This is a genomic window from Bradyrhizobium sp. USDA3516, from assembly GCF_057651995.1.
This window is the reverse complement of record NZ_JBYGYN010000010.1, coordinates 285,632-343,302: the sequence shown is the minus strand read 5'-3', so window position 1 is coordinate 343,302 and position 57,671 is coordinate 285,632. Positions and strand designations below refer to the sequence as shown.

General features: G+C 57.7%; 36 protein-coding genes and 4 pseudogenes (1 of these 40 cut by a window edge). 25 read left to right on the top strand and 15 right to left on the bottom strand.

Annotated features, from left to right (window positions below; translation table 11 throughout):
• The 3 genes in view from AC24YW_RS29000 to AC24YW_RS28990 are tightly spaced (each overlapping or abutting the next) and all read left to right on the top strand, a layout consistent with a single transcriptional unit that may run on beyond the window.
• Window positions 1-131: the 3' portion of a branched-chain amino acid ABC transporter permease gene (locus AC24YW_RS29000; protein ID WP_487485910.1), read on the top strand. The gene continues 1,066 nt to the left of window position 1, outside the view; the window shows 131 of its 1,197 coding nt (coding positions 1,067-1,197); the start codon falls outside the window, past its left edge; its stop codon occupies window positions 129-131.
• Window positions 128-874, top strand: coding sequence for an ABC transporter ATP-binding protein (locus AC24YW_RS28995; RefSeq protein ID WP_487485909.1), 747 nt, complete (start codon window positions 128-130; stop codon window positions 872-874). Before AC24YW_RS29000 ends, AC24YW_RS28995 begins: the two co-directional genes overlap by 4 nt.
• Entirely contained in the window at window positions 874-1,593 is a 720-nt protein-coding gene (locus AC24YW_RS28990) for an ABC transporter ATP-binding protein (protein ID WP_487485908.1), read from the top strand. The genes AC24YW_RS28995 and AC24YW_RS28990 overlap by 1 nt, the downstream gene beginning before the upstream one ends.
• Before the next feature lie 11 nt (window positions 1,594-1,604).
• On the opposite strand, the pseudogene AC24YW_RS28985 reads toward AC24YW_RS28990, so the two are convergent.
• Window positions 1,605-1,722 (bottom strand): annotated as a pseudogene (locus AC24YW_RS28985) (SDR family oxidoreductase); the annotation flags it as partial.
• A gap of 119 nt (window positions 1,723-1,841) precedes the next feature.
• On the bottom strand, window positions 1,842-2,780 hold the full coding sequence (locus AC24YW_RS28980; protein WP_487485907.1) for a dihydrodipicolinate synthase family protein: 939 nt from the start codon (window positions 2,778-2,780) through the stop codon (window positions 1,842-1,844).
• 138 nt (window positions 2,781-2,918) lie between these two features.
• Between AC24YW_RS28980 and AC24YW_RS28975 the strand changes: the two genes are divergently transcribed.
• Complete coding sequence (locus AC24YW_RS28975) at window positions 2,919-3,794, top strand: LysR substrate-binding domain-containing protein (RefSeq protein ID WP_487485906.1); 876 nt, start codon at window positions 2,919-2,921, stop codon at window positions 3,792-3,794.
• A 523-nt stretch (window positions 3,795-4,317) separates the two neighbouring features.
• On the opposite strand, the gene AC24YW_RS28970 is transcribed toward AC24YW_RS28975, so the two are convergent.
• Complete coding sequence (locus tag AC24YW_RS28970; protein ID WP_487485905.1) at window positions 4,318-5,124, bottom strand: IclR family transcriptional regulator; 807 nt, start codon at window positions 5,122-5,124, stop codon at window positions 4,318-4,320.
• Window positions 5,125-5,312: 188 nt separating this feature from the next.
• Between AC24YW_RS28970 and AC24YW_RS28965 the strand changes: the two genes are divergently transcribed.
• From AC24YW_RS28965 to AC24YW_RS28930, 8 genes are all read left to right on the top strand, one after another.
• Window positions 5,313-6,464 (top strand): ABC transporter substrate-binding protein, encoded by a 1,152-nt coding sequence (locus AC24YW_RS28965; RefSeq protein ID WP_487485904.1) that lies wholly within the window; start codon window positions 5,313-5,315, stop codon window positions 6,462-6,464.
• Window positions 6,465-6,550: 86 nt separating this feature from the next.
• A complete protein-coding gene (locus AC24YW_RS28960) occupies window positions 6,551-7,426 on the top strand; it encodes a branched-chain amino acid ABC transporter permease (protein ID WP_487485903.1) in 876 nt (291 codons plus the stop codon).
• Between the two features lie 3 nt (window positions 7,427-7,429).
• A complete protein-coding gene (locus AC24YW_RS28955) occupies window positions 7,430-8,416 on the top strand; it encodes a branched-chain amino acid ABC transporter permease (RefSeq protein WP_487485902.1) in 987 nt (328 codons plus the stop codon).
• Window positions 8,413-9,147: an ABC transporter ATP-binding protein gene (locus AC24YW_RS28950; protein WP_487485901.1), complete on the top strand. Its 735-nt coding sequence runs from the start codon at window positions 8,413-8,415 to the stop codon at window positions 9,145-9,147. The genes AC24YW_RS28955 and AC24YW_RS28950 overlap by 4 nt, the downstream gene beginning before the upstream one ends.
• A complete protein-coding gene (locus AC24YW_RS28945) occupies window positions 9,134-9,841 on the top strand; it encodes an ABC transporter ATP-binding protein (protein WP_487485900.1) in 708 nt (235 codons plus the stop codon). Before AC24YW_RS28950 ends, AC24YW_RS28945 begins: the two co-directional genes overlap by 14 nt.
• Window positions 9,831-11,183, top strand: a complete 1,353-nt coding sequence (locus AC24YW_RS28940) for an aspartate aminotransferase family protein (protein ID WP_487485899.1) — start codon at window positions 9,831-9,833, stop codon at window positions 11,181-11,183. The genes AC24YW_RS28945 and AC24YW_RS28940 overlap by 11 nt, the downstream gene beginning before the upstream one ends.
• Before the next feature lie 92 nt (window positions 11,184-11,275).
• Complete coding sequence (locus AC24YW_RS28935) at window positions 11,276-12,946, top strand: hydantoinase B/oxoprolinase family protein (protein ID WP_487485898.1); 1,671 nt, start codon at window positions 11,276-11,278, stop codon at window positions 12,944-12,946.
• A 2-nt stretch (window positions 12,947-12,948) separates the two neighbouring features.
• The gene (locus tag AC24YW_RS28930) at window positions 12,949-15,006 is read left to right on the top strand and encodes a hydantoinase/oxoprolinase family protein (protein ID WP_487485897.1); all 2,058 of its coding nucleotides are present in this window, start codon (window positions 12,949-12,951) and stop codon (window positions 15,004-15,006) included.
• A gap of 158 nt (window positions 15,007-15,164) precedes the next feature.
• Here the strand turns inward: AC24YW_RS28930 and AC24YW_RS28925 are convergent.
• Window positions 15,165-15,892: pseudogene (locus tag AC24YW_RS28925) on the bottom strand (class I SAM-dependent methyltransferase).
• A 1,713-nt stretch (window positions 15,893-17,605) separates the two neighbouring features.
• Window positions 17,606-18,508, bottom strand: coding sequence for a DUF4747 family protein (locus AC24YW_RS28920; protein WP_487485896.1), 903 nt, complete (start codon window positions 18,506-18,508; stop codon window positions 17,606-17,608).
• A gap of 1,250 nt (window positions 18,509-19,758) precedes the next feature.
• On the opposite strand from AC24YW_RS28920, the gene AC24YW_RS28915 reads away from it, so the two are divergent.
• Window positions 19,759-20,778, top strand: a complete 1,020-nt coding sequence (locus AC24YW_RS28915; protein WP_487485895.1) for an alpha/beta hydrolase family protein — start codon at window positions 19,759-19,761, stop codon at window positions 20,776-20,778.
• A gap of 213 nt (window positions 20,779-20,991) precedes the next feature.
• Here AC24YW_RS28915 and AC24YW_RS28910 read toward each other — a convergent pair whose 3' ends face one another.
• Window positions 20,992-21,474, bottom strand: a complete 483-nt coding sequence (locus AC24YW_RS28910; RefSeq protein ID WP_487485894.1) for a MarR family transcriptional regulator — start codon at window positions 21,472-21,474, stop codon at window positions 20,992-20,994.
• A 907-nt stretch (window positions 21,475-22,381) separates the two neighbouring features.
• Window positions 22,382-23,265, bottom strand: a pseudogene (locus tag AC24YW_RS28905) (IS3 family transposase); the annotation flags it as partial.
• 468 nt (window positions 23,266-23,733) lie between these two features.
• On the opposite strand from AC24YW_RS28905, the gene ectB reads away from it, so the two are divergent.
• The 3 genes from ectB (at window position 23,734) to AC24YW_RS28890 (ending at window position 29,244) form a co-directional block, all read left to right on the top strand.
• Window positions 23,734-25,035 carry a diaminobutyrate--2-oxoglutarate transaminase gene (ectB, locus tag AC24YW_RS28900; protein WP_487485893.1) on the top strand — a complete coding sequence of 434 codons (1,302 nt, stop codon included), beginning with the start codon at window positions 23,734-23,736 and terminating at the stop codon, window positions 25,033-25,035.
• 693 nt (window positions 25,036-25,728) lie between these two features.
• Window positions 25,729-26,937 (top strand): acetyl-CoA C-acetyltransferase, encoded by a 1,209-nt coding sequence (locus tag AC24YW_RS28895; protein WP_487485892.1) that lies wholly within the window; start codon window positions 25,729-25,731, stop codon window positions 26,935-26,937.
• A gap of 90 nt (window positions 26,938-27,027) precedes the next feature.
• A complete protein-coding gene (locus AC24YW_RS28890; protein WP_487485891.1) occupies window positions 27,028-29,244 on the top strand; it encodes a 3-hydroxyacyl-CoA dehydrogenase NAD-binding domain-containing protein in 2,217 nt (738 codons plus the stop codon).
• 611 nt (window positions 29,245-29,855) lie between these two features.
• On the opposite strand, the gene ccrA is transcribed toward AC24YW_RS28890, so the two are convergent.
• The 3 genes from ccrA to AC24YW_RS28875 form a co-directional block, all read right to left on the bottom strand.
• Window positions 29,856-31,118: a crotonyl-CoA carboxylase/reductase gene (gene ccrA / locus AC24YW_RS28885; RefSeq protein ID WP_487485890.1), complete on the bottom strand. Its 1,263-nt coding sequence runs from the start codon at window positions 31,116-31,118 to the stop codon at window positions 29,856-29,858.
• Window positions 31,119-31,576: 458 nt separating this feature from the next.
• The gene (locus tag AC24YW_RS28880) at window positions 31,577-32,350 is read right to left on the bottom strand and encodes an SDR family NAD(P)-dependent oxidoreductase (RefSeq protein ID WP_487485889.1); all 774 of its coding nucleotides are present in this window, start codon (window positions 32,348-32,350) and stop codon (window positions 31,577-31,579) included.
• 870 nt (window positions 32,351-33,220) lie between these two features.
• Window positions 33,221-34,210 (bottom strand): phosphotriesterase family protein, encoded by a 990-nt coding sequence (locus AC24YW_RS28875; protein WP_487485888.1) that lies wholly within the window; start codon window positions 34,208-34,210, stop codon window positions 33,221-33,223.
• A gap of 830 nt (window positions 34,211-35,040) precedes the next feature.
• On the opposite strand from AC24YW_RS28875, the gene AC24YW_RS28870 reads away from it, so the two are divergent.
• Complete coding sequence (locus AC24YW_RS28870) at window positions 35,041-36,291, top strand: aminotransferase class I/II-fold pyridoxal phosphate-dependent enzyme (RefSeq protein ID WP_487485942.1); 1,251 nt, start codon at window positions 35,041-35,043, stop codon at window positions 36,289-36,291.
• Between the two features lie 1,363 nt (window positions 36,292-37,654).
• Here AC24YW_RS28870 and AC24YW_RS28865 read toward each other — a convergent pair.
• Window positions 37,655-38,395, bottom strand: a complete 741-nt coding sequence (locus tag AC24YW_RS28865; protein WP_487485887.1) for a GntR family transcriptional regulator — start codon at window positions 38,393-38,395, stop codon at window positions 37,655-37,657.
• 778 nt (window positions 38,396-39,173) lie between these two features.
• Here AC24YW_RS28865 and AC24YW_RS28860 point away from each other — a divergent pair.
• Complete coding sequence (locus AC24YW_RS28860; protein ID WP_487485886.1) at window positions 39,174-41,621, top strand: CaiB/BaiF CoA-transferase family protein; 2,448 nt, start codon at window positions 39,174-39,176, stop codon at window positions 41,619-41,621.
• A 1,327-nt stretch (window positions 41,622-42,948) separates the two neighbouring features.
• Here AC24YW_RS28860 and AC24YW_RS28855 read toward each other — a convergent pair.
• The 4 genes from AC24YW_RS28855 to AC24YW_RS28840 all read right to left on the bottom strand — a co-directional run bounded on the left by AC24YW_RS28855 (window position 42,949) and on the right by AC24YW_RS28840 (window position 47,016).
• The gene (locus tag AC24YW_RS28855; protein ID WP_487485885.1) at window positions 42,949-43,185 is read right to left on the bottom strand and encodes a hypothetical protein; all 237 of its coding nucleotides are present in this window, start codon (window positions 43,183-43,185) and stop codon (window positions 42,949-42,951) included.
• Between the two features lie 1,048 nt (window positions 43,186-44,233).
• Window positions 44,234-44,812 carry an anthranilate synthase component II gene (locus AC24YW_RS28850; RefSeq protein WP_487485884.1) on the bottom strand — a complete coding sequence of 193 codons (579 nt, stop codon included), beginning with the start codon at window positions 44,810-44,812 and terminating at the stop codon, window positions 44,234-44,236.
• Window positions 44,809-46,200, bottom strand: coding sequence for an aminodeoxychorismate synthase component I (pabB, locus tag AC24YW_RS28845; protein WP_487485883.1), 1,392 nt, complete (start codon window positions 46,198-46,200; stop codon window positions 44,809-44,811). Before pabB ends, AC24YW_RS28850 begins: the two co-directional genes overlap by 4 nt.
• Before the next feature lie 531 nt (window positions 46,201-46,731).
• Window positions 46,732-47,016 carry a Dabb family protein gene (locus AC24YW_RS28840; protein WP_487485882.1) on the bottom strand — a complete coding sequence of 95 codons (285 nt, stop codon included), beginning with the start codon at window positions 47,014-47,016 and terminating at the stop codon, window positions 46,732-46,734.
• 307 nt (window positions 47,017-47,323) lie between these two features.
• Here AC24YW_RS28840 and bioB point away from each other — a divergent pair, with 307 nt between their 5' ends.
• The 7 genes and pseudogenes from bioB (at window position 47,324) to AC24YW_RS28805 (ending at window position 57,489) form a co-directional block, all read left to right on the top strand.
• The gene (gene bioB, locus AC24YW_RS28835; RefSeq protein WP_487485941.1) at window positions 47,324-48,361 is read left to right on the top strand and encodes a biotin synthase BioB; all 1,038 of its coding nucleotides are present in this window, start codon (window positions 47,324-47,326) and stop codon (window positions 48,359-48,361) included.
• A 1-nt stretch (window position 48,362) separates the two neighbouring features.
• Window positions 48,363-48,716 carry an aspartate 1-decarboxylase gene (gene panD / locus AC24YW_RS28830; protein ID WP_487485881.1) on the top strand — a complete coding sequence of 118 codons (354 nt, stop codon included), beginning with the start codon at window positions 48,363-48,365 and terminating at the stop codon, window positions 48,714-48,716.
• Window positions 48,717-48,805: 89 nt separating this feature from the next.
• On the top strand, window positions 48,806-49,945 hold the full coding sequence (locus AC24YW_RS28825; RefSeq protein WP_487485880.1) for an 8-amino-7-oxononanoate synthase: 1,140 nt from the start codon (window positions 48,806-48,808) through the stop codon (window positions 49,943-49,945).
• The gene (gene bioD / locus AC24YW_RS28820; protein ID WP_487485879.1) at window positions 49,942-50,571 is read left to right on the top strand and encodes a dethiobiotin synthase; all 630 of its coding nucleotides are present in this window, start codon (window positions 49,942-49,944) and stop codon (window positions 50,569-50,571) included. Before AC24YW_RS28825 ends, bioD begins: the two co-directional genes overlap by 4 nt.
• Window position 50,572: 1 nt before the next feature.
• Window positions 50,573-51,835 carry an adenosylmethionine--8-amino-7-oxononanoate transaminase gene (locus AC24YW_RS28815; RefSeq protein WP_487485940.1) on the top strand — a complete coding sequence of 421 codons (1,263 nt, stop codon included), beginning with the start codon at window positions 50,573-50,575 and terminating at the stop codon, window positions 51,833-51,835.
• Between the two features lie 1,555 nt (window positions 51,836-53,390).
• Window positions 53,391-54,172 (top strand): annotated as a pseudogene (locus tag AC24YW_RS28810) (3-methyl-2-oxobutanoate hydroxymethyltransferase).
• 1,586 nt (window positions 54,173-55,758) lie between these two features.
• On the top strand, window positions 55,759-57,489 hold the full coding sequence (locus AC24YW_RS28805) for a methyl-accepting chemotaxis protein (protein ID WP_487485878.1): 1,731 nt from the start codon (window positions 55,759-55,761) through the stop codon (window positions 57,487-57,489).
• Window positions 57,490-57,671 lie beyond the last annotated feature (182 nt).

The window sequence follows — 57,671 nt, the reverse complement described above, 5'->3', positions numbered from 1 at the left end:
GGGTGAGCTATCGTTTGTTCAACATTGAGCTCCTTCCCAGCTCTCCGATCGTATGGGCACTTCCATTGATTGTAGCGCTGGCCGGAGTCCTCGTTTCACGCAAACTCAAGCGGCAAGAGGAGGCGGCATGAGCGCCATTTCTCTGAGCGCAGTCCGGAAGCGGTTTGGCTCGAGTGAGATCATCCGCGGTGTCGACCTCGAGGTAAACGCGGGAGAGCGTCACGCCCTGATCGGGCCCAATGGAGCCGGCAAATCCACTCTGTTTAACCTGATCAGCGGGCAGTTTCGTCCGACCAGCGGGCAGATCTTGCTGAACGGGCAACGCTCCGATCGCGATCCGCCAGAGACGATTGCCCGCCGTGGCCTCGCCCGCTCGTTTCAGATTACGAGCCTTTTTGCCAGGCTCACCGTGTTCGAGACGGTCCAGCTAGGGGTCATGGCAAATCAGGGTGTACGCTTCTGCTTCTGGCGCACTGCCGCATCTCAACGCGAAGTGACGAATGATGTTCTCGCGTTGCTGGACGACGTTAACCTGTCGCACCGGGCCAGCGTGCTTGCAGGCGAGCTTCCATATTCGGAACAACGCGCGCTCGAACTGGCAGTAACTTTGGCCTTGCGACCCGAAATCATCCTGTTGGACGAGCCGACGGCGGGCATGTCGGTGGAGGAGGCGGCGCAAACGGTTGCCCTCATTCGGCGGCTCACTGCTGGACGCACGCTTCTCGTGGTCGAGCATGACATGGACGTTGTCTTCTCGCTGTGCGACCGCATCTCAGTGCTTGTCCATGGACAAATCGTCGCGACGGGCGCACCTGACGAGATCGCCAGGGACGAAAGAGTGAATGAAGCCTACCTCGGAAAGGGCTTGCATTGATGGGGCTGACAGTCACCGGTCTGCATGCTCATTACGGCAAGAGCCACGTGCTTCGCGGCGTGACCTTTGAGCTGCCGGCACAAAGCATCTACAGCCTCGTGGGCCGCAATGGGTCGGGGCGGTCAACGACCCTGAAGAGCATCATGGGCATCGTTCGGCCCAGTGAAGGATCTATCCTCCTGGACGGCGCCGAACAATCCCGGCGAGAAATTCGCGACATCGTGCGGGCCGGTATCGCTTATGTGCCGGAGGATCGGCTGGTATTTCCAACGCTGACCGTTGCTGAAAACCTGCGTATGGGTCAGCTCCGCCCGTTGCCGGGCAGGGTGGTATGGACCATAGATCAAATGTACGAATATTTCCCTCGGCTCCACGAAAGGAAGGATACCAAGGCAGGCAAGCTCTCCGGAGGAGAGCAGCAGATGCTGACGATGTGCCGCTCCCTGCTGGGCAACCCCAAAGTCCTCTTGCTCGATGAGCCGACGGAAGGATTGGCCCCCAAGATCGTAGAACGTCTCGTCGAAGCTATTCTCGACATCCGCAAGAATGGAGTATCCGTACTCCTGATCGAGCAGCGCTTGACGATCGCCTTGGATATCAGTGACCGTGTGCTCGTCATGGGTCATGGGCACATCGTGTACAACGGGACGCCAGACAGTCTTCGCGACAATCCAGATGTCCAGCGAAACTGGCTCGCCGTGGGGACGAGTGTGAGCTAGGCGTTAAGGATCTCGCCTGCCATCTTCAAGGTGTCGGCGGCGCGCGTCGTCAGCCTGACATGCAACGCCTTCGTTGGCGAGCGCTATGGCGCAGGCGCGCCCTAGGCCCTTGCTGGATGCGCAGACGATGGCAAGGCGACGCTTATTTCGAGATCAACCTTTCAGCCTATGATTTTGGCTTGGGAAAATGCCCAACCGTTGCGGAGATCCATAGCCCAGCTCGGCACGCCTATGGATGAAGTCGTCGTTCAGGCGATGCGCCTCAGCGCACGCTCGTCGCGTCGCGCGAGGCGCGTGAGCAAGAACTCGATTTCGCTCTTCGCGGCTGCGCTAAGCGAACCACCGGGCGCACGCAAGGCGTCCGAATTGAGAAGTCCCCGGCGCATCAAGACATACTTGCGCACCGAGAGCCCAACGCCGGGCTGCTGCTCGTAGCGCAGCAGTGGCAGATGTGCGTCAAAGAGGTCGTGAGCTGCGTCGCGTTCGCCGCTCTTCGTCAGCCGCATGAGGTCGACGAGCATGTCCGGGAAGGCGTAGCCGGTCATCGCGCCGTCCGCCCCGCGCTCAGTCTCGAAGTCCAGAAACAAGCCGCCGTTTCCGCATAAGACCGAGACGCGGCGCATTTTCCCTTCCGATTCCCACTTGCGCAGCGTCGAGATCTTTTCGAGGCCGGGCCAATCCTCGTGCTTGAGCATGACGCAGGAGGCGTTATCTTCGATGATCCTTCGGATCACGTTCGGCGCCATCACGACGCCGAAATTGAGCGGGTAATCTTGGATGACGAACGGAACGTCCGAACCGATCGCCTCAGCCGCTTGGCGATAGTACGCAACGATCTGGTCGTCGGTGCGCAGCGTCCAGGGAGGCGCGATCATGACACCGGCGGCGCCTGCATCCATCGAGACCCGCGCCAGCGAGCGCATAGCAGCGAATCCGGGAGAAGAAACGCCAACAATCACCGGCAGTGTAGTCGCGCGGCGAATGTAGCGTGTGGCGACATCGATCGCCTCCTGCGCATCAAGCTTGGGAGCTTCGCCCAGCACACCGAGAACGGTCAGTCCCGTGCTGCCGCAAGATCGATAGAAGTCCGTCAGGCGATCAACCGAGTCCAAATCGATCCGACCATCGGCGTGAAAAGGCGTCGGAGCAATCGGGTACACCCCGCTTGCGCTGGCAACGAGCCGCATCGCAAAAATCCATTTTGAGTTTGTAGACTGCCTCCTCTTAACTCACTAAGGCATGCGGAAAACCTGGTGTTTTCCATTTTCTGATGACGGAAAATCCGTTACATCTACTCGCATTCGAGAAAAAGGTGCACCGCAGCGGTGAACATTCGCTTCCTCCACACCTTCTGCGCGGTAGCCGATCGAGGTTCACTTGCCGCCGCGGCGCGGCATCTCGGGCTGGCTAATGCTTCGGTCGCCGAACAGGTTCGGACTCTCGAAGCTGAGCTGAAGGCGAAACTCGTCGTCAGGCGTGGACAAGGCATCGCATTGACCGATGCCGGACAAGCCGTGCTTGGGACCGTACGACAGATTGTCGCGCAGGCGGACGATTTGCGACATCTGTCCCAAGTGGGACGGCTGAGCGGCCGGCTGCGCGTCGGCGCGATTTCGACGGCGCTCGTCGCTTTGATGCCAATGACTCTCCGTTGGCTTTCGGAGCGGCACCCGGACATCGAAATCAAGGTCGTGCCAGGGACCTCGGTGGGACTTCTCAAGATGCTCGAGGACGGGGAGATAGATTGCGCGCTTGCGGTGCGTCCGCACTTCCAATTACCCAAAAGCGTGTCGTGGCGATTGGTACGCGAAGAACCCCTGGTCGCCATCTCCCCAGAGCAGAAATGTCAGAGCGTCGAGGCGCTCTTGAATGACTTTCCGTTCATTCGGATGGATCGCAAGGCCTGGACCGGCCAACTCGTGAGCCGCTTTCTCCATGACCAGAGAATCTCCACTCGGGAGTTATTCGAGCTCGACGCTCCAGAGACTATCGTCGTCCTTGTCGCAGAAGGTGTCGGCGTCTCGCTCCTTCCGAATTGGGGAATCGTGCCGCCTCTCGATAGGAAGATCCGGGTGCACCGGATCAAGGATCCCAAGTACGCGCGACATGTCGGAGTACTCGGCAATCGCGGAGGAGCGGCGGCCCTGATCGAAGTATTCGCAGAGGCAGTTGCGGCAAGTGCAAGCGCGAATTCGCGGTAGAAGCGCTGAGCGTTGCAGGCTGACGCCGCGTCGTCGCAGAGAGACTCCAGTTTGCGAACATAAGCCTCGTTTCATTTTGGCCGCTCACACGTTCGACGCCGATGGTTATCGCCGCCATGCGCTTCGAGATGTCGTATCGGAAGCAATCCAATGATGATGAGCTGTTCTGACTGGTATATGAGCTCAGCGCGGCTTTTGTGCTAAAATTGGCAATCGCTGCTGGTAGCTGATAGCGACGGGACTTCCACAGCGTACAGCAAAGCGTACCATTTGGACATGTTCATGCAGCTTTCAGGCCGTCTGCAGCGGAAGATGCTCTTTGAACAGGACGATCTTCAATCGAGAAAGTATTGACACTCCACCACTGCAAAAGATCGCTCAATTTACCTTGAATCCCGCACCTATCGGACAGTCTACAGAGGACTCAGCGATCCCTGTGGCGGATCCGCGGATCGATGCTCTGTGCCTGATGGCGGAGGATTGCGCTAAAACGTCCCTGTTTCCAAGCGAGACGCACGCGGGGTCATGCTTGCGGAACTTGTAAAGCGTCCTTTGATTTGAGCTTCTCGCCTATCGAGAGCGATCGCCCCAATGTCTCGGCAACATTGCGCAATGCTGTCAAACGATCCGGTAGCTGCTCGTTCATGATCCGCTGTAGGGGCCCGGTCATTCCGAGAGCGTAAAATACGCGCCGATCGGATAGAAAAACAGGCACCGCAATAGCGGCCAATCCTTCGTCGATCTCTCCGATGCAGGTCGCGTAGCCCCGGTCCCTGACCGCAGCGAGCTCCTGTTCGACCCATGCACGATCGTTTCGCGTGTTCGCCGTGAGCAGAGGAAGATCGGCCGACATCGCCTCCTTCAATACTGCCTTATCTTGATAGGCTATGATGGCCTTGGCGGTCGCAGCTGCATGCACGGGCATCTCGATCCCCGGCTGCACGTAACCTCGCCAGCGCACATCTGGCGAAACGGAGATCGCAACGACAACGCGCGCGCCGATCAGGCGCGTCAAATAGCAAGTCTCGGACGTCGCGTCGGTCAGTTGCTGCAGATGCCCGCGAGCCAGTGCGGCAATCCATCCATCATCCGCAGTCGCGTGCAATAGCCGGAGCAAGCGGTCACCGAGCTGATAAGCGCGCCCACCCACATTGTCCTTCGCAAGCCCGGCGCGCACGAGGCCCTTGAGCAGCCGATGCGCAGATGTCTTCGGAAGATCAAGCAACGAGGACACGTCTGCCAGCGTAAGGGCCCCGGGAAAGGTGGCGACGAGTTCGAGCACTTGCATGTAGCGGTCCAGAGGACCCGCCGCTTCGTCCGTGATGGTCATTCAGAGGCTTCCCAGGCGGAAACTTTGTGCGCGCGCACCTCTGCCCCGCTTGACTTCTCAAGCCGGAGCAGATTAGCTTATACGCAATACCGGGATATTATTCCGGAAAACGGAACTGGTGTCAACGGCGATTTTTGGCAGCGGCATTCTTGGTGTTGCGACCCCGCGGAAGCGTCACGAGGCAGATCATGAAGATAACGAGGCAGGAATTTCTGAGGGCTTTGCTTGCGGTGAGTGCGCTGCCGTGGATGGGAGCCGCACGTGCCGAGGAGGAAGGCCCGATCGTCGTCGGCGCAACCGTGCCAATGACGGGCCCGTTATCGCTGACTGGCAAGCAGTATCACAACTCCCTGCTGCTGGCCGAAGAGGACGTCAACAAGGCAGGGGGCATTAACGGGCGCAGCCTCAAAATCGTCTTCGAAGATACGCAGGCCTCGAACAGCACGGCGGTCAACGCGTTCGTTAAGCTCGCACAGGAGAACAAGCCGTCCTTGTTCTTCCTCTCGAGCTATTCGACCCAGAATCTGGCGGTGGAGCCTGAGCTGAAGAAGATACAGGTGCCGGCCTTCTACGCGGGCGGTGCCGATGTTGTGGCCGAGGCTGGGAATGAGTGGATGTTCCGCGTGCGGCCCGCAGACAGCGTGTCAGCCGAAGGCATGGTTCAGTGCGCCCTCAACGTGCTGAAGGCAAAAAGGCCCGGCATTCTCTACATCCAGAACGACTTCGGGCAGGGTGGTGCCCGGACGGCTGTTGAGCGTTTCGGGGCCGCGGGCGTAACCGTCGTGGGCATGGCCGCATATGGCCAGAACGACAAGGATTTTTCGGCGCAGCTTCTTGGCCTGCGTGGCAAGGACATCGATGTTCTTTTGATCTTTAACTATCCGCAGGACGGTGCGCTTGTGCTGCGTCAGGCAAAGATGCTCGGTCTCAAAATGCCGCTGGTGACATCTTCGGCTGCCTTGGTGCCAGCGGCCCTGCAGCTGTTGTCTCCGGCTGATCTTGATGGCGTCTGGGGCGTCGTCGATTCCTTCATCGATCCGTCGGTCGGTGGGCGCATGCAGGATTTTGTCAAACGCTTCAAAGCCAAATTCGGCACTGATCCGGACCCGTACGGGCTTGCCTATTATGATGGTGCGATGCTGGCGGCCGAAGGCCTGCGCAAGGTTGGCACTGATCCCAAGGCGTTACGGGACTGGTTTGCCGCCGTGAAAGGATGGCAAGGCATTGGTCATGTCTATTCATATGATGCCAAGGGCAACGGCGTATTCGACCTGGCGGTCGTGAAATCCAAAGCAGGGACCAAATCCCTGGAGCTGGTTCAGACCATCAAGCTCAACTGAACCCTGGCTGCCGATGCGCTCCACGGGCAACGCGGCAATCATCAGGGGCCTGCTGACAGGCCGGTTTGCAAGAAGATCATGACGATATGACAGATCTCATCCAGCTGCTCATCAACGGACTAGCGCTCGGCAGCGTTTACGCGCTCGCCGCGATCGGTTTCGTCATCGTCTACTCCGCAACCGGGGTAGTCAATTTCGCCGCCGGGCAATTCGTGATGTTCGGCACCTTCGCGGGCGTCGCAATGTTGCTCAATGCGCAGCTGCCCTGGCCTGTAGGCTACGGCGCTGCTTTGATTGCAATGGCGCTGTTCGGAGCTCTGTTCTTTGCCGTGCTATATCTGCCGCTACGCGCGAGCCCGGTCGTGACCATCATCATTGGCACCGTCGCGATCGGAATCACGATGCAGAACGCCGCGCTGCTGGCGTTCGGCTCCTGGCCATTCCGGCTGCCCTCGCCGGTCGAGGGCATAAATCTCACAATTGCAGGCGCAACGATCTCAGCCCATGCGGTCGCGGTCGTGATCGTCACGGCCTTGATGGTTGTGCTGCTGTGGCTTCTGTTCTTCAGTACCTCCCTCGGCATCGGGATGCGTGCCGTGGCCCAAGATGTCAAGGCTGCCCGGCTGATGGGCCTCAAGGTCAACCGCCTGCTTGCATTATCCTGGATCCTGGCTGCGCTGCTCGCGGGAATTGCCGGCTTGATGCTCGGACCAATGTGGTTCGCCGACACCAGCATGGGCGATCCCATCGCGCTCAAGGCATTCGCAGCCACAATCATTGGCGGCTTCGGAAGTCTGCCGGGCGCTATTGTCGGCGGCCTGTTCGTTGGTCTCAGCGAAGTGCTCGGCGCATCCTACGTCTCCTCGGCTTACAAAGACCTGATCTCCTTCGGCATCATGATCTTGTTCCTGCTCCTGCGCCCGCAGGGCGTGTTCGGCGAACACATTCAGGACCGGGGCTGATCGATGTCAAAGCGCGTTCCGCTCCTGGCCGGCACTGTCGTTTTGATCGCAGGTTTTTCCCTGTCGATGCTCCTCGCCGACTATCATCTGCGGCTGCTCAATCTTGCCGCGATTTCGGCCATCGCAGTCATCGGGCTTAATTTCGCCTTCGGCTATGCCGGGCTGATCTCGCTCGGTCATGCGGCCTTCGTCGGGACAGGGGCCTACGGCGTCGCGCTGCTGACGACGCTCTTTGCATGGTCACCCTGGCTGGCTCTTCCTGTCGCGGTTGCCGGTACGGCAGTTCTGGCCATGTTCATTGGCATTCCGCTGTTGCGGCTGAAGGGCCACTATCTCGCCCTGGCAACGCTTGGATTCAACGTGTCCTTCTCCATTGTCGCCGCCAACTGGATCGAAGTGACGGGCGGCACCAACGGCATCTCCCGCATTCCCGAGCTGCAAATTGCAGGCCATGCCCTGGCCAATGAGCGCAGCTACTTGTGGTTCGCTTCTTTGGTACTCGCGCTTTTGGCCGCCGTCGCCACGCTCATTCATGGCTCACGCCATGGCCGGGCAATGATCGCCGTACGCGATGACGAAACTGCCTCGTCGATGACGGGCATTGACGTCACCCGGGTCAAGCTCGTGGCCTTCGTCCTATCCGCAGTCTATGCCGCAGTGGCGGGAGGCCTGTTTGCATTCCATATGCGCTTCATCTCGCCTGAGGACTTTGGCTACGCACACTCCATCACTTACCTCGCGATGCTGGTGGTCGGCGGGGAGGGATCAATTCTGGGCGCCCTTCTCGGATCGTTGCTGGTGACTTTCCTGCCCGAATGGCTGCGCTTCCTAGGCTCCGCGTATCTCGCTTTCTTTGGTCTCTTTGTCCTTGCCATCCTGATCTTCTTGCCTTCAGGCTTTGCCGGAATTCGCCGGCAGGGCAGCTTCCGCCGCCACGGCCGTATCAAAATGCCGGCCCTGATTGCTGCGTCTAAGGAAGCGCGGTCATGAGCCTGCAGGCCACGCAAATTGGCAAGCGCTATGGCGGACTTGCAGCGCTTGCGGACGTCGATCTGTCCGTTGCGGAAGGTGAATTTGTCGCGGTCATCGGCCCGAACGGCGCCGGCAAATCAACCCTTCTCAACGTCCTGACCGGGCTTGTCTTGCCTGACAAGGGAAGGGTGCTGCTCGATGGACGGGACATGACTCGCGCCGCGACCCACAAGCGTGTGCGCGGCGGCCTTGGGCGTACCTTCCAGCACGGCCGTTTGTTCGAAAGATTGAGCGTGATCGAGAACGTCATGACCGGCGCCGCCCTCCAGAGCGGCCGCAGCGAGGCGGAGCTGCGCGAGAGGGCCAAGGCTGTGCTTGACCAGATGGGCCTTGCGGCATCGGCTCAGCTGCCGATCGGATCCCTGTCCTATGGTCAGCGCCGCATGGTCGAGGTGTGCCGCGCGCTCGCCTGCGAGCCCCGCGTGCTGCTGCTCGACGAACCTGCCGCCGGACTGAATTCCGCCGAGGTCGACCAGCTGGTCGACCGGCTCACGGATTTGAGGGCCAAGTATCGGATCGCCATCGTCCTGATCGAGCACAATATGGGGATGGTGATGCGCTTGGCGGAGCGGATCATGGTGCTGAATTTCGGCTGCAGGATCGCCGAGGGCACGCCATCTGAGATCCAGAGCAATCCCGCAGTGCTATCGGCCTATCTCGGCGCAGGTTATCGTCATGCTGGCGTGTAGGGATCTGACCGTAGCCTACGGCGACATCGTCGCGCTGCACGGCGTGACGTTGGAGGTGGCGCGGGGAGAAACGGTAGCCCTGATCGGCGCCAACGGTGCCGGCAAAACCACACTTCTGCAGGCAATCTCGGGTCTCAATCCCGTGAGGTCGGGCGAGATCGTATTCGAAGGTGCCTCGCTGGCCCGGCTCGGCTGCGACGGCCGGGTCGCGCTTGGGATCGCCCAGTCGCCTGAGGGACGTCGGATTTTTCCCGGCCTGACTGTGGAGGAAAACCTCACGCTCGCCACGGTGAACTGGCGGCGCTGGCGCCAGCCGATCGCCGATGATCTCGCTCGCGCTTTTGACCTCTTTCCGCGCCTGAAGGAACGCCGCCGGCAGCTCGGCTGGTCCCTGTCTGGAGGTGAGCAGCAGATGCTGGCCATCGGCCGGGCGTTGATGGCCCGGCCCCGCCTGCTGCTGCTCGATGAGCCGTCGCTTGGGCTTGCACCGCGTCTGGCGGAGGAGGTTTACGAGCGCGTCAGGCAGATCGCTGACGGTGGCCTCACGATCCTGGTCGTCGAGCAGAATACGGTGCTGGCATTGTCGGTGGCGGACCGCGCCTATGTGCTGGAAACGGGCCGCATCGTCCTCCAGGGCACCGCCAATGACCTCAAGCAGAACACGCGCGTCCGCGAGGCTTATCTTGGGCGCTAATCCCTCGGGCGAGGAAAATAACGACATGTACCCAGATGCAAGTTCAAAGTCGAAAGCGCTATACGACCGCGCATTGTCGAGTCTGCCAGGCGGCAACACCCGCACCACCGTGTTCATGAAACCTTATCCGATCTACGCTGCGCGCGGGAAAGGTTGCCGTGTCTGGGATATCGACGGCAATGAGCTGATCGATTGCATCAACAATTTTACCTCGCTCATTCATGGTCACGCCCATCCGGTGCTGGTCGAGGCGGCGACGCGGCAGCTCGCGCTCGGATCTGCATTCGGCATGCCGACGGAATCAGAGATTGACCTTGCCGAATTGCTTGTCGTCCGGCTGCCATCAGTCGAACAGGTCCGGTTCGCCAACTCCGGGACTGAAGCCGTGATGATGGCGCTCAAAGCGGCGCGTGCGTTTACCGGGCGGCCGAAGATCGCCAAATGCGAGGGCGCCTACCATGGGTCCTACGATTATGCAGAGGTCAGCCTCGATCCGAAGCCGGAGGACTGGGGAGGTAATGCGCCGGTCTCGATTGCCTATGCCAAAGGTACGCCGGACAAGGTGCTCGCCGACGTCATCACGATCCCCTTCAACGATATCGATGGCGCCGTCAGCCTGATCCGCGAGCATGGCTCCGAGCTCGCCTGTGTGCTGGTCGATCCGATGCCGAACCGCGCCGGGCTCGTCCCCGCCGACAAGGCGTATCTCGAAGCGCTGCGCCAGGCGACCCGCGACGTCGGCGCGCTACTGATCTTCGATGAGGTCATATCTTTCCGCCTAGGCTACCACGGCGCCCAGGGGCTGTGGGGCATCGATCCTGATCTCACCACGCTCGGCAAAATCATTGGCGGTGGGTTTCCGGTCGGCGCGATCGCCGGCAAGAGCGAAGTTATGGCCGTCTTCGATCCGCGTCATGGAAAGCCGGCGCTGCCTCACGGTGGGACATTCTCCGCGAACCCGGTCACGATGCGAGCGGGTCTCGCCGCCATGGAAGTCTTGGACCAGAATGCGTTCGCACGGCTGGATGCGATCGGTGAGGTGGCACGTCAGGGCATCAACGAGGCGTTCCGCCGCCATGGCGTGCCGGGTAGCGCCGTCGGTCTTGGATCGCTCTTAAAACTGCATTTCGCCGACCGTCCGATCTGTGACTATCGCTCGGCCTATATGAGCGAAGCCGAGGCCAAACGCCAGAATGTGTTCAATCTCGAATTCCTAAATCGCGGCGTTCTCGCGGCAGGCTACGGTCTGATGGCGTTATCGCTGCCGATGCAGGATGCGGACATCGAAAACATCGTCCGCGCGGCTTCGGATGCACTTGCGCAGGTCGCATCCAAGACCTGACGCGGGCCTTGAGCTCTTGAAGTCGGTAAGTCTCGCGTGGCGCCCATTGGGCATCACGCCGTGAAACAGTTTTGCCCGAAATAGGTGTGAGCATGGCCCACAAGGTTGATCCCATCACGAGGTCCGTCGTTCAGCATCGGTTGAGCTCGATCGTAGCCGAAATGGGTGAAGCGATGCTTCGCACATCCTATTCGCAGATCCTCAACTCGAGCCGCGACTTCTCATTGGCAATCTGCGACGTCCAGTCCCGCCTGATTGCCCAGGCCGACCACATCCCGGTCCATGTCGGTGCGCTGCCCTGGGCGACACGCGCAGTCGAGGAGCGCTTCAAGGATGTCGCGCCCGGCGACGTGATCCTCATGAATGATCCCTATCATGGCGGCAGCCATTTGCCGGACCTGACCGCATTCGTACCTATCTTTGACGGGGAGCGGAGGTTGTTCTGGAGCATCGTGCGTGCGCATCAGAGCGATATTGGCGGCGCAACGCATGGGGCCTATAACCCAGGCGCGACCGAAATCTGGCAGGAGGGACTGCGCATTCCTCCGATCAAGCTCTACGAGGCCGGCCGGCTACGCGAGGATATTCTCGATATGCTGGCACTGAATGTACGTAACGCTCACGATTTCCGCGGTGATCTTGCCGCCATGATCGGAGCGGGGCACATGGGCGAGCGGCGAATGGCTCGCTTGTTCGCCGAATTCGGCGCGCCGGTGGTCGAAGCAGCGATCGAATCCATCCTCGATGCCGCCGAACAACAGACGCGGGCGGTGGTCTCGACCTGGAAGGATGGCGTGTTCTACGGTGAGGCCTTCCTTGACGACGACGGCCATGGCCGCAGCGATATCCGGATTGCAGCCAAGGTCACGAAGAGAGGCAGTCAGATCGAGGTCGACCTGTCGGAATCGGACCCGCAGAGCACGAGCTTTGTCAATTCGTCGCACGCCAATATGCATGCGGCAGTCGTGATGGCCTTTGCCTATCTGATCGACGCCGAAATTCCAAAAAACGCTGGCGCGCTGCGGCCCCTCACCGTCATTGCCAAGCAGGGCACGATTGTATGGGCAGATCCCGGCCGGCCGGTGACACTGTGCACCAGTCATCCTTCCAACGAGATCGTGGAGGCGGTGGTCAAGGCCTTGTCAGGATCCTGTCCGGATCGAGCCATGGGTGGTTGGAGCCGACGATTCCGCATCGCTGTGCAGGGCGAGGACCCTCGCAGCGGGCGCAGCTTTATCTGGCATATGTTTCAGGCGCGCCCCGGTGGTGGCGCTTCGTCTCGCGGTGACGGCTGGTCTTCGATCGGCGAATGGCACACGGTCGGCGGTCTTAAGTTCGGCAGCATCGAGGTGGCGGAAGCGCGCTTTCCGCTTCATTTCCGTCATCATGAGTACCGGCCCAATTCAGGCGGGGAGGGTCAATTCCGCGGGGGTCTCGGTGTCAACCTCGATCTTGTCTTCGAAACCAAGAAGCCCGCACTTGGTAACACCGCAGGTGACGGTACCCGGCATGGCGCATGCGGCATGCTGGGCGGCAAGGATGGTGCGCCGCATCACTATCGCATCGTTTCGGCGGGCCGGCCGCCGCGGGTGCTACGGACTAAGGAGGTCGGAATCGAAATCCACCCGGGAGATTGCCTCGAGGTGCGCTCCGCCGGCGGCGGCGGCTGGGGACCTCCCGAGCGGCGCACCCATCAGGCCCGTCAGCGCGACCAGGTGCAGGGCCTTGTAACCTCAGGCGCAACGACAGAAGTGGTCAGTTAAAGATGTTGACGATTGGCATTGATGTAGGCGGCACGTTTACCGATCTTGTCGCGATCGACGCGACCGGGCGCACCGTGTTCGCAAAATCCCCTTCCACGCCAGAGGACCAGTCGATTGGGGTGATGAATGGGCTTAACGAGCTCGCTCGGCGCCTCGACATGCCGCGGTCCGATATGCTCGCCGCGACTCAGCGGCTGGTACATGGAACCACAGTTGCAACCAATGCACTGCTCGAACGCAAGGGCGCGAAAGTCGCTCTTCTAACCACGCAAGGGCACCGCGACATCATCGAGATGCGCGAGGGATTGAAAAGTAATCGCTATGATTTGCGGACGCCGCCGCCGGAGCCGCTTGTGCCGCGGGAACTGCGCTTCGGCGTTCGCGAGCGACTGCGGCCGAATGGCGAGGTGCTCCTTCCGCTCGATGATGATTCACTCAGCGAAGCGATCGCAGCGATCCGCGCCTCCGGCGCCACGTCGGTCGCGATCTGCTTCCTGCATGCCTATCGCAATCCAGCCCATGAGATGGCGGCAGCAGAGCGGCTTGCCCGCGAGTTGCCGGAGGTCAGCGTGTCGCGCTCCAGTGACGTGCTACCGCAGATCAAGGAATACGAACGCGTCTCCACCACAATCGTGAATGCCTATGTCGGTCCTGCCGTGCGGCGCTATCTGACCCGGCTCGAGCGCCGCTTGGCGGAAGCCGGTCTTAAGGGAAGCCTCTTCATCATCCTCTCCCACGGCGGTATGGCGCCAGTCGAGGAGGCCGGGCGTCTTGCAGCGGCGACGGTGCTGTCGGGACCTGCAGGTGGCATCTCCGGCTCCCGGCGCTGTGCGGAACTGCTCGCCCTGCCGGACCTGGTGCCCTTCGATATGGGCGGCACGAGCACCGACATCTCCTTGATTGCCGATGGACGCGCGACGCTGTCGGCTGACGGCGGGCTTGCGGACCAGCGCATCGCACTGCGCAGTTTGGACATCGCCAGCATCGCGGCCGGCGGGGGGTCGATCGCCAGTATCGATGCCGGCGGCATCTTTCGCGTCGGCCCTGAAAGTGCCGGCGCGATGCCGGGCCCAGCCTCTTATGGCAACGGCGGTACGGAGCCGACCGTGACTGACGCAAATATCGTGCTGGGTTACCTTGACGCTGCGGCCTTCATGGGGGGACAGCGTCCCCTCGATCGTGCGGCGGCGGAGGCAGCAATCGATCGCCTCGCAGCTTCGCTTGGCGTGACACGCATCGACGCCGCTGCCGGAATCCATCGGCTCGTCAATCTGAAAATGGCAGACGGTATCCGCTTGATGACCCTCCGGCGCGGCGTTGATCCGCGCAAGTTCGCGCTCCTAAGTTTCGGCGGCGCCGCGGGCCTGCACGCTGCGGAGGTCGCGCGCGAGCTGGAGATAACGCGCATCATAGTGCCGACGGCGGCCTCCGTACTCTCGGCGTGGGGTATGCTGACCAGCGACTTGCGCTACGAGGTCAGCCGCACTCACTTTGAGACAGGCGCCCGGACGGCCGGGGACGACATTCGCAGCATTTTTGCTGATCTGGAGGAGCAGGCGGCCGAGCGGCTCCGCAGCTGGTTCGACGGGCCCATCATGACAGAGCGCTCTGCCGAGATGCGTTATGGCGAGCAGGTGTTCGAGGTCGATGTACCGCTCAGCGACGTCGACTTCACAGCGCCATCCTTGATCGCCGACGTCGAAGAGCGCTTTCATCGTCGTCATGAGGAGCTCTACACTTATGCGTCGCGCGACCAGGAGGTCGTGTTCGTGAATGCGCGGCTCGCCGCTGTTGGAGCGGTTTCTCGACTTGAGGGAGCTAACACGCCGATGCCCGCAGCTGAGCTGATCGCATCGCCCACCGGCAAACGGCAAGCCTTCTTCAGTGCTTGGCGCGAGGTGCCGACCTATGCGCAAAAAAAATTACGTTCCGGGCATGTGCTGGAAGGCCCCGCGATCATCGAGGCGGAGACGACGACAATTGTCATCAATGGCGGAGATCGCGCAACGGTTAACCCACTCGGATGGCTAGATATCGAACTTGGATCTGCGAAAGTGTAGGGCGGCCAAACGCCGATCTGGCAGCGTTGGTACCTACCTGGTTGAGGCGATACCCGGTGGTCTGCCCAGCTGGACTAAAGCCCAGTCCATCGCTCGAGGCGACGGATTTAGGGCTGTGCCCGTTGGTTAGCAGATACCAACGAAGCTCCACCAGCCTTCTATACGGACGCAGAAACAAGCAGCATCATGGGGCGCTCCAGTTCTTCCGCCAGTTGCGGCATCTGCTGAATCTGCTCGGACGTTGGAGCAAACTCTTTGACCCGCATAATTCGAAACCCTCCATCAATCAACGTATTCAGCGTCGTGCCAAGCGTCCTGTGGTATTTTAGAAGGCCCTTGGCGAACCAATCCGTTCGACGCTCACCCTCAAGGGAGTATCCATTGATGGGCCACGCCTTGCGGCTCTCCTCATCACTGATCCAGTGCGGATTCGCCGCTGCCATGAAGATCGGATGCTCGATCGTGAAGATCAAATGTCCGCCAGCGATCAGGGCTTTGCGGATCACCCGCGTGAAACGCGAAAAATCCTGAACATAGTGAAAGGTCAGCACGCTATAGGCCAGGTCAAAAGACTCCGCGGGCAACTCCAAAGTATCTAGATCGGCGATGCAATAGCTGATCCCCGCGTCCGCTGCATCTGCCTTTGCGCGCTCGATCATGTTCTGCGACAAGTCGAGACCAAGGACAGAGGTGGCACCTTGCTCACGCATCCAACGTGAGGCCCAGCCGAAGCCACAGCCGAGATCGACGACACGCTTGCCAACAAGATCGGGCAGCATGGCTCTGATCTCGGGCCACTCAGGAGCGCCGTCCAGCCCATGCATCTGTCGGGCAACTGGCTGTAGCCAGCAAAAAAATCGGGATTGTTGTAGATATTCTGCGCCATGCCGCTCTCCATCTTGATGAGAGACAAAGCGCGTTTTAGCGCAAGTCCCGCCGCTCGAGCCAAATCCTTCGGCTAGGGCACATTGATCGCTGGCATCGAGGCGGTCGGTCGCGGCACGAAACCCTCCTGGTGCCGGCCACGTGCCGCCAACATAATCGAAAACGCCACAAAGATGATCAGAAGGCCACGCATTCTAAAAAGTACTCGGAGACCTGTTGCGCAATGATGAAACGGCTCACACCGGCAGCCCGCAGGCGCGCTCCAACCGATTGGCGCCGAAAAGCTGGCCTCCTCCCGCCTGAATTTCTTCAAATGTGGATAGTCCCAGACTTCGCTGGGAGACGGCGAACTGTCCGACCGTTACGCTGGAAAACTGCGTTCTTTCGTAACATCGAGAGGAATAGTGCAGCGAATTTGAGTAATGATCTATGTATTCAATCAGGCGGGGCGACGACTAAGCACATCTACGCTGCACGCGAGGATGATTCATGCGCAATCATGACCTTGTCTCCGGTAGTTTACTGGCGCTGACTGTGGCAGGCTTCGCGCTGCTTTGCTCAAGTCTGCTGGCCTTTGCCTTTAGCTAGGGGCTGCGCAAGAGTCATATTTCGCACCTCGCGGATACGATCTCGCTGCTAGGCTTGTTGAAATAAGGCCCGCCCCTTCTAATCGACTAAGGTCCAACTGGTGTGCGAGTTCTTTCAGTTGTATGTGATGCGTTGATAAACCAATAGGGCCTGCAACGTATCGACGGCGTCAGGCTGTCGCGCCACTGGCCTGATCTCGTAGCCAAGCTTTTCCGAGCCCGCGAAAGAGACGGCATCCCATCAACGATCATGTGGTTCTCACAGGCACGCTTCAACTCGCGCCAAGAGAGGGGCCAGCAACCAGCTTGAGGCCAACAAAAGATGGTGGATGATGGCAGCCTTCCTGAAAAATGCAGAGCCGTTCGAGAGCCAAGGAAGCGCCGCGAATGGATTCAGCAACGCGCGAACAGCGCTAATCCGTCTAGCGCCGCAAAGCGTCGATAGGCCATGACAGATCCAAACGTGTTGCAGTTATCCTTTGAATTTGAAAACTGGACACTTAGTCGAGCAGAAGGTGGCTCCGTAAAAGCCACACTTCGCAGGCGATTCTCATGTTCCAGACTCGAGTCAACGTTTGAGCCGCACTGGACGGGGGGGAGGTGGACGACTACGCGCAGCAGGTGGAAGTGGCAGACTGGCCTTGGCGTTGTAGATTCGCGCCGTTTGAAAGAGCTGTAAGGATGCCGAAAATGTTACGATCACCGCGTAGAAGAGAAGCACAAGGCTGATGAAATCCAGGGGGGCCCAACCAATGAGCCTGGCGACGACGGCTGATACCAAGGCAAGTACCTGGATGCAGATAAAATGTAGGAGGTTAGCGGTCAGTGTGAGATAATAGGATCGTGGATCTCCGTCTTCAGCGATAATTCTAAAGATGTCCGCTGACGAAAAGGCAAGCACGATAGCAAGCGCGCCAACTGTGAACCCGAGAAGATTAGGAAGAACCCCGACCGCGATTTCAGCGGCCTTGACACTGTGCTCGTGTTTTTCGTCCTGCGCCCAAAACGCCAGACAGAATAGGCTGAGGAGCACCGATGTGTGAAGGTACGGTGAGCGTACCAACTCTTTAAACCCACCGTAGACAGCCCAATAACCGCGAATCGTGCGCGATTGCGCGATCCAGGGCTTAAAAAAGTCCGAGTTTCGAGAAGAAAGTGCCGATAGATGATGTGCCCAACACTTCGGCTGTAACCACCTTCGGATGATCCTTGGTGGATTCGAAGATAGCTTTGCCATCGTCATTCTTGCCTTCACCCGAGACATGACCGTTGTTGGTCGCCACTTCAGCGAGAATTTTCGTGTCATCGTCGGGCTCTAGTTTTTGAATACCAGCTCGTTTCTTCAACACGATCGTCTGTTCCTTTGCCCCTTGATTGAGTAGCTTGCTGAGGATCCGCTCTTCGTGTTCTTCTAAGCTGTCCGGGTTTGGGCGGAGAACGGTGATCTCGAGCCTGCGTAGTTTCGGAATGCGAAAAATCTTCTCTAGCGCTTCCACGGCGGGTACAATCGTGACTTCGACAATGGGCCTATCCTCGCCGGCTTCGTCTGGATCACCGTCGTGATCATCCTCGCCTTGTGTCTCGTCTCTGCTGGCTGCGTTCCGGTTCAGCAGACGCTCGAAGAAGCGCTGCGCTCGCGTCGCACCAAAATGTTCGCCGAGCTCGTTTTGATATTCCAGCACGAGGAGATGCCTATTCTCCAGGAAAACGAAGTTGAAGGATCGAAAATTCGGATCCAGGGTCTCTGGGATTCGTATTTCGTGCTTCTCCTTCGCTGTCGCCTCGCGATCTTCAGCTTGATTGAGCCATTTGCCTTCGCGGTCAATTTCCGTCCAAACCAAGATGCGGCCGTAGAAGCTAAGCGGCTCAGTTTCTCTGTCTATCGGCCTCGTAATCTTTGCCCAGTCGCTGCCCCACAGCCGTATCGGTACATCTGCGGCAGCCTCAAACAAGCCTTTATAAATGCCCGTCGGGTGGGGATCCGCCGCGATATTCAAGGCCCCCATCACGATTGTTGGCTCGCCCGCCATTATGATCTCCTCAGCGGCGCGATAATTCCCAAAGCATCACTGGTCTGCAATCATTACGGGTGCGAACCGATGAGTTAAGCACAGCATTGTAATGCCCGGTGAAAGTGTCGGAGGTGCTAAATTGTAAACAGTTGAAGAAAGAGGCGAATCGCTCTCAGGACTGGTTCCGAAAAGGCGCAACCGGAGGGCTCAGTTGGCGCGGCCAACTCAATAACGCCATGCTGAAATCCGCAAATCCCCGCGTAAGGTCGCCACTCACCTTTCTCGTGAAGATCACCAGCATCGCTTTGGGATGGACGCGCTTGAACTCCGCCTTCGGTTCGCACGTCGGGAAGTCGAAGAGGCCGCTGTTGACGTGCCGCTGTCCGGCTCCATCCTGAGCAATTCCTTGAAGTCGACGGTCTGGCGCGGATCGCGTGGAAACTGATGGTTAGCGGTGAGCGGTATCGGGCTGCAAGCAGCGTAATGCCGATTTCGAGATAGACTTGAGCGAAATGCAGAGCTTGGCACCAGACCGGCAGGTTTGACGCTGAGGGCGGACCTGCAAGATAGGATGAGGTGGTACGTTCGGCGCAAGCCGGTCAGTGAAATGCTCCGCTCGGCTTACCGGCAGAAAAATGCCGCTCTCGTGTTTGGATCTCACCGTCTGCGAAGCCCATCTTGGCCGGTGGTCGCAAGACCGAAAACAGGCCGGACATATGAGCGCAAGCGATCCAAGCATGCTGCCCGAGCCAATTCTTGCAAGTCGGGGGCCGTCCACATATGAACCGAGCCGGGCAGCGTCTCGGCCGCCGTACGGCTTCGATCCCATAGCGCAAGAACTTGAGAAGTTCTTCGCCGGGGCGCTCGGAAAAGGGGGGCTCACCTCTCGGCGATCGCGATTACTGCCCTGTTCTCGGGGGCCGCTATTGAACCGGTCTCGTCACTTCACACGGACCCGCGTGCCCTTCCGGTCGCTATCTCACGCTCTCCGGGTGCCATTTTCCATTAAGGCGATGCGCCGTTGGCGCACGCCGGGTCGGGCCAGCGGCCCTATGCGCAGCCTCCACCTCGCTCGCCACCCGCGCGTCGCACGCGTAATGCACAAAAGCGGCGCGTTCTCCAGATTGCCCGCCGGATTTAAGCATCAGGAGGCCTCACACGAGAGCGTATCGCCTCCGCCACCGGATAGTATCCCGCACAACACGTGGTACTTAGCTGGCAAGCTCAACCAGGCCATCTAGGGAGAATCCGCATCAGGGGCGATTGGGATGGACCGCGCTACATGGCCTCGCCTGAGGGACGATCTTGCATCGACGCGGCACAGCGCCGCCGCGTTCTTGGAGAATTTGGATGCCAGCCGCGCCGCTGGTGGTACGGAGTGGTTCAGCAGGTGGATTGAGATTGGGGATGCCCATGGCATGTTGGGCAATGCAAAGGGAAGGGAGGGGAAAGTTGACGAGGCGGCGAGGGCATGGCTATGCGCGCTAACAGCCTTTGAGATAGCCAAGCGGCTTGCCAGAGACCGAGCTGTACAGGGCGAGGATGTCTCAGCTAAAATTGAGAGCGCAATTGAGACGTTCGGGTCGTTGAAGCAGCGGATCGAGCGTGTACAAATCGAGTGCTACGATCAGTCTGCAGTTGAGGCCCACTACTTGCCTTCCGACGGTTGTTCGAGAGCCCCGGCCATCATTTGCATAAGCGCCGAAGACGAGACGTCGACAACATTGCTGGGAAGGCTGCTACCCGCCGCAGCTCATCGAGGAATGTCGGTTCTTGCGGTCACATACGATGATGTTTCCGACAATCGAAGGGGCCAATCCAACGAAATACTATCTTGCTGCCTGGACTACTTATCCACGCGCGATGACGTCGACACCAAGCGCATCGGTGTGTATGGCGATGGAATGGCGGCAGCCTTGGCGACCGATCTCGCAGCGTCTGATAGCCGCGTTGCCGCCGCCGTCTGCGACGGTGGCCTCTGGAATTGGGCTCGGACGATGGCTGCCGTCGAATGGGTTGCCGGAGTTCCAAATAAGCCGAACGACGGGGGCATGGCAGCACGTCGCTTGCGTTTGCTCCGACGGTTTAAGTGCCCCGTTCTCGTGGTGGCCTGCGGGCGAGGTATCGTCAGCGCATCCGAGGCGATCGAGCTACAAAATGCCTGCGCGGCCGCAAGAATTGATCTGCAATTGGTTATTTCGCCCAGCAACATGACTGACGCGGGTGAGGTCGAGAATTTCGTGATCTGCGACGATCGAATCTTCGGCTGGTTGGAGCAAAGGCTTTGATGAGTGTGGCGGTCTGATCGCTCTTTTCGGCAATAGCGGCAGTGGAACAGCTTGGTGCTATCAGCCAATCCACACTGAAGTTGCAGGTAGAGCGCCACGCCTTAGCACGCGCTGTCCTTGATCATGTTCCGGACGGCTGCAGCTGCGACGGCGGAAGCTTGATGCTGGGCGCGCCCGTGCCTTGTATTCAACAAGGCACGGCGTTCCCTGCCCCTATAGTATGCCAATACTAAGCTTTTGCGACGCCAGCCGGCTATTCTTGGCAAGCAGATTGAGCCGCTTGTTCAGGTGGCGGACTGCCTCCTCATCGAACCCATCAAGCATCGTGGAGCTGAGGGCCTGTCTCTTGGCCGACAGTTTCCGGAGTTTTGCCCGGGCGCCCTCGGTGAGGGTGACACGCAAGGATCCTGCCTCATCCAAAGGGGTTTCGCGTGTCAAAAATCCCAGCTTTTCGAGCTGCTTTGTCTGGGTGGCGACCCAGGCTGGGTGAATTCGCGAATTATTGGCGATCGCCGTGCTGGAGATCCCTCGACCATCGTCGAGTTCATTCATGGCGATCAGGATCAACCACTGCGGTTCCGTGATGCCGAGAAGCTGAGCCCAGCTCTTGTGGATCTCTTCCAACCGCGTGTGCAGCTCGACGATGTTCCACATCAATTCACCAACGGCTATGTCGAGTTGTTCTTTGACTTGCATGTCTTTCCCGGCGATTCAACGTGTCTTATGAGTGCGCAGCTGACGCCCAATCGACGCAGATGTCCGTATCCGTTTTATGTGACCAAAGAAAGTGCGTATCCAACACAGCGGTCATCAAAAACACTTGAGGGTTACAATTGATTTAGTTCGCGCATGACGTCGCGGCCATCCAGCTCGATGTCAGTGAATTCACACATCTGCATGCGTCCACGTGCCGGCGATGACAATCTTCTCGCAAGCCGCGCTCGCCAGATGAGATTATCCAAGAAATGGCCCTGCAACAGCGTGACGGCACCATGCGCAGGTCGTGCACATGCCTCCGTCATACGCGCCAGGGCTAATCGTACGCATGGTGCCGATGAGAGCTCGACACCGTGGCGATTTGACGCTGTCGGCCTCTGCCGCGATCAACGATTGCTCGTGCTTGTTCGCTGATTATTATTGGTTCTTAGCCGTGGCTTTCAGTCTGCCAGGAAATGACGCGCAGACGTTACTCGCTCTGGCCGACGTGAACCGAGGCGTCATGCCAACTTCAACATTGCAGCCTAATCCGCATCCCGCACGAATGTTGCTCACCGTCCGGCCCGATACGGCCGATTGAATCGGCTGCTGCGTCACTTGGCCTTTGAGGAGGACCACACATGGTGACCACGCGAGAAGTGTCAGTCGGTGACGCCGCAACGGTGACCCAGATAGTTGTTACTTGGGGGTGGGGAGGTACAGGCCGGAACCTGATACCCAGCTTGCCGATGAACTCCTCGCCATGAACGAGCGAGTGTGGCCCACTGGCGTTCACCGGTGGCCGCCATGTCGGCGTTCTCATGATGTCGGAAACCGCAGCATTTTTGGGGCGGGAAACCTACGCCCATCACCGAGCTCTATATTGTGCCAGACCAGCGATCGTATGACTACCCCGGTCGGAGTGGTGCAACAGGGCGTCCGGCTTGCCACGCGCCAGACGGCCATCAGCAGGCATCGGTTACCAATTGAGCTGTCATGGCGCCCTTCATCGACCAACCCACCACCCGGCGTGAGAACAGGTCGATCACTGCTGCGACGTAGAGACAGCCCTCGGCCCTCCAGAGATACGTAAGTCGGCGATCCACTTCTGGTTCGGCCGCTCGGCAATGAACTGCCGGTCAAGGAGGTTCGCCGTCACGGTCTCGAGCTGTCGATCGCCGCTGTCCTTGCCAGCGCCGGCGTCCCGGCCGCGCCCGCAAGCCTTGCAGGCGCATCAGCCGTTCGATTTGGTGGAGGCCACAGTCCGCCCCATCGGCAAGCAGATCACGCCAAACCCGGCGCGCACCATAGGTGCGGTCGCTCGCCATGAAGTTGCCTTCACCTTGCCGCCGAGCTCTTCGTCGCTGCGAGATCTAGCACTGGGCGAGCGATTCAGCCAGGCATGAAAGCCCGACCGCGACACCCCCCAGAGCATCGCATAGCCATGCCACCTGGTCAGATCGCCCGGTGCTTCGCGATGAAGACGAACCTCATGTCGCTTCCTTCGCGAAGAAGGCTGCGGCCTTTTTTAGGATATCCCGCTCGGCTTTTAACTTGGCGACCTCACGGCGCAACCTCCTGCTGCTCCGGCCTCATCTGCCCGTGGCCGGGAAAGGCCTGCACCGGATTGGAGCCGAACTCTTTCACCCATTTGCGCAGAACGTTCTCATGGACATCCAGCTCGCGCCCGGCCTGCGCCACCGAGACCCCACGCTCCCTAACCAGCTTCACCGCCTCGATCTTGAACTCGCGACTGAACTTCCGTCTCTCATCGCCCACCTCCGGCTTCATGAAACACCTAGTCTCGGTGTCCATCAAACCGGCAGCAGCTCAAAGACGGCTCTTCGTTGGTTGCGCCCGCAACACAATCACCACTGAAAAAATCGACATGAGCGCCAGCACTGTTGGTGCAAAATCACCCATCCCCGCCTCGATCTATCCTGGATAGAGGTGTCTCTTATATGCAAAGAACCTAGCATGGCCTGCCAAGCAATGACACGCTTTCAGTCAGCGGTTAGAGCTAGGGATGCCCTGCAATATACCGTTTCAGCTCAGCTTTAAGTACCCCGGGGCTCGGGACACGCTTAGGCCAGAAACTAAAGTGAGAGGAATGCACGTAGGTCAGTAAGCGCCCGACAGGATACTGCCACTGCAGGTAGGTTCTTTTTCGCCGCTCTCAGGTAGAACTCAGCCGTTGTGTGTTCCCGCCAACGATCCGGAGCACGTCCTATCAGCAAGCAATTCCCTGCGGAGGTGAAGATGGGCGGAATAGCGACCAAGCCACGCACCATAGGCGGTTTGGAAAAACTCGAAACATACGAGTCGAACGTTCGATGCTACTCCCGTTCGTTTCCTGCCCTCTTCAGTCGGGCGCGTGGGTCGTTTATGTTGACCAACGATGGCCGAAAATTCATCGACTTTCTTTCAGGTGCTGGAGCCCTGAACTACGGTCATAACAACCATGGAATCAGAGCCGCTATCGACGGATATTTGGCTTCGGACGCAGTGGTCCATGGGCTCGATATGGCCACTCCCGCAAAGCTGCAGTTCATGGAGACGTTTAGCTCGGTTATACTGCGTGAACGCAATCTGCAATACCGATTCCAGTTTACCGGACCAACTGGGGCTAGTGCTATTGAAGCAGCGTTGAAGCTTTCCCGCAAAGTCACGGGACGACAAAACGTCATTTCATTCACGCGTGGTTTTCATGGCATGAGTTTAGGGGCCGCTGCCGCAACTGGTAATCGCTTTTACCGCGCGGCTAATAACGCTTCCTTATCAGGTGCAACGTTCATGCCTTACGATGGCTATTTTGGGCCGTCTGTAGATACGGCGAGTTTCCTTCGAAGCCTGTTGACGGATGAAAGCAGTGGTATCGATAGGCCAGCTGCGATACTCGTGGAAACGGTGCAAGGCGAAGGCGGTCTAAAAGCTGCAAGCAAGGAATGGCTGCAATCAATCCAAGGCATAGCGAGGGACGTTGGCGCCCTGTTCATCGTTGACGATGTCCAAATGGGGTGCGGCCGGACGGGTGAGTTCTTCAGTTTTGAGTTTGCAGACCTGTCGCCAGATATTGTGGTCCTGTCAAAATCCTTGAGTGGATATGGTCTGCCACTGTCGATGTTGTTGATAAAAGAAGGTTTTGATGTTTGGCGACCAGGAGAACACACGGGTACCTTCCGAGGCAACAATCTAGCGCTCGTTTCTGCAACCGCCGCCATAGACATATATTGGCGGACAACGACGTTCTCGGACGGCGTTCAAAGAATGGGAGAACTGATGCGGCGCCGACTCGAGGCCATTGCATCGCGACATGGAAATAATTTTGCCGTTCTCGGCCGAGGCATGGCGCTAGGGCTTGACTGCCCAACGCCCCAGATCGCTGCGACTACGGCGCGCAAGGCCTTTGAGAAGGGACTTATTGTAGAGCGTTGCGGCCCCGATGATCAGGTCGTCAAATTCTTGCCCGCACTTACGATCGATCTTGAAACTCTACATGAAGGCCTGCAGATATTCGAGGAGTCGCTGGCGGAAGCACTGAAGCTTGAAAAATCGCACTGAGTTGCGACCGCGCAACCAGAAGTCGGCACGTTCTACGTTCACCAAAAGCAGAGGGATGACCAGCAGGCGTCGGCATTCCTTTCAATGTCATATTTTCAGGATGTTTCAGACTAGACCTGATGTCAGGCATCTCAGTGAGAGTTGTCCAGCGGACCGATCTCAGAGGTGCATGGGACATGGCGTCTGAACGGAAATGCTTTGAATGCGGCGTTGTTCTGACGTCAGCTAATGTATGGCCGCGACGCGCTGGATCCCGGTTCGTGCGCATGCTGGCTATTCACTTCGGTGTCAGGGTCTACGTATTCGCCGCCAGCACGTAGCCCGCTCGTTCTCCTTTCGCCCGCCAAGTGCAATTTTTAACGCATCCGTTACTAACACCTTTGTTTGAACGCTGTGTGCGTGGTGCGGCTTCTGACAACCAGACCGGTTGCTGTCCTCTCTAAGACATCGTCGCCACTTCTGCATCGCCCTCCATGCGCAATCCGGCAGTATTTTGAACGCGGCGACTTTCGAGTCGGCTGTAGCGCCTTGTGGCACGGACATTGCTCTTAAGACGTGGCGAAAGTGAATGAGAGTGCATTCAAAGGCCAGAAACGGTCAGCGCTCATGGCTCCAGCTAGCGGCGGTCTGGAGCACCGCAGACTTTCATAAGCTATGGGGTCACGAACGGACACCGCCTTTAGGAGAGTCGTTTTGGCTGACGCATATGTCTACGATCACGTTCGAACCCCCCGTGGCCGCGGCAAGCCCGACGGTGGCCTGCACGAAGTGACAGCGCTGCGGCTCGCGACGGTGCCGCTCGAAGCCCTGAAAGAGCGCAACAATCTGATAGAAGGTGCGATTGACGATGTCATCCTCGGAGTGGTCGATCCGGTCGGTGAGGCTGGTTCGGACATCGCTCGGTTCGCCGCGTTAAAGGCAGGCCTTGGCGAGGCCGTACCCGGGGTACAAATCAATCGATTCTGCGCTTCTGGGCTTGATGCCGTCAATTTTGCCGCGGCTCAAATCATGAGCGGACAGCACGACCTGGTGATTGGTGGCGGCGCCGAATCCATGAGCCGGGTCGGCATGGGCTCGTCCGGCGGCGCTGTGGCCATGGATCCTTCAATTGCGGTGCCAACCTATTTCATGCCGCAGGGCATCGCCGCCGATTTGATCGCAACGAAGTACGGTTTCTCTAGGGAACTCGTCGATGATTATGCGGTGCAGAGCCAGCGGCGCGCGGCCAATGCGTGGGACCAAGGATTGTTCAAAAAATCAGTTGTACCAGTGACCGACTTGAACGGCCTCACGATCCTGGCCAAAGACGAGCATTTGCGTCCAAATACCACGATGCGGTCGCTGGCACAGCTAAAACCAGCCTTCGTTGAAGTGGCACAAAAGGGGGGCTTTGAGGCCGTGGCGATCCAATCCCACCCGGAGATCGAGTGCATCGACTATGTCCATCACGGCGGCAACTCGTCTGGCATCGTAGATGGCGCGGGCGCCGTGCTAGTCGGCAGCAAGGAAGCTGGAGAGAAATTTGGGCTAAAGGCGCGAGCCAAGATTCGCGCGTTCGCCAATATCGGTTCGGAGCCAGCTATCATGTTGACGGGCCCGATCGATGTCTCCCAAAAACTGTTTGATCGTTCCGGAATGAAGAAGTCTGATATTGACTTATTCGAAATCAATGAAGCCTTCGCCTCGGTCGTACTCCGCTACATGCAGGCCTTCGAAATCGATCCTGGCAAAATCAACGTCAATGGTGGAGCGATCGCGCTTGGCCATCCCCTGGGCGCCACCGGCGCGATGATCCTAGGTACTGCACTCGACGAGCTCGAGCGCGCCAACAAGACGACCGCTTTGGTGACGTTGTGCGTCGGCGGCGGCATGGGGACAGCGACAATCATCGAACGAGTTTAGTGGAGGGATCTGGCGCCAGGAATGCTGAGGTGGCGCTCGCGACTGAAGAATGACCGTAGCCCAAAGCAGCCGGCATGGGAGGACACAAGCATGGCGTATAAGAATTTCAAGATTGACACAGACCGTGACGGCGTCGTGCAGGTTTCCTGGACAGCGCAAAGACATCTGGAGAACATTCTGGATGAGACGACGACGGCAGAGCTCGAGCAGATTGTGAAGCAAACGTCTGCAGATACCTCTGTGAGGGGTGTTGTGCTGAAGTTAGGTAGTGAGGCTCCAGCCGCTGGCGCAGACCTGTCTATGCTCGAAGGTCTAAGAAGCACTTTCGCCCAATGGGTTAACTCTAAAGGCGAGATAGCAGCTAAACAGCTCCTTTTTGACTGGTGCCGCCGCTACTCGCTCCTGTTTCGGTCCATAGAAACATCAGGCAAGCCGTGGGCAGCCGCCATCAAGGGAGATGTGCTCGGCGCCGCATTCGAGCTGACGTTGTGCTGCCACCACCGTGTCGCCGCGAGCGACCCAAGCGTTCGACTGGGCTTGCCAGAGATCAAGAACGGCCTCTTTCCGGGGGCGGGCGGCACTCAGCGCGTTCCACGTATCGTTTCTCTTCAAGATGCGGTCCCGATTTTGCTCAAGGGGGAGACGATCAACGTTGAGCGCGCCAATGAGCTCAAGCTGATCCACTCCATCGTGCCGCGGCCCGATCTGATCAAGACTGCGAAGAGTTGGATCAAGAAGGGCGGAAAGGCGATCGCCCCTTGGGACGAGAAGGGATTTACGCCACCTGGTGGTTCCGTTTTCTCCAAGGCTGGCATGACGACATTTCCGGTCTGCAACGCCTTCTACCGTCGAGATACGTATGACAATTATCCCGCGGCGCGTTCGGTTATGAGCTGTCTCTACGAAGGTCTGCAGCTACCGATTGACGCGGCGCTGCGCATGGAGTCGCGCCACTTCGTGCGCATTCTGCACTCTAAACAAGTGGAGGCGTCGATCCGAAGCTTATTCCTATCAAAGCAGGAGTTGAATAAAGGCAAGCATCGTCCGAACAACATGGCATCAAGAAAGGTGAAGAGACTCGCCGTAATTGGTGCTGGCTTTGTCGGTGCGACCGTCGGTTACGTCTCTGCGCGAGCGGGTATTGACGTGGTTCTCATCAATAGATCCCAGGAGAGCGCCAACAGGGCGAAGGCGAATGCCAAGTCGATCTTGGACGATCTGATCCGGAAGGGGCGCGCTACGGAAGGCGATCGCGATGCGACGCTATCCCGGATGACTGCGACCGTCGACTATGCAGCGATAAAGGACTGCGACCTCGTCATCGAATCGGTATTCGAGGAGCGCGACGCCAAGTATCAGGTTTACGCCAAAGTGCAGCTCTTCCTGTCTCAGAGTGCAATCGTCGCGTCTAATACTTCGACGCTGCCAATCAATTCGCTCGCCGAAGAATTCGAGGACAAGGAAAGGTTTCTCGGCATTCATTTCTTTTCCCCAGTCGATAAAATGATGCTCGTCGAGATTATCGTGGGCAGAAAGAGCAATGATATCGCGGTCGCTACGGCGTTCGACTATGTGCGGCAGCTCGGGAAGACACCGATTGTGGTAAACGATTCTCGCGGTTTCTTCGCCAACCGCTGCGTGTCCCGTTACATTTGCGAAGGCGTCCAGATGTTCTTGGAGGGCGTCCCGGCGGCGATGATTGAGAACTGCGCAAAATTAGCGGGAATGCCAGTCGGACCGCTTTCGTTATCCGACGAAACGGCTCTGGACCTGCGCTTGAAGATTATGAAGGCGGCTGAAGATGATCTCGGCCCGACCGCCATCGATCAGGCGGACAAGAAATTGATGGTCGAGCTCGTAGAAAACCGAGGCCGGTTTGGCCGCAAGAACAGCAAGGGATTCTACGATTATCGGGAAAGAGGAAGGGGCGGCAAGAGCCTATGGCCGGGGCTGGCGGAATTGCAGACGAAGCATCTCGCCCCCGACACTATCGACGTCAACGAGATGAAGCGGCGCTTTTTGGTGGTGCAGTCCGTAGAAGCCGCGCGCACCATGGAGGAGCAGGTTGTCACAGACCCGTGTGAGGCAGATCTCGGCTCGATCCTGGGCTTTGGCTTTGCGCCGTTCACCGGCGGCGTGCTATCTTACATCGATCTTATAGGAACGAAAAAGTTTATTGGGCTGTGTCAAAGATTCGAGGACAAATACGGCTCTCGGTTTGCCCCGCCAAGGCTTTTGCAGGAGATGGCAAAGAACGGGGGCAGATTCTATGGGGAGCATGGCGGCCGCCTCATACAGTCCTCTTGAGATGATAACACGCAGATCCTTTTCTCGGCCTATTGTACGATAGTCGGCGTGCTGAGGCGCGAAGTGAGATCGCTCAGCGTCCCATCGCGCGGACCTCTTTTCGTGGACCGAGCTTGCTATTTCCCGCTCACTAGCTGCTGCTGCGGGCTGTCGTAGCGCCGAAGCTAAATGGGAGTCTCAGCTCCGTTCGTTGATGAAGTATCTCGGAGCCGCCGCTCAAAGCGAATGGCGGCCATCTGCGGCGGGTCAGGAAGCATTCGGGAGGGCGCGAGCTCGAAATGTGTCTCTCGGCATAAAGAGGCCCAGATCGTAGCAACCGCTAAGATCGTGCTGCTACGAATAAGCGTACCGCTTTTCCGGCTTCCAAAAAGGTTGAGTTCCAGTCTCTGCTCCCAAGGAACTGAGCTCGGGTTGTTATCTCTGATGCTCTGATCGCGGTGATAGCTGCGGCCGCCAAGAAAGTTACATCGTGCACGTTTCCTGAGAACGAAAATGATTCTGTATCAGGGATCTTGTAGAGTAATTTAGAATGGCGTTCGCAACGCCGCTCTCTCGGACGGAGTGTCTGATCGTCATCCGCGTGCGGGGTGGCTCTTGCGAGCTCCAAACCGTTAGTGGCGTTCTGCGGGGTTTTCAGCACTTGCTTGGACAAGAACCGCCATATTCCCAGGCTTGTGCTCGTTTCTCCACATCTTCATATGCGCGCGCGGAAGTTCCTCCCAATCGAATACCTCGGATATGCAAGGCTTAATGCGCCCCTCCACAACAAGGCGGTTTGCTTTCCACACTTGATACGGCTTTGCAAAATGGCTGCCTTGGATCCGCTTTTGTCGCATCCAAATAAAGCGCGCATCCATCGTTAAGTTGTATCCTGATGTTCCCCCACAGAAAACGACCATTCCGCCTCGCTTTGCGACATAGCAGCTAACTGGAAACGTCGTCTCTCCTGGGTGCTCGAAGACGATGTCTACATCGACGCCGTACCCTGTAATCTGCCAAATGGCTTTACCGAAGCGGCGCACCTCGTGCATGTAGTCGCGATAACCGGGCTCATCCATTTCAGGAAGCCGGCCCCGGCACCCGAACTCCTTGCGATTGATTACACCCTTTGCTCCCAATGACATCACAAACTCAGTTTTGGAGTCGTCTGATAGGACGCCTATCGCGTTCGCTCCGCTGATCGTGACAAGCTGGACTGCCATTGAACCAAGTCCGCCGGCTGCACCCCAGACCAGAACGTTGTCACCGGGACGAACCTCATGCGGTGGATGACCAAATAACATCCTGTACGCAGGCGCAAGCGTGCCCGTATAGCAAGCGCTCTCCGCCCAGCTTAGATGCTTTGGTCGGGGTAGTATCTGCCGCGATTGAACGCTTGCGAATTGCGCGAAGGACCCGTTGGGCGTTTCGTAGCCCCAAATCCTCTGTGAAGGCGACAACATGGGATCGCCGCCATTACACTGGAGGTCGTCGCCGTCGTCCTGGTGGGAACGAAGAGCCACCTCGTCACCCACCTTCCATTGCTTCACTCGATCGCCGACCGCCCAGATAATCCCGGCGGCTTCCCCTCCACAGATGTGGTAGGAGTGGCGGTGGACGTCTAATGGGGAGACTGGTTTGCCAAGAGAGGCCCAGATTGAATTGTAACCAATCCCCGTGGCCATAATCATGATGAGCGCCTCCTCTGGACCGATCGAGGGGGTGTCAACTACCTCGACCTGCATCGCACTATCGGGATCTCCATGGCGCTCCTTACGTATGACCCATGCATACATGCGCGTTGGTACGTGGCCCAATGGTGGTATTTCGCCAATACGGTACAGGTCCTTTGCAAGTTGCCGTGGCGAGCAGTGAAAATGACCGGTTCCGACCATGTGTCTCGTCAACCTCGGATGAATGAATCGGTGCTCAGACAGATCGAGCTTGCAACGCTGAGCTGGTAGGCGGCCGTCGAGCGAAAAGCGTCTGGCAGGCCAACGTTGAAGGTTTCACACATCTCGAACATCCTCTTTCTCATGTAGCCTGGCGGCCTCTTGGCCTAGAACGGCTCGCGATCCGATGGGGCTCCAAAAGAGTTTCGATGTTAGCTTCGGAACTTGCCGATGCACTCTGCCTGATCTGCCAATTGTTGGCACAAATGTCCGCTTAACATCAAATACTCACGTTAGTAGTTGACCTGGGTATATTGGCTGATTGGTACAAGTAGGTTCATGCCTGAAGGAAGGGCCTTCCTCCTGATAGCAAATGATCAACGTACGGCCCGCGATGAACTCGACGATGATCATGCGCACTCGCTGACGAAAGGGTCCGGATGAACCCCAAGTCCAGCATGTCAAGTAGAGGCGAGATAATCCATTCTCCCGCCATCTACCACTAGCGTTTGGGCCGTCAACCAGCCCGCGTCCGGGGATACCAAGAACATAACGGCATTCGCAATGTCCTCTGGCTCCCCAATCCGGGCCATGATGGTCTGCTTTCGAACACTCTTCTCGAGTATCTCCCATTCCGTGCTGCTAAGTCGCCCTTGCGTCATGTCGGTGCGGATAAAGCCGGGCGCGACTGCGTTCACGGTGATCCCATCGCCACCCAACTCCATTGCGAACCGTCGGGTTAAAATCATCGCCTCCGCTTTGCTGGCTGCGTAGAATGCGTTACCGGGCAGTGTAGAGCCGATCGCGGCGATGGAGGTGATGTTGACTATCCGCCCATAGCCGCGCGCGCGCATGCTTGTCACTACGGCACGTGTTGTATGAATGAGCCCGTCTGCATTAACCCGACGCATATACTCAAACTTATTGTAGTCGAACGTGTCGAGCGTCGCCTGATACAGGATTCCGGCGTTGTTAACGAGGATCGTTATAGGACCAAGCTGCGTCTCTGCCTGCGCGATCATTGCTCGAACGGATGTAATATCCGCCACATCCACGCCCAAGACCAAAGCACGACCGCCAGCAGCCGTAATCTCCGCCGCAACTTGTCCGGCTGCCTCGGCACGCCCTCTATACGTCAGACAAACGGCAGCTCCGCGCTTGGCCAGTAAGAGCGCGATTGCTCGCCCTATACCTCTGGAACCGCCTGTGACGACAGCCACCTGATCTGACCACATATTCATCTTCCGTAGAGTTCATTGGTTTGCGTCTGAGGTTTCCGTTGTGAATGAGCCGATATCCAAACTCGTCGCCTGCTCCGGCTTTGCACCAGATTCCCTAACAACGTCCTTGCGAATGCTGGTACGTCCATTCTGCAGGGTGGCGTCTAGATGTTGCGTCGGCGTTACAGCCTTAAAGGTCGCTTGTCCTGTGCCCGACAGATGCATGGGGCGTCAACCGCCGTATGTGGTAGTGCGTCGAAGGACCAGTCGTCGAAATGATGAGCAGCTTCAGTTCTGCAAGACGTTCCGCGGCGGCTCTCTTTAGCGAGGTGTCCCCGGCTGGGTGAGTATAGGTTTCACTTCGTCGAGGCGAAGATGCCGGCAGTTCCGATATCTATGGAGACAGAGCTAGGCCGTGGTTGGAAGCGTGGTCGGACGAAGTTCTATGGCCACGACACAACTTCGGAGGCCGCTGTAGCTCGCTGATCGACCGAGGCCTGTCTAAATATCTTGGTCGTGAAAGGGGTGCGTGCGCGGCCTTGCGTGATTGGCTGGCCATCAGCAAAATCATTCCCGCTAGCTGCGCTGTCAAATGTTGCCGGAACAGAGCGCATCGAATGATCGTAGTTTGCGGCCGCGTATAGTCTTCATCTTAGTGCGAACGAAGGACATGTTACCCGCCTCAGCGGCTCTCGTACTTGTTCGGAAAAATGATCGGCAACAGATTATTGAATGATGTCTTAGCGGCGATGCCAGCGATCAAAGCCAGAAACAACACGCGATTTCAAGGCCTGTTCTCGTGGGACGTCGCGAGCGTAGGATATATGCCGCTCGGCTAGACGCAAGGTGACGCGCAGAGAAAATGCCGCCAGCTCCGTTCCATTGCTACACTGTCGCCTGGTCGCCGGCAAAGAACCTTCGAGGATTATCTTCCAGAATGGAATCTATGTCCTCCTGGCTGACACCGCGCGACCGTATCATGGGAATGAAATCGGTGAACATATAAGTGTGCGCTTGATAGAGGCCTTTCGACTTCAGGTATTCGATCTTAGCTGTATACTCGGGGGTGGCGTGGAAACTGAATTTCCCGAGTCTGGCGCAGAACCGGTCCATGCTCATGATGATTTGCGCAACAAAGCCGTCGTGCACGAGCTTGGCCAAATTATCCGCGCGCGTCTCGTCACTTAAATGGTAGAACATCCCGATTTGATCGAACCCAATGTAGGAGCCAGCATCGACGATACGCCGGTGGTAAGCTGGATCCGGATTGCAGCAGCTGTGGCCGATGAGACAGTGATGAAGGGCAATCCCGGCGTCGGCGAATAGCTTTTGTTGTTCCGGGCCAGCACGTCCCCGTGTCGTGTGGGTAATGATTGGAGCACCCGTCGCCCTGTGTGCAATGCAGGCGGCAGAGACGAATTTGGCCTCTTGTGCTGTGATGCTTGGCGCGCCGGTAGAAACCTTGATCGCACCTGCCTTCACGCCAGTGTCGCCGATCCCTTTAGTGATCTCGCTGATGTAAAGCTCAGCAATTTCATCAACGCTGCGTGCGCGCCAGTAGCTCGGAAGCCCCATCTCCTCGTAGTAAAATCCAGTGGTGCAGACGATCTGCATCCCCGATTGTTCGGAGATTTCCTTTATCAATGTGGCGTCGCGGCCAAGTTCAATTGGACAGGGGTCCACGAAGGTATGAACACCATACTCGAGGCGTAATGTTGACAACCGTTGGACTGCATCTTTGATAAAGGTCGTGCGATCAACTTTCGCTCGGGGATCATAAGATGCTCCGGGAAAGGCGATGAACAAGTGTTCGTGCATCAGTGTGCGACCCAGGCGCTCCGCCGGGATTGGTCCTGTCACGGTTTGCACGATCATGCGTTGCTTTTCCTCGCGTCTGTAGCGTCTTGCTGCACTGAAGTGCGGGTCTGTTGGTCATGGAGCATTGGAGCGCCACTAAGCCGCAGAAATCCAATAGCAACTCCGCGCGGTCGTTACGAGCAGCTGTTCATCATTTCAGACGAACAGCGCGTCTCAACTGGTCAAGCGAAGTGCATCAGACCATTTGTTGTCGATCGTGTCAGTCGCGTGCGACCCATACAACTACCCTTTCTTGTAGTTGCCATGTTGCGGCTTTGTCTCGGGTTCGCAAGAAGGAAGTGTGACATATATACGGCATGACGGCAGGCGAGTTGCAGCTCGTTCGCAGCCCGACGCAAAGTGTGTCGCGCTCGCATTTACACGGAGCTCGTCTATGTCGTCGAAGCCCATAGACCATTTTCAAGCTGGCTTGCGGTTCGTTCCGTTTCCGTAAGAGTTGCGGCAGCATCAGACGTGGAAGCTGGAGCAGTTCGGAAAGGCGCCAAGCGCTCTCGCGCCACGAAAGGCATCCCGCTGATAAGCGTACCGGGCCGCTACAAGCTAGGACGGGGCGCGTCTATCCGGTGAGCCGAATAGCGGCGGCCCAAGAATCGCAATTCTGTCCCGCGCGACGTTCTCAAATCAAGATTAGCCCGGACGTCGTCGCCGCCATAACAGCGGTGAAGGTGTAGCCCTCAACACACCTAGTCGATCTGGTAGCTGCTAAGCGGCTCAAATGGTGGATATAGAGGCGAATCCGATATTCCGCGTCGCGGATTTGCAACTGTGTGAAGGACCTGGGTTCGAGGAGAGTATGCATGTTGGGAATAAACCAAAATGGACGGGATATGACTCACCACGTTCTCAGCGGAGCAAGGCAATTCCGCAATACGCCCTATATGATTGATGAAAGCCGCGGGTACTTCGATGCGGCTCACGAGGCTGGTCTCATGGGCCTACACGGACGTTCTATGACCAGGCGCTCCTTTGCTTTGGGTGCGGGGCCGCTCAACAGAAGAGAACAGATAGTGGATTTTGTGCGCTGCTCGTACCTAGGGCTCGACAACCATCCGGCTGTTGTCGCAGGCGCCGTCGAGGCGATAAAAGCCCATCATTCGGTGCATTGGTCATGTGCGCGAACTCGCCTCAATTTCGATCTTCTAGGACAGCTTGAGGAGAGCCTGTCGGAGATGTTTGGCGCTCGGGTGCTTGCATTTTCGACGGTTATGCTCGCTAATCTTGGTGTGATGCCCCTGCTCGCATCAGGCCAGTTGACAGCGGGAAAGAGGCCTGTCGTTGTGTTCGACCGGAAAGCTCACATATCGCTGGCCTATCACAAACCTGTTGTGGCTGACGAAACGCAGGTAGAAACCATCGCTCACAATGACGTCGAGGCGCTCGAGGCTCTTTGCCGTGAGCATCCGGTTGTGGCCTATGTATGCGATGGCGTCTACTCCATGGGAGGGAACGCACCCATACAGGATCTGCGACATCTTCAAGAACGCTATGGGCTCTTCCTGTATATTGACGATGCGCATGGCATCTCACTGTTCGGGCGCAACGGGGAAGGCTTTGCCCGTTCTCAATTTCCCAAAGAGCTTGGTGACCGGACGATCATAGCAGCCTCTCTGGGAAAGGGCTTCGGCGCGTCGGGCGGAATGTTGATGCTCGGAACGCGCGAACAGGAAGCTTTGTTGCGGCGGTATGCGATCCCCTATGCGTTCTCGGCGGCCCCAAATCTTGCGGCGGTTGGTGCCGCGCTTGGGTCCTGCGAGATCCACCTCTCCGAAGAACTGAACGACCGACGAGGCCGTCTTGCCGAACGCATCGAACTATTTGACCGTAGAGTTCCGACCGCGGAGAGAGGTAATTCGCTTCCTATCAGAATGATTACAACGGGACCGGAAGCGAACGCAATTGCAACCGCTACGGAACTCCTGAAGGCTGGTTTTTACACCTCGGTTACATTTTTCCCGACGGTGGCGCGAGGTAGTGCGGGGATTCGCGTGTGCTTGACAGCCGATCATGAGGCCCACGAAATAGAGCGACTCTGCGACTGTATCTCGCGAACAGAACCGCTACACGAGAGACCGGCGTGACAGACACTTCAGTACGTATAACAAAAGGGTCCTAGTCCGAGGTATTTGGGTAAATCGGCCTGAGAGTAGAGGCACTTGAGTCTTGCCCTCAGAGTCATGAAATCTTGAGCGATACGTTCGCAACGAGATCAGGTTCAGCGTGACCTGCCGCTGAACTGTGATCCAGCCGCGTTAGCATCTTGGTGAGTGTTGTACGAAGTGGCGCGGCTCGAGCAACGGACGAATTTGTGGACGGTAAGGTGGGCGGCGTGGGTCTGGGGAATGAAGTGATTCAGCGACGACCGGGCGGGCCGACCGTTGTAGGCGAGCCAATTAGCGCGGGCGTCGTCGAGATCGGAAGTACGAGCCCGGTGGAAGTACTCGGCTAAGCCATCTTCTTGAGAAAGGCTGATTGTGCTTAAGCGGTGTGGGCGACGCAGGAGGCTGCCGATTGCAAGGGAGCAGGGCTTCGTAGGCTGATCCGGTAGGCGGGTCGTCAAGTCCCCAAGCCTATGAGTCCATATGATTCAGCTTGGCGGCTGCCATGAAGCTATAAACCGCAAGGGCACGCCGTGTCTTCATCGGGCCGGTCCAGGTCAGTTCTTTTGACGCACGGTGGCTGCTCCGAGCTCATGCTCAGCAGCATTGTTCGGCATGCAAAGCCGTCCAGCACAAGGAAGCGGTTAAAAGTATCCCTGCGGCTGACGCAGTCTCCGGTCTGTCGTTATCCTAGAGAGCGCTCGCGCGCTGCTCCCGCAGCAATTCGACAAACAGGGGCGTTTACGCTCCTAGCTCACACGCGATCGCTCCCGCTCAGTAAAAACTTGAGAATAGAACATCGACGCTTGACCGCGTCGGGTGCGATTCGGCGCCTTGCTGAGCAGCGCGGCGCCAAGGAACTTGCGCCTGCCGTGTGCCAAGCACGCAGCCTCGATGGTCGGCAGCCCTTGTGATTGACCTCGCAACCGGACTCGCTGGCCAGAGAATCACAAGACGCGGTCTCCTTGTATCCCGGCGATCAGCGCGCCGGCTGCCGTCGCCAGGTATGCTGCTGCATCCTGTTTGGGCCCTTCCGTTGGCTAGGATCGGCACTTTGGTGTCATAGGCGTGGATGCGTTTGGTTGCGCAGACATGGACCTCGGTCGGGAGGACCTTCCGAACTTCGCGCCGAAGCTTCGTGGCCGTGAATTGTGAGCTCCCCGATCAGCAAGGTCTCGCGTGGGCCCGGGTTCAGCGGCCAACCAGCCTGCTCGCTCGGCGCTTAGCATCACCTGCAGCGTGGCCACATCATCGGAAGGAGAATCACCAGCGGTAAAGGTAGCTTCCAAAAGGGCACTTATTGGTGGTTCCTCGCAAATCTCAAAATACAGCCGCTTCAACTCCTTTAAGGTCCCCGGTATGCGGCCCGTTGTTGTTTAAGCCGCCCCACCAACCGTTGGTATCCGTCTCGTATGTCTTTGTCTATTGCGGCTTGGACGAGCGCTTTATCGCGACGTTGGAGGCCAATTATTGCTTGCATATGATTAGCAGCACCAGACTGGTGATCTGCGGTACTTGAGCTAAGCTCATTCAACGAAGGCAAAATTCGCATCCAAAGCGATTCGATGATTGCCACTATTCGCGGCATTTGTGCACTTTCGTATACACAGAAGTGGAAGGCCTTATCTGCCATTAGCATCGCAAAACGATTGGTCCCATCGGATATTTGCGCGTGCAGTCTCTTTAGCCGTTCAACGGAGCCGCGATCCATACGCTCCGTAGCAATGGACGCAGCTAGTGGCTCAAGAGCCAGCCGAATTGAAGTCACCTCATCCAGCGTGGCGAGAGTCAGCGTTGGGACAACAATCTTCTTAGGTCCAGCATTGGCAAGTGCTCCCTCGTCGATCAATCGGATAATCGCATCTCGGGCGGGTGAGGTGCTAATGCTGAGGGCGTTCGCGATCCCGCGGACGGTCAACTTCTGGCCTTCACGGAATTGGCCGCGAACAAGTGCTTCCTTCAGCGACGTGTATGCGAGCTCGCCGAGACGAAATTGGCGATCGATTGGATGTAGCGCCTCCTTCGCGGGCGGAGTTAGCTCGTAAAGCTCAGGCGATCCAGACGGCATTGAGAGCGACTCTTGCATGAGAATTTCCGGTTCGAAACGATCCCACGGCGTGCGCCGCAATGTGGGCTAGATTGATCAAACGAATCGCTCGCGTGAACATGCCTGGATGGTCGTCGCGCTCTGGGGAGACCCGGTGTCACCGGCAATAATCATGCCGTCTTTAGCACAAGAAAATGTTCTGGTTTTGCAACACGTGAATGAGATTGCTTTGCAACATTTTGTAGGGCTTGTGACACACAGGGGAGCCAACCAGCGTGTGCTGCTTGCCCCTATGTCATAATTGCCGAGATCACTTCATTCAGATGAAGGCCGATGTTGATGAGTGGCCCTCACGATGAGTGTCAAAAGGAGTGTTTGACGGGTCAGCTAGATCGACTCGACAACATCGGAACGGGCGCAAGCCGTGCCTGATCGGCGATCGATCAGAGCCGACATCAGAAGCAGTTGTAATGCCTCCTCTGAGACGGCGCGGTCGAGCGCAAGTCAGTTGCAGAGCGTTACTATGAAACGGACCGGCACGTTTATTGCTGCCTGTCGGCGGAGAGCGTTAGCAACCGAGCGCCGGTTGATGTCGGATCTTGGGACGGTATCTCCTAGATGTTTTACGGGTGGATCGAGAGTCCGGGTGTGGGTGCTAGCGTAGAAGAGCGATGCTGCACAGATCAGCGCTTTTCTATCACTCTAACGGCCGGCCGGACACAAAGTGATCCTAAGATCTCCCTCGGCTGAGTCAGATACTGCGTCGCTAAGAGGAGCTTGTGTCGGATTTGCAAGGTTAACGTGGTCGGAGTCCTCCATGGAAATATTATCGCATCTGAGAGTCGTCGAGATCGGTAGCTCAGCCGCCACGAGCTATTGCGCACGCTTGTTTGCCGATTTCGGGGCTCATGTTCAGAAGGTCGAGCCGCCATCCGGCGATCCTCTTCGCCGAAGCGCGCCGCTCACGCGTGGTGGCCACAGCGCATGGTTCGGCTTTCTGAACGTTAATAAGTCCAGCGCCGTCATCGATCGGAAAGACGGGGACGCAATGGACCGTTTGGCAGAAATCATCGAACATTGTGATATTGTGATCGATGGGAGGGACGTTGATCCTGCAGACTGCCCGCCGATCGACGTCCTCGCTATTCGCGAGCGGCGTCCCGAACTGATATACCTCACTGCGAGCTGGTTTGGGTCCGAGGGGCCCTATGCCGGGTTTGCAGCCACAGATTCCACCATTCGTGCGCTCGCCGGTCTCGTCAAGCTGGTTGGCTCGGTCAAGGGGCCCCCATTGCATGCTCCGGATTTTCAGACCGGTATCCTCGCCGGACTGTGGGGCTTCATCGCGGTTGCTTCCTCGGAGATCGGGCGAATGCAGGGCGGGGCAGGTCGATCATGGTCCCTCAGCATTTACGAAGCGACCCTCGCACTTAGCGAATTTCTCATGTCAGAGTCCATAGGACGCGATGAACTGACGCGGCGGATCGGCATCAATCGTTTCTGGCCGAGCTTTCCGGTCGGCATTTACGAAACCAAAAAGGGCTGGCTCGGCGTTACGGCAGCTACTCCGGAGCAATGGAGGTCATTCTGCGATATGCTTGAGCTGCCAGCGTTGCGTGATGACCCGGCACTTAGTCTCGGCGAAGACCGCCTCCAGTACGCGGAAGCGATTGAAGGTCAGTTCATGCCGAGACTGAAGGCGCGTACGGCCGAGGAATGGTTTGAAGAGGGACTAAAACGGAAGATCCCACTGGTGCCGGTGCCCGCAATAACCGATCTTCTCCATGACTTCGAGAAAAAAGCTCGAGGCGCAGTGGTACCCATTGTGCTTGGCAGTGAACGAGCGCTGACGCCAGGCTCGATGCAGCGGCTCACGCAAACCCCGCCGCGCAGAGGGGGAAGGGTTCCAGCTCCTGGAGAGCAGCAGGCGTTCGCGAACTTCGGAGCGCGCCAAGCCGGAAATGAATTTGGCTCCTCCAGCTGCATCAGAAACAGCGACCTCCCCTTCCGAACCGTCCGAGTCGTCGACCTCTCAATGGGTTGGGCTGGCCCTTTGTGTACCCGCACGCTAGCTGATCTCGGCGCCGATGTTATCAAGATCGAGGCGGTCCAATATCCAGACTGGTGGCGCGGTTTTGACCGACGGTCTGATTATATTCGTAACCAAATGTACGAAAAGACAGCGCGATTCTGCGTCATGAACCGCAACAAGCGTGGTATAACGCTCGACCTGAAACAACCTCAAGGGTTGGATATTGCCAAAAGGCTCTTGACCGGAGCCGATGTTGTCGTCAGCAACTACTCAGTCGACGTGATGGTGAACCTGGGCCTGGGGTATGAAGTGCTTGAAACACTGAACTCTCGGCTCGTGGTAATATCGATGTCATCCTTCGGTGCTGACAGCGTCCGCCGCAACTGCCGAGGCTACGGATCGACTCTCGAGCAGGGGTCGGGTTTGCCTGGCGTAATCGGTCCTCCCGAAGGGTTACCCACTATGACTCACCCCGCTTTCGGAGATCCGGTCGGCGGCTTAAATGGTTGCGCCGCAGTTCTGATCGCGCTGATTCACGCTCGCAAGACGGGGCGGGGGCAGTTCATCGACTTGGGACAAATCGAGTGCATGATACCGTTCGCCGCGCCTTGGATCACGGTCCAGTCGACCGGTACCCCAGCTGAACGTTACGGCAACCGGCATCCGCAATTTGTGCCGCACGGATGTTTCCAATGTGCAGGTGAGGACAGCTGGATTGTCGTAGCTGCGACAGATGCAAGGATGTGGCATAGACTTGCTCTTCTGATTGGACGGCCTGATTGGGCAAAGGACCTATCGCTACGGACGGCAAAAAGCCGGCGGGCGATTGAGGATACCGTAGAGACGGAACTCGCGCGATGGGCACGAGTCCGAGACGCGGATGAGGCCATGTCCGAGTTGCAGGATGCAAAGGTGGCTGCTGGCGTGGCCCGCCTGCCAATTGACTTGCTCGAGGATCGGCACCTCCAATCACGCACATTTCTGCAGAAAATCGATCGTGAATTCATAGGCCTGCATCCGCAGCCTTCGATGCCAATCCGAGAGGGAAAGTCACCCTATTCGATCCGCACAGCTGCACCTACGCTCGGACAGCATAACAGAGAGATTCTATCAGGCCTTCTTGGGATGTCCGATGCGGAGCTGGTTACTTTAGAGAGGGCCGGCATTATCGGTACGAAGATGCTTTCCCAAGAGGAGCTCACAGGCAGAAATAGAGCGGCGGCAAACTCATAATTGGTAATACGCCTCCTGCTCATCTTAGCAGGACGACAGGGCTTTGTGAGTTGATGGGCGCAAAGTCCTTTTAAGACCTCAGTTGCGGATTCGGCCAATCGAGTATAGCTCAACCACAGGAGTGTTTTGACTGCAACTGCATAGGAACCATGAGGCCGGCAGTGGATCACCTAACCGGGCTCGACACGGTTCCGGTGATTAGAGATAGACGATCTCCAGGTGTCGCGTCTCTGGGCTGCCGGAGGAGCGTCGAAGATATCGAAGTCTATCTCGCGCGACACCTCGACGATGACTTCTGGACCACAGCAGATCTCAGAGCGAACGTACTCGAACGCTTGGACACGGTTCAAGAACATGTCGCCAGAAAAGCCGCCTTGTTCGCGGACCACCTAGTTGCCGTGGCGATTTCGTTCCAATAAACACAGTTGGCGCCGCTTGAGCTGCAAAAAGAAGAGTCAACGAGCTTCATTTCATTGTCTTCCATAGCCTTTGAAAATATGCGGCCGGGTCGACAGCTCTCAAATAGTTATCTCACAAGAGCCTGCAGTAGGGCTAAGTTGGTGTGAGCCGGTGTCTCTCGCCAATGTGCCTGTCGCGAATGATACTTTGAAAGAAAAAGGAGTTCGCCTAATCCCACCTCTTCTGCTGAATATTGTGCTTCTCTGCCGCGGACTAGATGCAGGGACGGCAGCAACGGTGGCGGCGGGGAGGACGGTACTGGTGGTATAGGGGCGGCGGCGTAAAAGGCGGTGCTGTCGCGGTTTGTCCCGAGTAAGAACAGTTACGATGTGCTTAGTTTCTCACGAATCGATAACTCGCGCGGCCGCGCCGGCCCGTCTGGCATTGAGGAGATTTCGCAACGCCTGGATGGCGGGTGCGGTACCGTCAAATATGGTTATTGCCGCGCGAGACCAGGCGCCCTGTCAGGTGCTCCTACTTTAGACCGACCACTTTGGGCAGCGGCAATGTCGCGGTGGGCGGGCAGGACAGGAACGGTCACGCCCTAGTGCTTCCGTCTGGGCGTCCTCTCTTCGATCAGCAGCGATTGCCTTATTCCTCGCCTCCTCTCATCGCTGAGAGGACCATAGCTCGCTAGCGTGCGATTTAACCTGCCGCTTTTAATTGACTTTGTGTCGAGCGCAAACGCTCGAGACTTGGTAGAACGTGCAGGAACCGGGCCGGCCGAGTCTAGCGAGCTTACCTCGAAGCCGTCAATATTCGTTGGTGAATGAGTAGCCGCTGCTCCTTAGACTATCACGAGGCCAAGGTCGGACAATTATAATGACATGAACGATGGGGCTCCCATCATGGGGCTTGCCGGCTATCTTCATGTAGTTCGTGAGTTGGTCCGGATATCGAGTTCGATCTCACGCGTCACCTCGATGATGCACTCTGGATGGTGGCCGTTCTCGACAAGAGCATATTTCAAAGCTTGGTCACGGCTGACAAAAAGGCCGCCAAAGGAGCCTCCTTGTTCGCGGGCAACCCAGTTGCCGCGCCGGTTCCTGCCAACAAAAACAATCAGCGGTGCCGAGCCAAGCCAAGGAGGCGCCAGAGTCATCATGTCTCATCCGCGACGTGGCGGTTCAGGTTCGTCAGTCGAGTTGCTAATAGCGATCACCGGCTTCCAAGTCGTGGTCGTAATTGTAACGGGAGCTTGCATCACGCCTCTCAAGGAGGTGGTGTCGAACATCGGATCGAGGGCCTGCCGTCCATAAGTTGTGGCTCTGGCCGCCCGCCGCAGAGTGCGGCTGCAGGTTACGTCAAACCTGAACCGAGTTCTCCTACGAGTTCTGGCAGTCAACGCGGGGTCCGGAGCATACTGAGAATAACTAGTGGCTTTGGCTCTGCCGCTGTTCTAGGCATCGATGCGATCGATCCCTATGGCTAGGCGCTTGTGAACGAGGGGGTAATCGACACCAAAAAGTCGGCCACTCGCGCGCTCGCAGCACTTCACAAACGAAAAAGATAGAGATTAGCTACCGTCTCGAACCCGTGTGTTCGCAAGGGCGGTTACGGCGCACACCGCGCCGCTGCCTTGCAAAACGCATCCGCTCAGCGCATGGCGCCGCACCGGCGCGCGACTTCTCACACTTTTCTTTGCGATTGATCTCTAGTGGGCCGCAGACCCAATCGTTGGAAGTCCCACCAGCCCACAGACCGCCGAGCTCCTGGCTTTGGGCCTATGCCGCGGACGACCCGCGGTGGAGCGGCGCGGTCCGCCGGAAGATGCCCATGTCTATGCCCCGATCACAAAAGCGACCCGCCATCGCCCATCCGGCAGGGCTTATGGGATGCTCCAGGTCGACTGCTACGTGATGGCAAGCTCGCCGAGAGGGCCGACGTTCAGTTTGCACTCTGTTGGCCCTACATCCAGCGTAAGTTCTGCGAACTCGCGACCCCTGGCCCCGCGCTTATTGCGGGCGAAGCCCTCAAGCATATTCCGAGTTCTAGGCCACAGAGAAGGACATCCGCGGCCGCAAGCGCCGATGAGCCTCGTCTCGTTCGGTGTTCTGGCCGTTCTCCCGACCAAGCGCTGAAGCTTGGCTGCTTCGGCAGTTTTTGGGGATGTTCAGCTGGCTGCTCATGTCTGTTTGGCCCACATCCTCGGTTCAACGGCCGGCTGCGAGCCGCAAGAAATTGTTCAGCAGCGGATACCCGTATTCGGTGAGTATCGATTCGGGATGAAACTGCACGCCGTAAGTTGGTTGGTAGCGATGTGCGAGAGCCATGATCTCGCCTTCCTCGGACAGCGCTGTCACCATGAGGTGCGGTGCGGAGGCCGAGTCGAGCTTGATCACAAGCGAATGATAACGACCGACGGAAAGTGGGGAAGGCAGTCCCTCGAATAACGGCCCCCCTTCGTGCATTATGGGAGAGGACCGCCCATGCATGGGGCGTAGTGCTCGCGTCACTCGTCCGCCGAAAACGCGTCCAATACATTGATGTCCGAGACAAATTCCGAGAATCGGGATGCGTCCGGAAAGCTCGCGGATAACAGCCATAGATATTCCGGCCTCGCTTGGAGTGCAGGGACCAGGAGAGATTACGATCGCGCGGGGATCAAGGTTGATCACGTCGGCGACGCTGATCGCATCGTTCCTGACAACCTCGGTTGACTCGCCTAGCCTCTGAAAATACCGGCCGATGTTGAAGACGAAAGAGTCGTAGTTATCGACAATGAGGATCACAGCGGACCAGGTATTTCAGCACCAAAAGCTTTAAAGATTCGCTGTGCCTTCGCGAGCGTCTCGGCGTACTCGGCTTGCGGATCCGACATCGCTGTTATCCCGCCTCCCGTATGAAACATGGCTTGATCGCCATCAATAGTTACGGTGCGAATCGCGACGTTGGTATCCATATGCCCATTAAAGCCAATGAAGCCGATTGCCCCGCAATAGACCTGTCGAGCCACTCGCTCGATTTCCGTGATGATCTCCATCGATCGCACCTTTGGCGCCCCCGTGATCGAGCCGCCTGGAAAGCAAGCTCTCAGCAGCGTGACGGCGTCTTGACTCTCTGAAAGTTCACCTGTGACGATCGAAACGAGGTGGTGCACCGACGCATGGGATTCGAGGTTGCACAGCCCTGCAACTTCGATCGAGTGCGGCGCGCAGACCCGCGACAGATCGTTGCGCAGAAGATCGACAATCATGCAGTTTTCGGCGCGGTCCTTTTCGGACGCGACTAAGAGCTGCGCGCGGTGCTGGTCCTCCGCGGAATCATTGCATCGCGCTATCGTGCCCTTGATGGGGCGTGTTTCGACGTTTCGTGCGTCGAGTTTGAGGAAACGTTCCGGTGAGCTTGAGGCAATGGTGAGCTTGCCATAGCGCAACAGCGCCGCAAACGGCGCCGGATTGAGGGACCGAAGCCGGCAGTAAAAGCTAATCGGGTCGAATGAGATCGGCATTCTCGCAGTGAAACGCTGCGCGATGTTCGCTTGAAAGACGTCTCCGGCCAAAATGAGGCCGATGACGCGCTGTATGGCCGCGATGTAGTCGTCAAGGCTGAAGTTGGACTGCCATGCGCCTAAGGTGTCAGGGAGTTCCTTTAGAGCTGGCGTCGGCACGTCAAGCAAGGCGGCGAACTGATCGGCGCGACGGCGTGCGCGTTCAAGTTGAGGCGCAGGCTCCTGAGCAGGCCATCCGGTAGAAACGATCCAGCACTTGTGATCCCGATGGTCGAAGCTGATGACCACGTCATAGAAATGTAGGACACATTCGGGCAAAGGGCGACCGGCAATCGCAGGTGCCGGTAATCGCTCAAGCGTCCTGTTTAGGTCGTAGCCCAAATAGCCGGCGGCACCTCCCTGAAAGGGAGGGAGATCTGTTCGATTCTGTTGCGGATATCTAGCGAGTAGACTCCGGAGAGCTTCCCACGGACTGCCCTCAAGAGCGACGCCCTTGCAACTCGCTTGTCCATTGTTGACCATGTAGGTACTGAATGGATCACACGTAACATATGAGTAGCGCCCCAATTCTTGCCTGGCGGCGCTATCCAGAAAAGTCAGGTTCGGTTGATTTCCTAGACGCCGCATAGCAACGGCAGGTTCAATCCATCGAAGTTCGCGGACATGCATTTGACAACCAGTTGCTCTGCTCTGCGAAAGGTGTTCCGTTCGATTTGCCCGGGCTCTTTTTGCTGGTTGCTGTAGGGACAGCCGGTCCTCTAAGGAGCCGCCCGCATCTGAAGAAAAGCGCGATCAATCTGGTCTTTGAGCTCTATTGCGTTATGAGCGTCCTTAAACGAAGTCCGGGCGATTTCCCTGTTAAGCAGCCGTCACCTTCTCGGTGCAACCTGGGTCGATCACGGATTGTCTGCGCCTAGCGACTCACCGGCTCGGTCTTGCTCTTGGCGCTGGAACGCACCAGCTGTTTGTGAGCCTAAAGAGCTTAGAAGAGGAAAAGCAGCCGAGACGAGTTCGCCATGCATATATTTGGAGGTTTTTCCTGTTTTGTCGCAGAACTTCCTCAGGGGGCTCCTCGTCAGAGCAACGAATTGGCTAATTTCGAACTTGCCGCTTCGCCCGACGACCGAGAAGCGAGTTGAGCCCCGTTTTGTGACGCCCGCAGTGTGCTTTGGCCCAGCCGTCTTCAGGAGCGCGTATCCGTCAAACGATATAGTCCGCCGCGAACCGTAGCTCCCGAAGGGGGCGCACACGCCTGATTGATTCCTGGTATAAAGGATGCCCCTTGTAAGCTGCGAGTTCGGCGTCGCTGTCGAATTCACCGTAAACGATGACATCGATATCGTTCCCGAGTGGGTCGCTCTTGCGATTGCGGGCAATCTCCAGCCGACGTGGATGTGGGATTTTCGTGAGGATCGATAGACCTTCGATTATGCCCTCAATCTGAGCTTGGTCCTTGGCGGTAAACAACACGATGTGACGAATCATGGATGATCGGCGATCCCGGGGAGTGTAGCTGGGTTTACTATCTCGAACGTGAGCTCGCTGCAATGGCGGCGCTGGCCGCGCAGCCCGCGGTTGGTGCTCGAGTCTTTGCTGACGAATGGCCGCAAGATGATCTCACTCAGAGTCGAAATCGATATTGCGTAGGGCCCTTTTTGCAGAAATCATGCAATCTGGCCGCATTTCCGCCGTCTTTGAGCGAGAGTACGCCCTTATACCTTTGCCCTCGAAAAAGCGGGAGCTTCAATCGAAGTTTCAGAAGGTTTCCTACCAAGCTGACAATGATGAATGCATGAATCCTGCCGCAGAAGCCAGGCACTACAATCGTGATAACAAAGGGCTTGTCCGCTTTGATTGGACGGTCGTCGAGGCCGAGGCTTTGTATGGGCTGCCGTTTGCGGATCTATTATTCCAGGCGCAGAACGTTCATCGCGAGAGCTTCGATCCAAATCACGTCGAGGCCGCTAGCCTACTGAGCATCAAGACAGGGGGGTGTCCGGAGGATTGCGGCTATTGCTCCCAGAGCGCGCACTTCGCTACAGATTTGAAGGCCACCCCCCTGATGGATGGCGGCGATGTACTGGCCGCAGCAAAACGCGCCAAGAATGCAGGTGCAACTCGCTTTTGCCTGGCTGCGGCTTGGCGTAGTCCAAAGGAGCGCGATCTTGATCAGGTCTGCGACATGGTCAGAGCCGTGAAAGGTCTTGGCATGGAGAGCTGCGTCACGCTCGGTATGCTGACCGCGAGCCAGGCCGCAAAGCTCTCTGAAGCTGGACTCGACTTCTACAACCATAACATCGATACCTCGCCTGAATTTTACCGCACCATCATCAAAACCCGTACGCTAGCAGATCGCATCGATACCCTAGCGCACGTTCGCGGCGCCGGGATCAAGATCTGCTGTGGAGGCATCATTGGGATGGGCGAGCGCATCGAGGATCGTCTCGGCATGCTCGTGCTGCTTGCAAATCTGCCAAGCCATCCGGAAAGCGTGCCGATCAACCTGTGGCACGAGGTCAAGGGCGTGCCGGTCAATGAAACCGCCCAGCGTCCTGATCCGATCGCCGTGGCGCGCCTGGTCGCGACTGCTCGAATTATGATGCCGAAGAGCGTGGTCCGGTTGTCGGCCGGACGGCGGTATATGACGGACGAACTGCAAGCTCTGTGCTTTTTGGCTGGCGCGAACTCAATCTTCATCGGTGATACGCTGCTGACGACAGAAAACCCCAAGTTGGATCGCGACGCGCACTTGTTCGCGCGGCTCGGCATCACGTCTGAGCTTGCCGAACGAAACAGCGCAGAGGATCGAGGCGCTGACGGGCGAGGGTGAAGTGAACATCACCCTCATGAAAGGCAAAATCCATCGCGCTTCCGTGACCGAAGCCGATCTTCACTATGAAGGATCGATCTCGATTGATCGTGCGTTGCTGGACGCGGCGGGGGTTCTGATCTATGAGCGCGTCGAGATCTACAACGTGGATACCGGAGCGCGCTTTGCAACCTATGTCATCGAAGCACCGCGTGGGTCCGGTATCATCGGTTTGAATGGTGCTGCGGCACGATTCGCGATGCCAGGAGACAAAATTACTGTCATTGCTTATGCATCCCTCGACGAAGCCGAAGCAGAGGTGTTCCAGCCACGTGTCGTGCTCGTTGACCGCAACAATGGCATCCTCACCCGTTAAGACCTGAATGGGATGTTAAAGCTCGTGGTCGGCGGCTATCGCCAAAACGCCGGCAGCATCGGGTGGATTGCGCAATGAGCTCGTCGCCAATGGATAAATTCGGACCCTACGTCAAGGCCTTGCGCTCCCTGGAAGATGACAACCGCTTGCGCGGTCTCAATTCGCGTGCCGGAATTGATTTTTCATCTAACGATTATCTGGCGCTTGCGAGTGCATCGCGTATGAAAAAGGCCGTCTTGGCGGCCATCGAACGTGGCACCCCGCTTGGTTCTGGGGGGTCGCGACTTCTGCGAGGCAATTGTGAAGAGCATGAATGCCTCGAGGCGGAAGCCGCCCAGTTCTTTGGCGCCGAGACGGCGCTGTTTTTTGCGAGCGGTTACGTCGCAAACTTTGCGGTCCTGACGACATTGCCGCAGCGCGGCGATCTGCTCGTCCTCGACTCTCTGGTTCACGCCAGTATTCATGAAGGCGCGCGAGCTGGCAGGGCCGAGTTTCGCATAGCTGGCCACAACGACCTCGGAGCCATCGAAAGTGCGATCCGCGACTGGCGTGCGGATGGAGGAATGGGACGGGTCTGGGTCGTCACGGAAAGCCTTTACAGTATGGACGGCGATTTCGCCCCGCTCGATGATCTGGTCGCGCTCGCCGATCGCCACGAGGCTTTCCTGGTCGTTGACGAGGCCCATGCTACCGGCGTTTACGGTGAGCAGGGCCGAGGTCTCACCAGCCATTACGGTCACCGTGAAAATCTCCTGGTTATACATACCTGCGGCAAAGCGTTGGGAGTGGCGGGAGCGCTGGTGACTGCTTCCGGTGTGCTACGCGACTTTATGGTCAATCGTTGTCGTCCGTTCATCTTCGCTACCGCGCCATCACCCTTGATTGCCGTTGCCGTCAGCGAGGCACTGGTTATCTTGCAGCGGGAGCCCGAGCGTCAGCGGCGCCTCGCAAGGCTGGTTGCATTCACGCATCGGAAGATGGAAGCCCGCGGGGTGCGATGTCCTTCCAGCTCGCAGATCCTCCCATACATGGTCGGCGACAATGCTCATACGATGCGGCTCGCCTCTGCGATGCAGCATCGCGGCTTCGATATTCGCGGAATTCGGCCGCCCACAGTGCCAGCGGGAACAGCGCGCTTGCGGATTTCACTGACGCTGAACGTCAACGAGGATGATGTAGTCTCAATGGTCGATGCGCTCGCTGAGGAGACGAATGGGAAGGCTGGATGAGTTTGCGGATTGTGGTGACCGGAACAGATACCGGGATTGGGAAGACTGTGTTCGCCGCAGGCTTGGCCGATCTTCTCGGCGCGAGTTATTGGAAGCCGATACAAGCCGGCCTCGAAGGAGAAACCGATACCGAAACGGTTACAAGGTTGGCTAATCTCTCAGCCGATCGAGTCGTGCCGGAGCTCTACCGGCTTCGAACGCCCGCATCGCCCCACCAGTCTGCCGAAATGGACGGGCTTCGCATCGACGCAGCTTCCATAAGTCCGCCAGACACGGAAGGACGGCCTCTTGTCATCGAGGGCGCCGGCGGGCTTATGGTCCCGCTAAGTGGGGATACACTCTACATCGACGTGTTTGAGAGGTGGCAGCTTCCGGTCGTGGTTTGCGCGAGCACAAAACTCGGTACAATCAATCACTCGCTGCTGTCGATCGAGGCTCTACGAAGGCGGCAGATCACGATTTTGGGTATCGCGTTCATCGGCGAATGCAACCCGGAAACTCAGACTGCCATTCGTGAGATCGGCCGCGTGCGCTGGTTGGGACGACTGCCTCTGCTTTCGCCTCTCACGCCAGAGGCGCTTCAGACGGCATTCAAGTCTTCGTTCCGTGCTGACGATTTCAGTTGAAATGCCGACCCCGAGCTCGCCAATTTGGCATCCGTTTACGCAACACGCGCTTCAAGGCGAGATGACAAGGATCGCGCGCGGTGAGGGGGCTTACCTTTACACCGCCGATGGCCGACATATCATGGACGCAATCTCGTCCTGGTGGGTCGTGACCCACGGCCATTGCCACCCACATATTGTCAGCGCCATCCAGGAACAGGCGAGCAAGCTCAATCAGATTATCTTTGCAGGTTACACCCATGAGCCAGCCGAGGAGCTTGCGGCGCAACTCCTGCAGCTCACGCCGCCTGCTCTTGAGTACGTCTTCTTCTCAGATAGCGGTTCGACGAGCGTCGAAGTCGCGCTGAAAATGGCGCTGGGCTATTGGAATAACATCGGCAAACAGCGGACTCGCATTGTAGTGATGCAACACTCCTACCATGGCGACACGGTAGGAGCGATGTCAGTCGGAGCTCGTGGCGTGTTCAATGCGGCCTACGAGGCCCTTCTGTTTGACGTCACATCAATCCCGTTCCCAGCAACAGGTCGCGAGCGGGACACGCTCAGTGCGTTATATTCGGTGTGCAGGGAGGAGATGCCGGCGGCCTTGATCGTGGAGCCTCTGATCTTGGGGGCGGGCGGAATGCTGATGTACCCAGCCTGGGTGCTGCGGGAGATGAAGCGGATCTGCGAAGATTGGGGCGTTCTCTTCATTGCAGATGAGGTCATGACGGGCTGGGGTCGAACCGGAACGCTGTTTGCGTGCGAGCAGGCCGAGGTCAGTCCAGATATTGCCTGTTATTCGAAAGGTCTCACTGGTGGATCGCTTCCGCTCGCAGTGACACTCTGTCGCGCTGATATTTTCAAGGCGCACTATTCGGAAGATCGCAATTTGACGTTCTTTCATTCGAGTTCATATACCGCGAACCCGCTTGCCTGCGCCGCCGCAAAGGCCAATCTGGATCTTTGGCAGAACTCCGATGCGCGCACGCGCGTATCGACCCTTGCATCCATGCAAGAGCACGCAATTCAGCCGTTTCAGGCTGATCCGCGCTTTGCAAACGTTCGTCGGACCGGCACCGTCACTGCGCTTGATCTGAATACAAATGACGCCGGCTATCTCGCCGGCATCGGTCCGAAACTGCAAGCCTTCTTCAAGGAGCGAAATCTTCTCCTGCGTCCGCTCGGGAATACGATCTACGTGATGCCACCTTATTGCGTTACAGCCGCAGATCTTGATCAGATTTATACCGCGATCGGGGAAGCTGCCGATCTGTTCGCTTGATGCACGGCGAGCCAGAACCGCGAAAGATCCGGAATGATCTCTTGCGGTGAAGACCCTCAAATAGAGCCGAAATATTGCAGCATTTGCGCGGCCACGTGCGGTTCATTGCATTATTCAGGATCAAAATAGCAGTTATAGGTGGTAAAGTTTGGCGCAACTGCTCTCAGAGGCAGCGCCAAGAAGGCGCGCATCAGGGTCATTCTGCCGCGCCGGCTGGTTCTTGCATACCCGAGAATCGGAATTGGCGACGCCGCAGGTCATGTGCGGGCGCTCTGACGTGGAAGTGGAGAATGCATGGGACTGATTTAGGTGGCGCCGATAGGAGGCAAACGTGCGCAATAACTCTCACGCTTTCCATGGTGGAAGGTGCTGCGCTATTTGTGGCGGGAAGTTCGGGCTGATCCGTTACTACTGCTGGCGAACGGCGCTTTGCTCCTACAGGTGCGTCGACCGCTTCAAGTCGCGGCGCCAGGCCGATCAAAAATGGTTGCGCTGGTTGCGAGCAGCTTGACAGCTGCCACTAAGTGAGCTCCCTTGGACAGTGCCTTAGCCGGGCGATGCCTAGCGCGACATCACCCGATGGGCCAGCGAGTCCAGCGAGGCGCTTTCAGGAGTGGTGTGGAAATTAAGTGACACGGACCTCGGCAACAATCATTGATTTCAATGCTTACCGGCTGAACAAGGGCGCTACGGCTATGCTGTCATCTGGCCGACCTTGCGCAACCGCCTCCAATGATGCGCTCACATCGTACTATTTCTATTGGCTTTCTCTCGCATGGATCCCGTTCGCCCTGATGGGTCTCTCTGCAGAACGGGACATTTCCTGACCGATCGACAGGGACGGGCGTGATGCTGAGAGAAGCAGATTCCGACTCATTCTTCGGTATTTGCCGCAGACAGGCTGCGAGTTGAGCGGCTATTATGGTATTGGGCCGCGAACGGCTTGCGAACTCTGGCCGGCCGCCCACGCTCTCGGCACTCGCATAGATCAGCCTTGCCGAGGTGGGCGGGCAAGCAGGCCACAGGAACTACTGCTGAAGCGGCAGAATCGGTTCTTCGAAGTTGGTCTGGCCGCATTGCGCAGTCCGTCGGATGGCGATCATCGACCGCCTTGCCCGCTTGCATTCGACACTCGGGAAAGGCATGGCGGCCTCCGGTGAGCTCCATGCGGACAGGATAGATCGTGGGTAGAGCTATGGCTTGAGCGGGGATGCCATGTCCGATCGATTTTCAATTTACAAAGTCTCGCTTGAACGTTGCCGTCGAAGGTGGTCGTGGTCCATCTCCGCGACGAATGGCTCGTTGGTCATGGCGGGAACGCAAAGCAGCCGAGCCGCGGCGCGCTATGAAGCCAACAAAGCTCTCTTCCTGTTGTTGCAAAGTGCGCCGTATCGACGACGGCTTCCGTGTGGTTCGAGCAAATAAATCTATATTGTCGCGCTTTGGGTCGTGCCTTGATCGATGCTTCCGCGTCTGAGGTGAAGCTGCTCTGATCTTCAAAACGAAACTCTTTCCGTGTCCGGTCCAACGATCAGTGTCGCAGGATTGTCCACGCATGAGCCACACTTCAGAGCCGCCTTTGCAAGTCGTCACCATTCCAGTCCTGCAGCAATCGAAAACGGAGGGACGTCCCATCGCGATGACGACAGCTTACGATGCGGTCACGCGCGCATCGCGGACACAGCGATCAACATCATTCTCGTCGGTGATGGTGTCGGCAATGCCTGCCTGGGCTTCGACGATACGCTTCCCGTCAGCATGTCAATCATGAATCATCATCTGGAAGCAGTCTCGCGCACAAGGCCTCGTGCCCTGGTTGGCCGACATGCCGTTTCTCAGCTTTCATCTCAGTCTCGATGAAACAATACGCAATGCCGGAGGCTTCCTGCAGCGGGGTGCCGGAAATCCCGGTGATGATGGGGCATCTTCGTCTTACCCCTCAGAGCCTCAATGTCATGGGCGGCTTCAAGGTGCGGGGCAAAGCCGAAGTGTTACGTCTGCTCGATGATGGCTCCCCGTCTCCAGGAGGCCGGCTGCTTCGCTTTGGTCCTCAAGGGCATTCCGGCCGAGCTCGCGGAACGCGCAAGCGATGCGCTGACAATACCCACCATTGGGATTGCAGGCGGGCCAAGCTGCTCCGGCCGGGTGTTCGTACTCGACGATGTCTTAGGGCTGCTCGAAGGTAAAAGGCCAAAATTCGTTCGCGCCTACGCAAATGGGGAGGTTCTACAGGAGGCGCTGGTACGCTGGGCGGTCGATGTCCGTCAGGGCACATTCCCTGGGACTCAGGAATGCTACCGGCTTCCCGAGGAGCTCCGCGAGACCATTGCTAACTAGAAGGCTCCAGCACGAACGGAGTGCGGACGATATGCAAACAATAAAACTGAGTAGGATTGACGAAAGTGCAATGCCACAGACGCCGCCAATGCCGGCGATCAAGTCCTAGAGCCCAGTCAGAAGAAGCCGTGATGCGGAAATTGGACGATAACCGGCGCGCGTGCGGAATTTGAGTGTCGATATGTCGTTTATTGCATCAAATCAGTGCCGAGAGCGCACTAGTGTGCAGCATTGCGCTCCGGTCTTGCAGGTCGGATAGTGTCCTGGAAGCGGCACGTGGAGAACGATATGGTTTGCCATTTCTACCGGCTCCGAATGCGCACATTCGGAGCTGCATTGCGGCAGCAGGCGCGAAATGCTGCAAAAAAGTCCGGTTTCAATACAGTCTCATGCAGCTTGGGAATGAATTGAAGTCCTCCGACAAACGCTGTCTCGCGGCCGAAAATCCATTAGAGCTTGAACGGGGCGCGATCGAACTCTTCCTCACAGCCTCGCTCCCCAAGATCCCGCGGAGCCCGACGGCATTGCGTCTACCGAGAAGCGGATCAACGCCCTGACCTTCACCAGCTCTCCAACCCTGCGCTGGAGCGGCCATTCGCCTGGTCGACAACGCCCGCAGGCGCGTGAAGCGCTAGTCTGCACGCGATCGCCTCGCTGATAAGGTTGCGTGCGTTCGCCACTAGCCCAGGGCGGCCTGGCTGACTAACGCCTTCGCAGCTTCGCAAAGGTTGCAGCACGTCAATGGGCTCCAACGTAGGGCCACAACTTAGGTCGAAGAATTGTGCGATTGACGTGAGCGATCTGCTTTCGTCGGATTGCGAAAAAAGGCCGTGCGAAAATTCCGCACGGCCAAGTCAGGGAGGAAACGCCCCAAAGGGCGGCTGAAGAGAGCATAAAGTGAGTGCCCACACTCACTGGAGCTCCAAGCTTGCGCCTACGGTCAAGTCGCGCAAGCCGGATGTTGAAATATCCGTTTCGTGTGCTGATTGAGCCCGAATTTAGCGCATACGTCGCATGTTTTATGCGAATTGGACCGTTTAGATGCAGCTATTCCGTGAGACGCGCTTAGTTCAAAATGATCCACGTCATACCACGCTGTGTGTTCGTCAAACTGACGCAACAGCAGTTAGGTCGTGCACCGGCACGGGGCGCGCGCGTTTTGCGCACGAGTTCAGGATTTCGAAATCAATCTGAATTAGGCAGCGCTCGTTGTTGATTGAACGAAGCAGGTTGACCCAGTTCGATCAACGTGCGCGCTACCTGCTGACCTGCGATTGTCAGCACTGCTCAAACAGATCAGGTCACTTCGAGGGACAAAATGTGAGCAAGAATTCCTCCGGCACTCGCGAACGTCCGTCCGTCCAATGGGGCTTTCGAAATCGGATTGCGCGAGCAGATGGCATTGCTCGGGATTTCTGGTGTGCTGGTCACGGGCGTAATCTGCGCCGCAGCTCTGCACTACGCGAGTATTGTTCAACGAGAGGCGAGCGCGAGCAATGAATTGAAAGCCCGTGTCGTTTCATTGTCACAAAGCTTTCTGGAGTCTGGCCAAATCGCGACCGAGTTCCTCGGCAAGCCCACTGAAAATGTCGATCGAGACGCATGCGGATCTTCTCGATCGCCAGCTCGAAGATTTAGGTCGGGTCGAAAAACTGATCGGGGAGTTGCCCGACGATGATCCGCTGCGGCAGGCAGCCTCCGTGCGGCCGGTAATTAATCTCTATGCGACCCGCTTTGGAAACGTAGTTTCAGCACAACGCAACCTAGGCTTCAATGAGAATGGCGGATTTCAGGGCAAGTTGCGCATAGCCGTGCACGCCGTCGAGGAGCGATTGAGCCAGGTGAAGCAGCCGCGCCTGACGATCTTGATGCTGATGATGCGCCGTCATGAGAAGGAGTTTATCTTACGGGGCGAAGAAAAATACGGCGATCAGCTTTCAGCGAGGGAGACGGAGTTCGAAACCGAACTTGCTCAGGCAAGCCTACCTACGGAGGAGAAATCCAAGCTTCTGGAGCTGATGCGGGCGTACAAGGAGAATTTTGTATCATTCATGGTGACGCAGCAGACGCTGAGCGATCAGGTGGATGATCTTCGACAGATTTACAGCCGCATTCGCCCGGCAATCGCAAAGGTCATGTCCGCGGCAGACGCGCATGCGCACGCTATGGAAATCCGAGCCGGAGAGATTCGGCAGAGGCTGGTCTGGCTCATTGGACTTGCAACGCTGCTCGCCGGCCTGTTCAGCATGCTCTTCGGGCAGCGCATTGCCAAAACCGTCGCCTCGATGACCGCGGCCATGCGCCAGCTAGGTGAGGGTCGGTTCGATGTAGTTTTGCCGGGCCTTGGTCGAAAGGATGAGCTCGGCGATATGGCCGAAGCGGTAGAAATGTTCAAGCTGAGAGCTCGCGAAAAACTGCAGGCGGAGCTTGATGCCAAGGTCGAACGGGACCAGGCTGCTGCTGACCTGCGTAAGGCCGATATCGCTCGGCTTGCGGGCGAATTCGAAGCAGCCGTAGGGCAGGTGATCGAAGCCGTTTCGTCCGCCTCGACGGAGCTGGAAGCCGCCGCCCGGAGCCTTGCCTCTTCTGCCGTTGAGAGCCGCCAAGTCTCGATGGAGGTTGCCTCATCATCCGACGACGCGTCCGCCAACGTTCAACGCGTCGCGACCTCGACAAGCGAGATGGCTATAACTATCGCTGATGTAGGCCGGCAGGTCGAGGAAGCAGCGGAAATGGCGCGCGAAGCGGTGCGCAAGACCGAGCTCAGCGATCAGCGCATGGTTGGTTTGGCGTCCGCGGCAGAGCGGATCGGCAGCGTCGTTCAACTTATCGCGGCGATCGCGCGGCAGACCAATTTGCTCGCGTTGAATGCCACAATCGAGGCTGCTCGCGCAGGCGATCTCGGCCGGGGTTTTGCAGTTGTCGCCGAGGAAGTCAAATCCCTCGCGATGCAAACCGCTCAAGCGACCGTCGAGATTGGCAAGCAAATCAGCGACATTCAGGCTGCGACAACTGAAGCCGTCGGCGCGAATACCGAAGCCGGCGCCATCGTCGCTCGCATTTCCGACATTGCTATGACTGTTGTCGAAGCCATCGACGAGCAAAAGGAGACCAGCAAGAATGTCGCCCTTAACTTGCAGGAAGCTGCGAGCAAGACCACTCAGGTGGCGGCGAGCGCTGGCGAAGTCACTTATCGCGCGAAGGCAACAGGAGGGGCTTCGATGCAAGTGTTGAGGTCTGCCGAACTGCTGTCTGAGGAAAGCTCTCGGCTGAAGCACCAACTTGAAGGTTTCCTCAGGAGAGTCCAAGCGGCATAATTGGACTAATCGCAAGCTCGCATCTTGCGCGGTGACGTAAGCGCGTTTCGGCTGGAGGCAACCCAAACGGCGCTGCGCGGCGAAAAATGTTATAGCGTGCTTCTCCGAGGGAGACGAGTCTCTTTCGTCTTCTTCATGATCGGTAGCGAACACAGGTGCCTAACAAATCCACGCGACCTGAC

Bases quoted from the DNA above. Each gene is read 5' to 3' on its own strand.
- AC24YW_RS28995 (WP_487485909.1), top strand. From the start codon at position 128: ATGAGCGCCATTTCTCTGAGCGCAGTCCGGAAGCGGTTTGGCTCGAGT.
- AC24YW_RS28990 (WP_487485908.1), top strand. From the start codon at position 874: ATGGGGCTGACAGTCACCGGTCTGCATGCTCATTACGGCAAGAGCCAC.
- AC24YW_RS28980 (WP_487485907.1), bottom strand. From the start codon at position 2,780: ATGCGGCTCGTTGCCAGCGCAAGCGGGGTGTACCCGATTGCTCCGACG.
- AC24YW_RS28970 (WP_487485905.1), bottom strand. From the start codon at position 5,124: ATGACCATCACGGACGAAGCGGCGGGTCCTCTGGACCGCTACATGCAA.
- AC24YW_RS28965 (WP_487485904.1), top strand. From the start codon at position 5,313: ATGAAGATAACGAGGCAGGAATTTCTGAGGGCTTTGCTTGCGGTGAGT.
- AC24YW_RS28960 (WP_487485903.1), top strand. From the start codon at position 6,551: ATGACAGATCTCATCCAGCTGCTCATCAACGGACTAGCGCTCGGCAGC.
- AC24YW_RS28955 (WP_487485902.1), top strand. From the start codon at position 7,430: ATGTCAAAGCGCGTTCCGCTCCTGGCCGGCACTGTCGTTTTGATCGCA.
- AC24YW_RS28950 (WP_487485901.1), top strand. From the start codon at position 8,413: ATGAGCCTGCAGGCCACGCAAATTGGCAAGCGCTATGGCGGACTTGCA.
- AC24YW_RS28945 (WP_487485900.1), top strand. From the start codon at position 9,134: ATGCTGGCGTGTAGGGATCTGACCGTAGCCTACGGCGACATCGTCGCG.
- AC24YW_RS28935 (WP_487485898.1), top strand. From the start codon at position 11,276: ATGGCCCACAAGGTTGATCCCATCACGAGGTCCGTCGTTCAGCATCGG.
- AC24YW_RS28930 (WP_487485897.1), top strand. From the start codon at position 12,949: ATGTTGACGATTGGCATTGATGTAGGCGGCACGTTTACCGATCTTGTC.
- AC24YW_RS28920 (WP_487485896.1), bottom strand. From the start codon at position 18,508: ATGGCGGGCGAGCCAACAATCGTGATGGGGGCCTTGAATATCGCGGCG.
- AC24YW_RS28915 (WP_487485895.1), top strand. From the start codon at position 19,759: ATGGACCGCGCTACATGGCCTCGCCTGAGGGACGATCTTGCATCGACG.
- AC24YW_RS28910 (WP_487485894.1), bottom strand. From the start codon at position 21,474: ATGCAAGTCAAAGAACAACTCGACATAGCCGTTGGTGAATTGATGTGG.
- ectB (WP_487485893.1), top strand. From the start codon at position 23,734: ATGGGCGGAATAGCGACCAAGCCACGCACCATAGGCGGTTTGGAAAAA.
- AC24YW_RS28890 (WP_487485891.1), top strand. From the start codon at position 27,028: ATGGCGTATAAGAATTTCAAGATTGACACAGACCGTGACGGCGTCGTG.
- ccrA (WP_487485890.1), bottom strand. From the start codon at position 31,118: ATGGTCGGAACCGGTCATTTTCACTGCTCGCCACGGCAACTTGCAAAG.
- AC24YW_RS28880 (WP_487485889.1), bottom strand. From the start codon at position 32,350: ATGTGGTCAGATCAGGTGGCTGTCGTCACAGGCGGTTCCAGAGGTATA.
- AC24YW_RS28875 (WP_487485888.1), bottom strand. From the start codon at position 34,210: ATGATCGTGCAAACCGTGACAGGACCAATCCCGGCGGAGCGCCTGGGT.
- AC24YW_RS28870 (WP_487485942.1), top strand. From the start codon at position 35,041: ATGACTCACCACGTTCTCAGCGGAGCAAGGCAATTCCGCAATACGCCC.
- AC24YW_RS28865 (WP_487485887.1), bottom strand. From the start codon at position 38,395: ATGCAAGAGTCGCTCTCAATGCCGTCTGGATCGCCTGAGCTTTACGAG.
- AC24YW_RS28860 (WP_487485886.1), top strand. From the start codon at position 39,174: ATGGAAATATTATCGCATCTGAGAGTCGTCGAGATCGGTAGCTCAGCC.
- AC24YW_RS28855 (WP_487485885.1), bottom strand. From the start codon at position 43,185: ATGATGACTCTGGCGCCTCCTTGGCTTGGCTCGGCACCGCTGATTGTT.
- pabB (WP_487485883.1), bottom strand. From the start codon at position 46,200: ATGCATGTCCGCGAACTTCGATGGATTGAACCTGCCGTTGCTATGCGG.
- AC24YW_RS28840 (WP_487485882.1), bottom strand. From the start codon at position 47,016: ATGATTCGTCACATCGTGTTGTTTACCGCCAAGGACCAAGCTCAGATT.
- bioB (WP_487485941.1), top strand. From the start codon at position 47,324: ATGAATCCTGCCGCAGAAGCCAGGCACTACAATCGTGATAACAAAGGG.
- AC24YW_RS28825 (WP_487485880.1), top strand. From the start codon at position 48,806: ATGGATAAATTCGGACCCTACGTCAAGGCCTTGCGCTCCCTGGAAGAT.
- bioD (WP_487485879.1), top strand. From the start codon at position 49,942: ATGAGTTTGCGGATTGTGGTGACCGGAACAGATACCGGGATTGGGAAG.
- AC24YW_RS28815 (WP_487485940.1), top strand. From the start codon at position 50,573: ATGCCGACCCCGAGCTCGCCAATTTGGCATCCGTTTACGCAACACGCG.
- AC24YW_RS28805 (WP_487485878.1), top strand. From the start codon at position 55,759: ATGTCGATCGAGACGCATGCGGATCTTCTCGATCGCCAGCTCGAAGAT.